The sequence below is a fragment of the Verruconatronum alginivorum genome (assembly GCF_056590205.1).
Map to the genome: position 1 here is coordinate 288,358 of NZ_JBWPVQ010000001.1, position 57,671 is coordinate 346,028.

Consider the following 57,671-nt stretch of genomic DNA (forward strand, 5'->3'; position numbering starts at 1 on the left):
TTCCGGAGTTACTTGGACGGCGCGAGAGAGTCACCGCTATTGGCGTTCCGTCGCATCCTCCGCAGACGGCAGCAAGCTGGTAGCGGTAGATACTTTGATTAATACTCTGCTCGGTCAGATTTACACCTCGACCGATTCCGGGGTGACGTGGACGCCGCGCGAGAGCAACCGGAATTGGGCGTCCGTCGCATCATCTGCGGACGGTGGCAAGCTGGTCGCCGCGGTATCCGGCGGCCATATTTACACTTCGACGGATTCCGGGGTGACGTGGACGCCGCGCGAGAGCGCTTTGGCGTGGTCTGGCGTCGCCTCATCCGCAGACGGCAGCAAGCTCGTGGCGGTGGCGTCCTTCGGTCATATTTACACCTCGACCGATTCCGGCGTGACGTGGACACCGCGCGGGAGCAGTCGGAATTGGCGTTCCGTCGCCTCGTCCGCGGACGGCAGCAGACTGGTGGCGGTTGTATCGCCCGGCTGGATTTACACCTCGACAGATTCGGGCGTGACGTGGACGGCGCGCGAGAACGATCGCCATTGGCAGGCCGTCGCCTCCTCCGCGGACGGCAGCAAGCTCGTGGCGGTGGAGAATGGGGGACAAATTTACACATCCACGGATTCGGGCGTGACGTGGACGGCGCGCGAGAGCAATCGGTCTTGGCGTTCCGTCGCCTCTTCCGCGGACGGCAACAAACTGGTGGCCGGAGTTTGGAATGAACACCTTTATACCTCGAGAGCCCTCTCATCCATATCCGGTGCGGCAGGCACAACTCTACGCCTCCAATACATCGGCAACGGCGACTGGCAGCCAATGGGCGAATCGCAGATCGGCGCCGGCTCGGTGGGCGACGCGCAGATTTCCGGCATCGATGCCTCGAAGATCGTCAGCGGCACGATCGAAACCGCGCGCATCCCGAGCCTGGACGCTGCAAAGATCGCCACCGGCACGATCGATGCCGCGCGCATCCCGAGCCTGGATGCGGCAAAGATCACTACCGGCACGATCGATACCGCGCGCATCCCGAGCCTGGATGCTGCAAAGATCACCACGGGCACCCTCGATACCGCGCAAATCCCGAACCTTGATGCTTCAAAGATCACTGCCGGCACCCTCGATGCCGCGCGCATTCCGAACCTGGATGCCTCAAAGATCGCCACGGGCACGATCGACCTCGCGCGGTTGCCCTCTTCGGTTGTCACTCTCAATCAGGCCAACGTGACGCTGGGCGATTCGTTCACCGTCAATGGAGAGATGAGAATTCCCGGCAGCAATACCCTGGAGTTCGGCGCGGGCGTCGCCGGGAAGGAAGACAACGCCGGGAAGATCGGCTACCAGAGATGGACCGAGGGGCTCGACATCGTTGGCGCGGGCGCAGCCTCGAACAGAAAAATCAGCTTTTTCGCGGACGGCGGGTCCACGTTCCACGGCAACGTGCATATCCATGGTGCCTTGACCGCGGACAACGCCGCGGGCCTGACCAACGTGCCGGGCACTCTGCCCTGGCAAACCGTTTCGGGGACCAGCCAGCAGGCCGCCTCGAATACCGGCTACATGGCCGCCAGCGCCTCTCAATTGACGGTCACGCTCCCGAGCTCGCCGGCTTTGGGACAGGTCGTCCGTGTATCGGGAGCGGGCGCCGGCGGCTGGAAAGTCGCGCAGAATAGCGGGCAATCGGTGGTTGGAAACAACCTGAGCGGTCCTTCCGGCCTGGCGTGGACCTCGCGCGGCGACGGTGGCGGGTGGAGCTCCATCGCCTCCTCCGCGGACGGCAGCAAACTGGTCGCGGTGAGAAACAACGAGTACATTTACACCTCGACCAATTCAGGGGAGACATGGACGCAGCGCGAGAATAGTCGAAATTGGGCGTCTGTCGCCTCCTCCTCGGACGGCGTCAAGCTGGTCGCGGCTGTATCCGGTGGCAGAATTTACACCTCGACAAATTCAGGCGAGACCTGGTCGGAGCGCGCGAATAATCAAAATTGGGCGTCTGTCGCCTCCTCCGCGGACGGCAGCAAACTCGTGGCGGTTGTATCGGGCGGCGGGATTTACACCTCGGCCGATTCCGGCGGGAATTGGACGCAGCGCGAGAACTCTCGGAATTGGATTTCCGTGGCCTCGTCTAAGGACGGCAGCAGACTGGTGGCGGTGGTGGCCTTCGGTCAGATTTACACCTCGACCGATTCCGGCGTGACGTGGACGGCGCGTGAGAGCAACCGGAATTGGCGTTCCGTGGCCTCCTCCGCGGACGGCAGCAGACTGGTGGCGGCGGTGGTCAACGGTCAGATTTACACCTCGGCCGATTCCGGCGTTACGTGGACGGCGCGTGAGAGCAATCGGAATTGGCGTTCCGTGGCCTCCTCCGCGAACGGCGGCATTCTCGCGGCGGTGGTGGCCTTCGGTCAGATTTACACCTCGACCGATTTCGGCGAGACGTGGACGGCGCGCGAGACCGACCGGAATTGGGGGGCTATCGCCTCTTCTGCGGACGGCACCAGGTTCGCGGCGGCTGTAACTGGCGGCCAGATTTACACTTCCGCGCCCACACAGAAGGACAGCACCACCGCCGGCGTGTCGGGTTATCTGGAAGGATACCAGTTTGCCGCTATCGAACTGCAGTTCATCGGCGACGGCCAATGGATGCCCATCAGTGCCATTGGAACGATTCTCGCGCATTGAAAACAGCGGATCCGCGAACGATGAAAACCGCCAAACGGAATCCGAACGCTGAACGCAAACACGCAAAAGTTTGCTTCGCCAATCACCTCACTCCTGCGCGTTCGGAGGAGCGCGGACATTCCTGTCCGTCCCGGCGTGGAGATGCGACGAGACGCGCGATGCCGACAAGAATGTCGGCGCTCCGGGCTTCATTCGTCATTCATTATTCGGTCTTTTTCATTGGCCTGCTCTTCGCCGCCGCCGCGCACGCCGCTCCAGGCGCGAGCGACAACTATTCCATTTCGATCGAAAGCCTCGGTTTCGGCGGCGAGCTCGCCGCGAGCGCCGACTACACCAATCACGCCTCCCTCGGCGGCATTCACGGGATCGGCGAAGCGGCGACCCCGGGTTACCTCCTCCGAAACGGCTACATCGCGCAAATCCACGACGCGCCCGTCGTGACGCTCGGCGCCGCCGGCGGCCTGACGCGAACGGAGGGGACGCTCCACGGCTCCGTGTATGCCAATACCCTCGCCACTTCCGCCCACTTCGAGTGGGGACCGGACAGCGGCTTCGGCAGCGCCGTTCCCCTGGATAACCTCGATGCCGAAACCGGCGTCGAACCCGTATCGGCCGCGTTGGATTCGCTGGCTCCCGGCTCCGTCTATTATTACCGGCTGGTGGCTTCCAATGCGGACGGAACGATCCGGAGCTCCCCGGCACAGTTCACGACCGTTGAGAACCTGGCTCCGACGATCGACCCGGTCACCCTGGAGCGTATTCCCGGTCTGCCAACGCGAATCACCGTCGCCGAGTTGCTCGCCGCCGCCGTCGATCCCGAAGGAGACGCCCTCCATTTCGATGGCGCCGCCTCCTCCAGCGCAGCCGGCGGACAAGTGTTCGTCAGCGAAGGCTGGGTGCTGTACCTCCCGCCCGCAAACCATAACGGCGCCGACAGCTTCACCTTTACGATCGCGGACCATTTCGGCGCGACGACCGTCGGAACGATCGACATCGCGATGCGCGGCGCGAGCCAGGCGCAGACACACAACGTCCGCGACATCGGATTGGTCCCCGACACCCCCGGGCACCTGCGGATCCGCTTCATTGGAGTTCCCGGTCGGTCCTACCGGATCGAGGCCACTTCCGACCTCGCCCAGCCCTGGACGACCATCGACACAGCCACGGCGGGCGCGTCCGGACTCTACGAATACATCGACGAGGACGCCGAGAGTTTCAGTCAGAGATTCTACCGCGCGGTTAGAGAGTAAAGGAGGTTTCAGGTGTCAGGTTTCAGGTTTCAGGATATGAAGACGGCAGGAGACAGAGGTCGGAGGTCAGAGGTCGGACGGATCAAGACGAACAAATGAGAAATGACAAATGAAAATCAGGAAACGACAAATAATGAAGCCTTTCAGCTTTTCAGCATTTCCCTTCGACAGGCTCAGGGCCCTGAGCTTGTCGAAGGGGCAGCTTTTCAGCATTTTCTCCGCCGCCCTCCTCCCCATCGCCGCCTCCGCCAACACACTCACCGTCGAACGGACTTTTGATACCGGCCTCGCCGTCCCGGAAGGAGGCGAGTTGCTCAACCTTCAAGTCCTCGATTATCGGGACGCGACGATCTCGAATCTATCTGTCGGCCTTGTCCTCTCCGGTCACAATGGACCGATGGTGAACGGAGACTGGTATGTCGCGCTCGGATACGACCAGGGCGGCTACGCGGTATTGCTGAACCGCGTCGGCAAGACCGCATCCTGGCCCTTCGGCTACCTCGACAATGGCTTCGACGTCACTTTTTCCGATTCCGCGACCAACGGAGACATCCACGTTTATCGGGACACGACCGGCCCACTCGGCGCGGAGCCATTGACTGGCGAATGGCAGCCGAGCGGCCGCGCGGCGCTACCGGAGGACGTCGTCGATACCCATCCACGCACCGCGATGCTCAGCTCCTTCGACGGCAGCGCCGCCTCGGGCCAGTTGCAACTTTTTCTGTCTCACGAGTCCACCGGAGGCGAGGCGCGCCTGGAGAGCTGGAGCATCGCCATGAAGGTGACGCCCGTGGACGGCCAAACGCTGCGATTGAGCACCGGCGACCGCGTGGCGGCAAGCGGGGCGCGCACGGAATTAACATCCGAGCTCGTAATCGCGGGAGAAGTCGTCTTTACCGGCGGCGGCGAAATTGTATCCCACGGACCCTTGCGGGGAGCGGGCGCGCTCCGCCAGGAGGGAGCCGGGCGGCTTCTGTTGAGCGAGGAAGGAGATTTTTTCGGCGAGATCGTCGTGACGAACGGAAGCCTTTTGGTTTCGAACGCGACCGGCAGCGCCACGGGCGCCGCGGCGGTCAACGTCTCGGGACCCGGCATCCTCGGCGGCACCGGCGCGATCGGCGGCGCGGTCTCGATCTTCGACGGCGGCACGCTCGCCCCCGGGGCGAGCCCGGGAACACTGACCGTTGGGAGCGCCGAATGGGGCGAAGACGGAAATTACCAGTGGGAGATCAACCTCGCAAATGGGACCGTGGGCGACGATCCCGGTTGGGATTTGTTCAACGTGTTGAATACGCTCTCGATCACTGCGACGGAGGAGAACCCCTTCACGATTACGCTGATTTCACTGGGAACGAGCAACGAGCCCAGCGCGCTCACCGATTTCGATCCGAACGGAACCTACCAATGGCTGATCGCCACCGCCGGCGCGATTACCGGATCGCTCGCGTCGATATTTTTGAATACAACGCAGTTCACGTCGCACAACACGATCCCGAACGGCTGGGAATTCTTCCTGAGCACCGACGGGGGCGACCTGTATCTAACCTACATCCCCGAGCCGCGTATTTATGCATTGCTCGCCGGTATGTTTTCGATTGCCGCGATCCTCATGCGTCGTCGCCGCCGGTCCTCCGACTGCGTTTAGGGCCCGCTCAAATCAGAGGGCTTAACTTTCCTTTTTCAATCGACTTCCTTACTGCTTCACATCGTCCTCAACTCAGACTCTAAGGAAAACCGAACTTCACGTTTTATGGTCTGTTTGGAAGCCAATTAAGGCGAACGATTGACGAAAAGTTGGGGGACGGCTGGAGCGAGGCTTTCCTCCGAAATTCCGGCGGGGAGGCGTGGCTGCCAAAGGTTCGCGACAAGGCCCACGCGGTGATCTGGATGCGCAGCGCGGGCAAGACCGATTACCTTTGTAAGTATCTGAAGGCGAGCGATTGGGCGCCACGCGATCGAAAGGGGTGAGATTCATGCGGCAGCTTGTTCGCGCCAGTAATCCTCCCATTTTCCGTTTGCGCACATGACGCGTAGTTGAACCTTGGGTTCGGCATTTTCGAGCGTCCAGGTCATTCGGTTTTTCTTCATGCGGCTTTGCAGAATGTGGCATGTAGCGCCAAGCGCGCCGCACCCGGAGCCTCTTCATCGGGGCGGTCGCTCGGTTCGAGATGTTCATTAAGAGTGGCGAAGACTTTCTTCCACTGGCCTTTCTTAAGACGCCGCCGGGATTCCAGCCCCAATGGCCGCGGGGATTAGTTGACGCGGTTCAAATGCAGGCGAAAAAAACGGTGGGGGCCGTGGCCGGGAACCGTCACCCGGACCGTCTCCACCATCGTGCCGGCATCAATGATTTCTTCCGCAACCGGCAGCGACACCCAGGGACCGGTGACATTCCCGGCCGCCTCGATCATGTATTCAAGATCAGCGGCATAACGCACCCGCGAAAAAATCCATTCGATCTCCCCGTTCCTGGTCCGGCGGATTGTATACCGAGGAGCCTCTGCGAGGCGCGGATTGGTGCCCGACCAGTATTCCAGCAGATTGACCCTACCGTCGCCATCCGGGTCCTCCAGCGGTCCCGATCCAGGTGCGCCGTCGAAGAGGAGGGTCCGCCAAGCGTGGTAATCTGTCTTCACTTCAATCGGGTGCTCCAGCCGAGCAGTGTTCCCAGCACTGTCCGAAACCGTCAAGCGAACGTTGTAGAACCCAGGGGTCGGGAAAAACTTGACTGGATTCTGGTGGAGGGAGCTTCCTCCATCATCAAAACTCCAGGCGTATTCGACGATCTCTTCGGCGGAGGAACTGGCGGAAGCGGTGAACTGAACCTCCAACGGAGCGATACCGGTCGAAACGCTCGCCGAGATAGTCGCCTGCGGTTGAGGATCGGAAGGCTTTAGATACCAGAGCGCGGCGGCCGGATCGGTTTTGAAAAATGTGGTCAATTGCCGCGCGACTTTCTGACGTCCCGCGTGGGAAGGATGAAAGAAGTCGCCCGCTACGTCGGAGCAGAGCCAGACCTGACCATCCGAGCGGGCATTGGTGCCATCGATCCAGAGATAAGGCCCCCAGGCCAGCCAGGGAGCCAGCACTTGGCCGTTTGCCGGGTCGAAATTAAGAGCAGGCAGGCCCTCCATCTGGCGCTCGATCAGCCATTTGACCGAGAAGCCTGATTCATAGGCGAACGGTTCGGGATTGGATGTGTCCAGATTCAAGGTATAGGCGCGAGTACGGCTGCTGAGGTAGGCAATCCTGACATTAGGATAACGTGTTTTCAGCGCGCGGACGATCTGGCCGAGGTCGTTTCGGAGGACTTCGGCATGGAACGGAAAACCGCCAAGTTCCTGAGGACGTCGGCGGGCCTGCTTGATCCATGCCACCTGCACCTGGGCCGGGGTGACGCCGCTTTCGACCAAACGCTGATCCACCACGTTCCAAGTGAGGGCGGAGGAATTGATCCAATCAGGGGCCGGACGGCTACCCTGAGCCCCGTCGACGATGACCAGTCGCGGATTTTTCGCCGGGTCGGCGTCGGCCATCTGCTTGTAGACGGCGAACTCCTGCGTGGTATTTGACATGCCAACCGAGATCATCACGATCCGGCCATTAACCGGGTCGGGCATCCCCTCGGCATTGAGGGGGACAACTTCCTGTGCGGCAGCCAGCCCTGCTGCGGCATGCACGGGCGGAAGGCTATTGGCACCGTCCGGGTAAAGTCCGGTGCGAAATCCCTGATAAAAGCCAATTCCACTGTCGTTGAGCGGCCGGAAGCCCAGGGTGACGAGTGAGCAGTCGCCCAATACATCGGACGGCCGCAACAGGGCGGCGAAGGCAAACCCGAGAAGAAGAGCAGCCCGCGTCATTTATCCCATACCAACAGGTTCCGTATTCTCGGGCAAGTTTGAAGTCATCCGCGCCAGTCTCGGAATCCGCGGTTTATCCATCCTTCTCCCGCTTGAAATCAATCTTGTTGCCCCAGTCCAAATCGACCTGTTTGCGCTTGGTGGTCAACCCTCCGGCGACTGCCCGTTCCGTCCGGGTCACCCATGCCCGGAGGTCGTCCGGGGTGTAAACCGTTGCGCCGAGCGCTTCGATGGTGTGGCGCTCCGCCAGATCCCGGGTCACCACAATGAAGTTTTGCGGGGTGTCGCTTCCCCCGACCAAACGTTCAATCACGTCGTCGGCCGACATCGATTTCGGCGAATACAGGTAGGAAAAGGTCAGATGGCCGCCGGGACGCTCCACTTCGAGTTCCTCGCCCTGACCGTCAAAAACCAAGGTCACCCGGACTCCCTCATGATCGTGGATCACCCGCACCGCCGACGCCAACTTCTCCCGGGCGTAAACGCTTCCTCGTCGCATCGCCCGGCGCGTTTCCGGCCACTGATGGATGACGTTGTAAGCGTCGATTAAAAGGTGCCGGGAGTTATCCATTCGTTCCACAATTCAGCCGGGTCGTCTCCGGTCGTTTTCCAGAATCAGGCTACTTCAGGAAAATGACAACAGCTTACAATTGGTTCCGCATCGAATTGACATGCCTTTCATTTTGACGAAAAGTAAGGAATGGAAACTTCTTCGGTATCCAGTAAAAACCAGATTACCATCCCCTCCAAAGTGCGGCATGCGATGAATCTGCGAAAGGGGGATCGACTCGGCTTTGAAGTCGCGGCAAACGGCGTTTACATTCTCAGGAAAATTCCGCTGCAAAAGTCGGACGGGGCCGCCACCGCCTATCTCGGTTCCCCTCGCACCCCGCTTAAATCCTCCGCCATCAAGAACGCCATTAAAATGGGTGCTCTTGCCTCCTACCGAAACCGTCAGAAGTGAAAGCATGGGACACCAATCTCCTTGTCCGTCATCTAACCGAAGACGACCCTTCGCAACTCGAAATCGTCCGGAAACAATTGATGCGGGCGGAACAGGCGGGAGTGCCGGTTTGGATAGCGGATGTAACTCTGGTGGAGACCTTCTGGATTTTGCAGCACGGGTATCAACTCTCCCCGGAGACGGTCGTTGAAATCCTGATGAAGCTCACGGCGGACGCCCGGTTTGTTTTTCAGTCGGGCGGCGATGCGACTCTCGCGCTGGAGCGCGTGCGGATCAAGGGGGATTTGCCGGAACATCTGATCGCGCTGGCTGCCAAGCGCGCGGGCGTTGAAAAGACGCAGACTTTCGACCGGGCGGTAAAACGCTTCTCCGAATTCGAAATCTTGTCAGGCGGGTAAGCCGGCGGTTTCATCACCTCGAACCCACGCCCGTTTACCGGACCCGCCAGCCGCGCCGTTCTCCGGTGGCCGGATCTTCCGCCACCAGCACCCCGGGCAACCGTTCCAGCCCGGCCGGGGCCGCGAAAATCGGGATCCGCACCTCCGCGGCGACGCCGTTTCCGGAAACGGTTTCCGGATGGCCCAACACCGTGTTGGAGGCGGGCAATGGATAATAGTCGTATTCCCACGTATCCGGTCCCTCCACCACGCGGGCGAGAAAGCGACTCCCCTCCCGGGCCAACTCGACCCGCACCGGGTCCTCCGGCCGGCCCCGCAACGGTTCCGGCAGCTGACTCCGGAACCGGTCGAAAAGCTCCGTATTCGCCGGCTTCAACTCATCGGCCACCATTAACTCCAACGAAACTTCGGCTTCCCCGGGAATACAAATCGCCTCGCAGACCAACCATTCGGCCAAACCCGTCAGCTCGATCGCGCCCCCTTCCTCCATTTTCGCCGGGGGAAACAGGCGCATCAGCAGCAGCACTTCGTCTTTGTAAGCGTACACTTCCATGTCCCCCGGCTCCACCATCCGCCTCGGCAACGGCCACTGCAATTCGGTCGTCCGAAACCCGTCCGGCAACCGCAAATCGAGCGTGACCGGCAACCCCGAGTCCCCCGAATACTCCCAATAGGTGTGCCATCCCTCCTCCATTTTCAGGTGCAACCCGAGCGTCACCGGACGTCCCGGCACCACCGTCTTCGAATCGGCCACCAAACGAGCCTCCACCAACTCAACCCCGTTGTGGGTCTGACCGTAGGCCGCCGCCACCGCCGTCAAAAAGAATCCCACCGCCACCGCGACTCCCAATCCACCCTTTCCGAAGATCTTCATGCCCGAAACCGTAGCCGAAAAACCACGAATGGACACGAATAAACACGAATTCCGCGACGGAGAGGGAAAACACACCCCACCATGCTCGCGCATGGTCCCCCCCTCTCAAGAGGGGATCAGCGTACAAGAAGTTCCCCTCTTGAGAGGGGGGGACCGCTCGCAAGAGCGGTGGGGTGTGTTCCCGTTTTCCTATTGGGAGCGGTGGGGTGTGTTCTCCCTCCGCATGGCCGAAAATCACTCCTTCCGGTCGCCAACCGAAGGGAAATTTGATAAGGGTTGAAGATGGATCCCGTCGTGGAAGTGGTCGATCTCCGCAAACAATTTGGCCGCATCACCGCCGTCGACGGTCTTTCTTTCACCGTCGGACGCGGTGAAATCGTCGGACTGCTGGGAGCCAATGGCGCGGGCAAAACCACCGCGATCCACATCCTGCTCGGTCTCACCACCGCCACTTCCGGAATCGTCCGTCTCTTCGGCCTCGACATGGAACACCACCGGACCGCGATCCTCCAGCGGTGCAATTTCTCCTCGGCCTACACCAATCTCCCGATGAACCTCCGGGTCTGGGAGAATCTCCGGATCTTCTCCCTCATCTACAACGTCTCCGATTGGAAACGGAAATCCAACGAACTTCTGGAGCTCTTCGAAATCACCCATTTGCGCAACCAGATCAGCGGTCACCTTTCCTCCGGCGAATCGACCCGGCTCAACATCTGCAAGGCGCTCCTCAACGATCCCGAACTCCTCCTGCTCGACGAGCCGACCGCCAGCCTCGACCCCGACATGGCCGACAAACTGCGCAAAACACTTCGCCAGATCCAAAGCGACCGCGGCATCGCCATGCTCTACACTTCCCACAACATGCGGGACGTCGAGGAGGTTTGCGACCGGGTTCTCTTCCTCAACCGGGGAAAAATCCTCGGCGCCGGAACCCCGGCCGAGGTGGTTGCCCACTTCCGCCAAAATTCCCTGGAAGAGGTTTTCATCGCCGTCGCCCGGAGCGGCGACCTGATCGAGCCCGACCCGAAACAGGAGGAGAGCCGATGAATCCCCGACGCGTCGCCGGGATGGCGCTCCGCTACGCTTATCTCTACAAACGGAGCCTTCCTCGTTTGTTCGAAATCGTCTTCTGGCCGGTGATGGATCTCCTCGTCTGGGGGTTTCTCACCGCCTACCTAGTGCAGGCGACCGAAGATCCCCCCGCCTTCATCCTCTTCCTGATCGGCGCGATGATTTTCTGGGACATCATGTATCGATCCCAACAAGGGGTCACCCTTCCGTTTCTGGAGGACATGTGGGGACGCAGCATCCTCAACGTATTCGTTTCACCGGTACGACCGATCGAAATGTTGGCCGCCACCGTGGTGGTCGCGGTCGTGAAGATCGCCTTCACTACCGCTTTCCTTTCCCTCCTCGCCTACTTCTTTTACTCCTTCGACATCCTGGCGATGGGATTCTCCCTCGTCCCGTTTTTCATCAACCTGTTGGTCACCGGTTGGGCGGTCGGACTGGTGACCACCGCCCTGATCATCCGCTGGGGCCAGGCGGCGGAAGCGCTGGCCTGGGGAGTTCCCTTTCTCTTGCAACCCTTCTCGGCGGTCTTCTATCCGGTGAGCGTCCTGCCGACGTTTTTGCAACCGGTGGCCCTGGCATTACCGACGACCCATGTTTTCGAAGGGATGCGGGAAGTGGTGCAAACCGGAACCCTCTCCCGTTTCCATCTCGCCTGGGCCTTCGGCTTGAACCTCGTCTGGATCGCCGCCGCCGCCTGGTTCTTCCACTGGATGCTCGGCAACGCCCGCGAACGCGGCCTCCTCGCCAAACTCGGTACCCAATGAAGACCGCCCGCCACGCCCTACATCAAACCCGCTTCACCGCCCCCCGCCGCCGCTGCCATCGGGCGGCAAAGCCAACCCGACTACGGAAACCCCCAACCTTCTCCTTTATCTGCGGAAATCTGCGCCCATCTGCGGTTCCCCTTCTTGGGCATCGAGGCCAGTTTCGGCCTACTCCGGGAAGACAACCAGGTTGATCTCCTCGTCAAATCCGGAAAGTATGCCGTATTGCGCTAACTCGGTGGCATCCAAGGACTCGATGTGACCGTCGAGGAACCAGACATTGGCCCGGCCTCCATGGCGGAGATGAATGGCTTGGTGGGTGCCGAGGCCGGACGGATCGGCGCTGAAACGATGCCACTGACGACCACGGCGTCCGGCCACCCCGATGTCCCGCGAGGTCACGCTATCGGCATACAAAGGAAATCTGGAAGGGTCGGCGATCTGGTCCACCATCACCCAATTCCCGATCATCAAGACCCCGTCCACCGTTCTTCTTTGGTTAACAAATCCTTCCGGGGTTTCCGCGGGAGGAGAAAACCGCCGCATGCCATAGGCCTGAAACATGTCGGTTTCGCCCGGCTCAAGCGGAAGGGAGGGACATAATCCGACCTCCAGTTCCGTGAGATACCCCTCATGCAGTAATTCCGTCCGCCACCACCGCTCCTGCCCCCCGACGTGGGTGGCAAAAATTATCCGCGATTGATTCTCGCTGGCATGCAACAGACTAGCCGTGCCGATCTCGCGCAAATTCGAAATACATCTCGCCGCATGAGCCCGCTGCCGCGTGCTCCCCACCACTGCAATCAACACGGTAGCCAAAATCCCGATGATCGCGATCACTGCCAGCAATTCAATCAGAGTGAACCCTTTATGGCTCCGCATCCGACGAACGGAGCCTCGGTGATGGAAGTGACGTCGCGCCATTATTTATTGATATAAAAGAATTCCCCGCAAAGGTTCAATCAAAAAACGCAAAGAATAATAAAACTTACCAATTCGGGTGTTTTTGGTTGCTGTCCCGCGGCGCTTGTTCGTATGACCTTCGTTTGACGACGATGTTGCGGAAAACCCCGGAAGGTTTTCCGCCGCCCACGTCGATCTCAACCTTTATCTCCATCATGGCCCATTCATCGACTCCCGTCATCATGCACATCAATTACTGCGAGCAAGGTCAAAGCGTGACCGAAGCCGTGGAAAAAGCGGAACGCTGGGGGTTCGACGGCATCGAGCTGCGCGGCCGTTCCCGGCAGGGGGTCCCGACGGTCGAATACATCCAGTCGGCCATCGCCGATTTAAAACGCTCAAAACTGACCGTGCCGGTGGTCGCCCTCGGCCTCCAGGTCGACATCGCCGACGATGCCGCCGTCGCCCGCCATCTCGACGAGACGCTTCAATCCGTGAAGCTGCTCGGCGACGCTTTCCCGGGGATCCTGTTCAACGCCTTCTCCAGTCCGATCCGCAACCCTTCCCCGGCGCTGAATCCCACCCTTTACGAGCACCAAGGCTCGGCGATCGCCACTGAACGGGCGAAAGAGATCAACGTCGCGTTCTACCGGGAGGTCGCCGACGCCATCCGTCCTTTCGACGGGGTGCTCGCCTTCGAGACCCACGGTTTCTACCTGCACGACAGCATTCCCGCCTCAGTCGAATTCGTCGAACGGATCGATCGGGAAAACGTCGGCATCAACTTCGACTTGGCCAATCAATATTACTTCCCGACTCCGCCGAAGCTGGACGCTTGCGTCGCCGGGATGAAACACCACCTCAAATACGTCCACTTGAAAAACCTGATTCCCGTGGAAGGGGTCCGGACTCCGATCACCACCAGCTTGGCCGACGGCGTGATCAACAATCGGATGTTGCTCAAAGCCTGCCGCGCCGCCGGTTATCAAGGACCGGTTTGCATCGAGGCTCCCCGTCCCGGCGACCGCGAATGGTTCGCCCAGGAAGACCTCGCCTACCTCCGAGCACTACTCGAGTCGGAAGGGTTTTGAGGAAGATGGGGCGAGCGGTCTCCCGGCGCGAGGGGAACGGGAACACACCCCACCACTCTGGCGAGCGGTCCCCCTCTCTCAAGAGCCAATATCCGGGCTGCGCCGGGGGACAACATAGAATGAAACTTCCTCGCCACTGGGAGGGATGGCATCCTGCCGTCCGCCGTCGGCGTCGTTTCAGGGTGAGGTCGGCTGGAAGCCAACCCTCCGATTTAGCCCTGCAACCCGCATGAACAGTGAAGTTTCATAAGAGGGGAACTTCTTGTACGCTGATCCCCTCTTGAGGGGGGACCATGCGCAAGCATGGTGGGGTGTGTTGACCGGGGCTCCCGCAGCACCCAGAGCGGCGCTACAACCTCCCCTGGCCGTGCGCCATCTCCAGGATCCGGACCACTTCGACCGCGCTTTCGAGACTGACCACCATCGGTTCGTTTCTCCGTAAAACTCCGGCGACGTTGTCGTAAAAATCACCTCCCGGGGTCGCGGGCTTGATTTCCCGCTCTTCCTCGATCCATGGCAACGGCTGCGGACGGAGATCGACTCCCGGCGGCGCCAGGCGGTCGATCACTTCGATCGGTTCCGCCGCCGCCGGATCGTAATACCGGAGCTTGGCGGTCTTGTCGTCCGGGGCCACTAATGTGCCGTTAGCCCCCAATAAAACCGTTCGCGGCAGCGGGATCGCCACACAGGAACTGGTCATCACATCGAGGATCTGCCCTCGGGCCGTCTTCATGAAGAGATGCACGTGATCGTCAGCGTCGCCCGCGTCCTTCACATGTTTCCGGTCCCCCGTGAGCGTTTCGACGGGCGAATCCGCCAGGTTTAAAATCAGATCCAACGCGTGCGGTCCATGGTTATTGAGCATGCCTCCGTTGTATTTGACCAACGTCTGCCAATCGTTCCGCCGGGTATACCCTCCCCAAGCCAAGCGGATTTCAAAGATCCGCCCGAGAATCCCGCTCTCGATGACCTCCTTTAAAAAACGGAATTCGTCGCTGAAGCGGCGCTGGTGATGGGCGAACACCTTCCGGCCCTTTCGCTCCGCGCACTCCGCCAGCCGCCGGGCGTCGGCATGATTCAACGCCACCGGCTTTTCCAATACACAATGACGGCCCGACTCCAGGACCTTCATTCCATCCTCGACGTGCAGGTGATTCGGACTGGCCACCACCACCAACTCCGCGTCGGATTTCGCCAGGATTTCGTCGATCGTGGGGACTCCGGGGCAACCGAGTTTCTCCCCGAATTCGCGGAGCCTCGCCTGATCCGGATCGGCCACCGCAACCAGTTCATAATCGCTCCGATCCTTTAGCGCCTTGCCATGGATCCCCCATCCCGACCGCCCCAAACCGACGATCGCCGTCCGAATTCGAGAATGACTACTCATTTAAGTGTTAAATTTCCGATTTGTTGTCTTTTCAATCTAAAAAATGCCCTTTTGCCGTGAGTTATGCGTAATTACCGGCGGTTTTTCCTCCGTCACCCTCCCTGCAAAATAATTGCATTCACTCTCGGCATTCGTAGAGTCCGGATCGAATGATCGCTGATTCCTCCAAAAGCAAGACCCGTCAAAAGGGCCGTTTTTCGACCCAGGACTTCTGGCCTGCCATCGAAAAGATCGGCTACCCCGACAGCTATTGGGTCGGGCAACGGATCCAGAATGACCTGGCTCCCGACAATATCCTCGTCTTCCCGGTCCAACCTAAAGTTCTCAGCCGCAGCCTGGGCAGCTGCCATCCGCGATTCGTTCTCGATATCGCTACCACTTCCCGCAGCAGGCTCAAAATCGCCGATCATTATTACGAACTCGAAGCCGACGAGTGCGCATTGATCTTCCCGCACCAATTCCATTACGGATCGAGCGAAGTGGACCGTTCCGGCTGGATCACCGTCACCTTCGACTTGCCCAATTCGAGCCGGATCGAAAGCTTGCGGAACCATCCGCGCCGCATGGAGCAGCGCGACATTCTTCTGCTGAAAGACGTGCTCGAAGCCTACCGGTCCAAATCTCCCCTGGCACTGGCCTTCCATCTCTCCCGTCTGCTCCTCTCCCTGTGCGACGCTCCCGAAATCCCCGCCAAGAGACGACGAATCCGCCCCGACCACCCCGAACGGGACGATCTACTCGAGCGAATCAACAGTTACCTCGACCAAAACCAAGAACAGAATTTCACGATCGAACGATTGGCCGGATCGATGGGTTATTCCTCGAACCAGTTGCGCACCCTCTTCCGGAAGCACGTCCGACAAACCAGTCTCGGCAGTTACATCCGAACCCGCTGCATCACCCAAGCGGCCCGGATGATCCAGACCACCGATTTCAACATTACCGAGATCGCCCAAAAGCTGGGATTCTCGTCGATCCACTCCTTCTCGCGTCTCTTCAAGACGACTTACGGCATTTCTCCCAAGCAATACGAAATGCAGTTCAAACGCGCCAACGGACAACTCCCGGCGAAACCGAAGTCCTGAAGAAAACGGGCTGGAAAGCCCGTTCCCCTTGGCGTGACACAGACATTCCTGTCTGTCCCGAGCAAACAGGCTGAAAAGCCCGTTCTCCTTTGCTTTATTCCCACTCGATTTCCAGCATGCGGAAATCGCGGGGGAGCATTTCGAGCACGATGTCGTTGCCGGTCGTCGCTATGTTCGCTCCGGTCAGGACGTCCTTCACCCGGATTCCGACCGGGCCGACACCGATCTGATCGCCGTCAAGGGTCGTTTGCGACAAGACGAGTTCGTCGCCCCAGTTGAACAGGATCAACAGGGCCTTCGTCTCGTCGTAATGCAGGATCGACCGGATCGAACCGGGACTGGTCGACACCCCCGTGTCCGACTCCCAATAATAATGGACCCCCATCGTATCGAGCGGGTACGAAAGCCGGGCGTTTTGTATCCGGTTCACCAATTCGCCGTGATAGGTCAGCGTCGCATGCCCGTCGATGTGAGAGTCATGGACCATCAGCAATCCCATCATATCACGCGCCGTGCTCAACCCCGGCGACGACGGAATCAAACCACGCAATTCGTCCCGGGTGATCTGCGGAATAAACGCCGCCGTGAAGCCAAACGGCTTGCCCATGTGCTGCACCTGCATCACCGCTTCCCCGAGAAACGAGCTGTAAAACTCCCTGCCGACGATGCTCCGCTCGTGATTGGGGTCGGTGTATTTTTCCCCATCCCAGTAAATGTCGATAAACGACATCGCCGGCACCACGAGTTGCTGCGAACAATGCCATTTGATCCATGGTTCGCGACCGTCGTTCTCTTCGTAGAAGACCGTATAAACTCGCTTCATCATCTCGCGCAACGCGAAGACGTTTCCTTGCTGCGCCCAATCTCCTTTGTAATCGATGTATCCGCAACCATGGTCGGGATTCCCACACTGGTAAATTTGCTGGTCGAGATAGATCGCCCCGAGTCCGGTCGCCGACACCAACTCCCGGAGTTTCCAGACATAAAAGTCCTGGAAGGAAGAATTAAAACAGTAACGGTCCGGATAAGAGGTGGGTTCCCACATCACTCCGTCCCAATCATCCCCGGGTGCGGTGTGACGACTGATCGCAAGGACCTCCTCGACGGTTCGTCCTCCCGGATCGCCGTCCGCCTTCCGCTGCAAGGCGGCCTCCTTCCGGCTGGCCGCGTTCGCCGGAGTTCCGCTGAACACCCGGACTTGACGCCAAACATTTTGCCACAAAAGGACCTCCCGATGCATCAGCCCCGGAAAATCGAGCAATCCGAATTTGCCCCGCGAAAACCGATAAGCGCCCATGTATTCGAGCGAAGAAGCCGGCATGATTTCCCGTCCCATCGCGCGGTTCGCTTCCACATCCTGCCGGGCGGCCTCCGGATAGGTGTCTTGAAAGGGGTAATAAAAGCCGTCGCCCCATCTCCACTGCCATAAAAACGGAGTCTGCGCCGATCCGGCGGTCCAGCCGACCCGGGAGCGGAAGTCCTCGGGCCGCGGCCGCATCGGCGTCGCCTGGATACCGAAGACCACCTCAAAGGGGTGGTTCAAGGAAAAGGCCCGGTCGGCCAACTTCACCCGGAACACGCGCACGCCGTTCTGCTTCGGTCCGATCACTTGGATATCTGTTTCGTTCGAGATCTCCCAACCCATCATCCCGTCGGCGAACCATGACAATCCGACGTTCTGATTGCCGACCCAGATCAACTCCCGAAAGGCGTCGAGAAAAAGGCCCGTATCGGCGACAACACCGGAATCCGACAAGGGGGGAAGCGCCGCGCCGGGACTCGGAGCGCCGTTTACCAGGATGTTGGAACGAGAGCCGGTGACGTTGAACAAGATCGATTGATCCGCCAACACCGGGATATTGAGCCGCACCCGGTCGATGGTATTGTTGCCCGAGTCCGTCAGGCGAAGACGGACCTTCCCCATCCCGTCATATTCGTAGTCGACCTCCATCTCGAGGGTGAACGTCGCGGTTTGGGATGTCGCCACCGCCCGGACCAATCCGTCGTGGATCTGATTGATCACGACCGTCGCGAAGTTGAACTCGCGCCAGAGCCCTCCCGAACGGATCTGCACCGAGGGCCTGCCCCCGAGCAAATCGGTCTCTTGGCTCCGCATCTGGACCGGCAGGATGGAATTGTTGTATTCGTAGGAGCGCCCCCACATGGTGATGGTCTGCCCGTCGACGGCCATCGGTATCCATGGAGTGGGGACGGTCTCGGATCTGCCGATGTCGCTGTTTAACCAGACGGCGCTATCGTCGATCGATTGCTCCAACTCCGCCGCCGTCCACTTCCGTTCGTAAACGGAGGCGTCGAGGCCGACCGCAAAGCCGATCGCGAAAATCGTGCCGCCCGCGCCGCAGAACCTGCCAAGGAGTCGTGATATCATCGTCAAACGCATAGTGAGGTCTTCATTGCAGTAATCGGGTTGGCTTCGCCGCCCGACAGCGACGGTTCGAGCGATCGGCGACGGAAAAAACAGGGCAGCCGCGCCACCCCTGCTACCCAGAAAGCCAATCTTCCCGCATCCGGGATAGAGACCGGGGCCACCCTCTTCAAACGGAAAGAGAGTGTCCCCGGTAGTGTGTTTCAATTACTCGGAACGAACCCGGTAAAAACGGCGGTTAAGAGTTGAGGCTGCGGTATCGGTGAACTCATATTCCCCAGTATGGTCGATCACGGCACCGGTCACGACATCATCCCAACCCGTCAAATCCGTCGAAGCCTCGATCGAGAAATTCCGCTCCGGTTCGCCCAGGACACTCATCCGGAAATACCCTTCTGCGGTGACCGGAAGAATGTTCACCTGCAACGGCTCCACTTCGTCGGGGACCAATTCGACGATGATATCGTCAAAGGAAGCCCCCAGTGAGCCAAGGCTTGCCTGTTCGGCCGACCACCGGTTGACCATATTGACATCGGTCCAGAAATAAACCGGAGGGGAAATTCCAGATTGCCCCGGCTGATCGTTGTCCAGATTCCGAACCGACGCCCAAAAGGTTTGCGAAACGGGATCGGCCGTCACAACAACCTCATACCAGTCTCCAATGATAACATCGTCGACAATAACCTCTTCGATCTCTCCCGGGTCGACGGTCGACGGAGGATTCGGCCTTCCCAAGACGGTAAATCCGGTCGCCGAAAACCGGAACCTGACCGGCGAAGAGGTCGAACTCCCGACCCTGCGTTGAAGGATCACCTGATGCCGGATCGAATCCGGGTCGTCGATGCGAATCTTGAAGCTTGTCCGCACTTCGGTTTCAGTGTCCGCAAATAGCCGACGCATATGGGGATAGGTAAGCCCACTGTCCACCGGTTCGTAATAAAAACGGACGATCCGTTCATTCGCTCCGGAACCTCCGGTGGATGATCCCTCGAAAACGCGAGAGCCTCGGTCGGCGAGGGACATACCCGCCTCCCAGTTGTTCGGATTTCCGTCGCCTGGGTTCCTATTGTGCAAGGTGACGTTATTGTCATACGACTCGAAATTCTCGTCGAGCAAGATTTGCGCTTGCGCTGAGGCCACACACAAGGCGAATAGAACCGCGACGGGAACGGTGAAACGTAGTCTGCTAAGTATTTTCATTACAGGGTCCTGTGTTCGGGTGATTAATAGGATTGAGTGTTGGGTCTGTCTTAAGAATCCGGCTTAATTGATGGTCGACCCGAAGGTGACCGGAGCCGTATTCTCATCGAAACCTCTGACAAAGCCAAAGTTGCCGGCGTTGCCTTGCTCCAGGCTTTCAACGTGGCCGTCCAAAAAAGCGACGTTACCTCGCCCCCCGTGCCGGAGATGGAGCCCACCCCCACCAGGATTCATGCTCAAACGGTGCCATTGCAGGCCGGCGCGAGCCGCGTCTCCGTAATCCAAGGGAACCACGCTATCACCAAAGAGGGGATAACGACTAGCGTCTTCGATAAGGCTCAGATAAAGATCGATAGACGTGACGCTCCTTCCTTCCACGTCCCTGCGGGTTGTCCGAAACCCCACCGCACCCGTCTCGTTCCGGCGCATCCCGTATGCGTTGAAATCGGACACGGCGTGATCCAGGGTCGTCCTCTCGTTCGGCGGCAAGAGAGAGGGACAGAGTGTGGCGTCATAACCGGATAAATAACCCGCGACGATCAAAGCGGGACGCCACCAGAGTTCGTTGTTCTCCTCACCGCCCGGATCATAATAGTAAAAGGGAATCATCGAGTTGTTTTCGGACGCGTACAACAATGACGACATCGTGACTTGCCGAAGATTCGAAACACATTTCGCCTGGCGACCGCGCTCACGAACGGTGCCAACAACAGGGATGAGGATCGCCGCCAGGATACCAATGATGGCGATGACGGTGAGAAGTTCAATCAGCGTAAAACCGGAACGGTTCCGCGAAACATAACCATTTTTCAAGCAACCGACATTTTCAGGGTTCATAATCATATAAGTAATGAGCACGAGGGAATCTGGTCAATCCAAAAAATACAAAAAATAGAAATTTAACATTTTTGGATCTGCCGAATTCGACTCCATTTGATTCGATCCGCCACGTTTTAGTTGTCCGCCAACCCCATCAGCCGGTTCAAGAACCGGCTCCGAAGAGTCGTCGGGTTTAAAGTTCCGCCCGAAGCGATCACCAGGTCCTGGATGGCGGTCCCGGGATTGCCGTGCAGAGCGAAGCGATTCAAAGATCCATGGACGTCGGCGAGGGCGGTGACCCGGGAGGTGAATCCATCGATGGTGACAAGCATTTCCGCCCCGGCGATCGTGATGACCACATGGTGCCAGCCGACACTGCGCTGAAACGGACGCACCCGGGACATCGAATGCACCCACTCCGACTCGTCCCAGGCGTAAACCGGGTACGAGCGAATGATTCCGCCTTCCTTCCGCATCACCACGGTGGTTTCATCCGCCAGCTTCTCCAAAAGATAAACGTCGGATCCGATGGAAAACTCCGCCAGATGCACCGCGCTTCCGTCGAGCGGATTCCAATCGACCGGCCGCATCCAAAACTCGATGAAATAATCCGGCCCCGGCGCGTCGTAGATCTCCCACTCCAGCGTCCCTTCCTGGATCACCAAAGCGGTCTCCCCTTCCAGGCGCCCGTCCACCGTCAGCGAGCGGCTCGGCATCCGGGTGAGAGCTCCACCCGGCAATTCGGGAAACTCCCCAACCTCCCGCCGGAGCGCCCGATAAAACCGGCGGTCGAAGGCATGGGTTTCCGTGTCGACGAACTCATAAATCCCCGCCGCATCCGTCTCCTCCTCGAAAACGACGATTTTCCAGTCGACCAAATCCGTCGAGGCATCGATCCCGATCGTTCCTTTCGTCGGATCGAAAACATTCATCCGAAAATAGCCCTCGGAGGTCGGCGGCAGCAGATCAACCCGCAAGGGCGGGATTTCCTCCGGGACCACCTCAACCAAGATGTCGTCGAACAAGGCACCGGCCGGATGACTGGTCGCCTGCTCCACCGACCACCGGTTGATCACCGAAATATTACTCCAAAAGTAATGGATCCCCGAGACCCCGGATTGCCCGGGGGAAGTGTTGTCGAGGTTCTCCACGCTCGCCCAAAAGGTCTGACTCACCGGATCCAACGTCATCGTCACCTCATACCAATCGCCCAGCCGGACGTTGCTGATGATCGTCTCGATCGATCCCGTCCCTACCCCCGGCCCGCTATTGGCGCCAAGGACCCCGAAGGAGGTCGGACTGAACCGAAAGCGACCGGCGGTTCCTCCCTCAGTGGTACCGGCCAAAATCACTTGATGAGTGCCGGCCGCGGGGTCTTCGATCCGAATCTTGAAAGTCGTCCGAATCATGACTCCCGTGGGGGCAAACAACCGGCGCATCGTCGGTAGACTACTGGTCGCCTGCGTGGTGTAAAAGTAACGCCCGACCCGCTGGTTCGCGCCCGTCCCGCCGGTCGACGAACCCGGCACGACATTCGCCCCTTTGGTCCCGGGCGACGCATTGCCGACGATCCAATTCGCCGGATTCCCATCCCCCGGATTCAGGCCATGCAAACTGATCTCCGCCCCATAGCTTTCGAACGTTTCGTTCAGCAAGACCTGCGCCCGGCCCTCCGGGCCAGCCAGTGCGATAACGACCAGAAGAAGGACTGAAACGGGAACCCAAAATGGTTTAACGAGTATCATAGTAGGGTTTGGGTGCTGCCAATGAGGCTCGTTTATCGCTCAAATTTTTGAACCGCTTCACAACAAGACTCGATGTCGATTCCACCCGAACCGCCGAACATCGTCAATAAAAAATGTTCAAAAACATAATATTTATCATTTCAGAACACCCTCATTCCGCTGACACAAATCGTCCTCAAAGTAGTGGGGTTGGCTTTGCCGCCCCATTTCCCTGGGCTGCGCCCGGCGAACAAAATCCAATGAAACTTGGCTTTTCGAGGCGATGCCTCTTTGGAGTGCTCCGCGTCCCCGCGGAGCTTTCGGAGCGTGCGAAAGAGTTTCGGCAGTCGAATGGCTGCCGGGCGTGCGACCATCGCCGACCATTCCAAAAGCGGTGCGGGGACGCACCGCACCAAAGCGCTTCGCGCGAAAACGAAGACGCACGCTGCTTTTCGAGGCGGAGCCTCTTTGGTGCTCCGCGTCCCCGCGGAGCTTTCGGAGCGTGCGAAAGAGTTTCCGGCCGTCAAAGGACTGCCGAGCGCACGACCATCGCCGACCATTCCAAAAGCGGTGCGGGGACGCACCGCACTCCAAAGCGCTTCGCGCGAAAACGAAGACGCACGCTGCTTTTCGAGGCGGAGCCTCTTTGGAGTGCTCCGCGTCCCCGCGGAGCTTTTGAGCGTGCGAAAGACCTCCGGCAGTCGAATGGCTGCCGGGCGTGCGACCATCGCCGACCATTCCAAAAGCGGTGCGGGGACGCACCGCACTCCAAAGCGCTTCGCGCAAAAACCGGATCGACCGTCCCCTCCGCTTAAATCGTATCCACGATCTTCCGCAGCTCCGCCTCCCGGGATTCGAGGTCCCGCAACAAGGCGAATTGGGCGCGACATCGGTCGAGATTGTGCCCCTCCCAGTGGGTTTTGAAATAGACGTCTCCGGACAGATAATCGGTCAGAAAGCGGACTCCGTTTTCATAGGCCAGCAACTGACCCGCCGTCACCAAATGGTCCTTTTCCGCGGGATTCAAAAACGAACCGGCCGTCGCCAAAAAACCTTCCGCCAACGCCCGGAACATCTCCGTCCTCACCTGGATCCTTGAGAGGTCGCGTTCGTCCTCCCCCACCGGACTGACCGCCGTCCGAACCATATCCCCGAAATCATAAAGGGAAAGTCCCGGCATCACCGTATCCAAATCTATCACACAAACACCCTCGCCCGTGACGTTGTCGAGCATGACGTTGTTCAGCTTGGTGTCGTTGTGGGTGACCCGGATCGGAATCGCCCCCTCCGCCGCCAAACCGAGAAGCAACCCGGCCAGCGCCTCCCGCGAGAGCGCGAAGTCGAGCTCGGCGCTGACTTCCTTCAATCGTCCGTGTTTATCGGCCTCCGCCGCCATCTTCAAAGTCTCCAACCGCTTCCGGGTATGATGGAAATCCGGGATGGTCTCGTGCAGATCCTTCGCCGGCAGATCGGCCAACATCGCCTGGAACGCGCCGAAGGCCCGGGCAGCTTCCCGCGCCTGACCGGTGCTGGCGATCACATCATGGGTGGCCGCCCCTTCGATGAAGAAAAACGTTCGCCAATGGTCGTCCGCATCGTCAATCCAGGCAGGGGCCCCTTCGACCGTCGGCACCAGGGTCAACGCCCGCCGGGAGGAGACCTCCCCCGCCGGCGCCACTTCCGCCGCCTTCGCCGCGGCATGCCGGCAAACCCGTTCGACATTTTCCATCAGCCGGACCGGATCCTTGAAAACCTTGGAATTCAGCCGCTGGTGGATGTAGCGGACCCGACTCCCCCCTTGATCGTAGGTGACGGCGAAGGTGTCGTTGATGTGGCCGCTTCCGAAAGGGCCTCCTTCGACGAAGGCGCCCCGCAATCCGAACATCCGTCCGGCCTCCTTCAACAATTCCACATCCCAGGTCATTCGATTCATAAGAAGACAAACTGAAGATGGCCGCTAAAAAGTGAAATCGATATTTTCCCAAAACCCAAAAATGATCATCTCCCCGTCAGTCAAAGTGGAACGCACCGGCGGATGGGGTTTGAGGATTACTTCGAATGGTTTGATCGATCCCGCGATCCCCCTTTGCCATTCTCCTTGACCCGTTTCGGGTCCGTTTCCATCGTTTGTTGTTTCGCCCCGACCACTGGATAAGTCGGCGTTTTGCGCCGGGAAGCCACGGTCGGGAATTGCTCGTTTCGCATTCGCATTTTTTCGCCAATACCATGCCCGACTCAACCGACAAACCTTTGATTCTGACTGGCGCCAAGCCGTCGGGGGATATGACCCTCGGCAATTACCTCGGGGCGATCCAGAACTGGGCCGCGATGCAACGGGATTACAATTGCTACTTCCCGGTGGCCGACATGCACGCGATCACCGTCCGCTACGTCCCGGCGGAACTGCGCCGCCGCACCCAGGCCCTCGTCGCCCAATACATCGCCTGCGGCCTCGACCCCGCCACCTCCCACATTTTCATCCAGTCCCACGTCACCGGCCACAGCGAATTGGCTTGGATCCTCGGCTGCCTCTGCCCGATCGGAGAGCTTCAACGGATGACCCAGTTCAAGGACAAGTCGTCCAGGCCGGGCGCCAGCGTCAACGCCGGACTGCTCTATTACCCGATCCTGATGGCCGCCGACATCCTCCTCTACAACGCCGACCTCGTCCCGGTCGGAGAAGACCAAAAACAACACCTCGAATTGACCCGCAACCTCGCCCAACGCTTCAATACGACCTATTCCGACACCTTCAAAATCCCGGAACCGTTTATCGGCAAGACCGGAGCCCGGATCATGTCGTTGCAGAATCCGGCGCAGAAGATGTCGAAGACCGATGAGAACGCCAACGAGTACATCCTCCTCCTTGATCCGCCCGAAGTGACCCGCAAAAAACTCCTCTCCGCCGTCACCGATTCCGGCAACGAGGTCCGGGCCGCCGACGACAAACCAGGCATCACCAATCTCCTCACCATCTTCAGCGGAGTGACCGGACGCACCATCGCCGACCTCGAAAGCGAATTCTCCTCCTCCGGCTACGGCACTTTTAAGAAGGCCGTAGCCGACGCCGTCATCGCCAAACTCGAACCGATCCAACGCCGTTACCAGGATCTGATGGCCAATAAGGAATATCTCAACGACGTTCTCAAATCCGGCGCCGAACACGCCCAGGTCCGCGCCAACAAAATGCTCTCCAAAGTCTACCGCAAAACCGGCTACCTAAGAGAATTATAAATTAGGAGGCTTGGCCTCCTTCATCGTCTATCGTTTATTAGCTAGAGCGTGTCCGAAAAGGTGATTGGCTATCGAAAATCGGCCAGGAAAACGGGAATATTAACCGTATTTAAGCTTGAAATACAAGCGGCCTCAAGCTGTTGTGGTTAAATGACTAAACCTAACCATAGTTCAACAACTGAGGCCAACGGCAATCCTGCACATTTCACGCCCTGTTTCAATAACTTTTATTACGCCGCGAGCACGGATTTCAGCGAGTTCTTGGCCGAAAGTGCCGATTTATTCGATTCGAGGCCCGATTTGGTGGTGAAAATCGAGGCCGATCTCGACCGGCACGGCTTGGAGAAAAAGAAGCTTCGGCGGGCCGACCGTCTTTTTCTCCAGAGCCAAAACGGTGCGTTGGCCGGGCTCGAAAACCTTCCCGAAAGTTTTCCGCCGCCACGCTTCGATGCCAAGGGCCGGAAACTGCCGGGTAAACTGGAGGTGCTCGAACAAGGGCGGCCACGAATGCCTGGCGCGGTAGCGGGGGTTTTGCTGTTGACGCGCGGCTATCACGGCTCCTGCACCAACAAGGAAGCGCTGGATTTCATGGGCGAGTCCAAAAGCCTGGAAGCTTTTCTGGTCGGACGCGGGCTGAGCCTGCCGGGGCGTTCGACCATGAGCGAGTTGCTCAATGCGATCAGCCTTGAAACGCGTGAGGCGATCCTTTCCGCCCAGTTAAACCGGGCCAGCCGGGAAGAGCTCGACAGCTTCGATCAGGTCCTGATCGATAGTACCGCGACCAAGGCCAATTCGTGCTGGCCGACCGATGCCAAGACCATCTTCGTCCTGGCCCGGCGCCTTTATGAGATCGGCCGCAAGTTCGAGCTTTTCGGTTTGGCAAATATCCGCCCGGGACGCATGGAGAGCTACCTCGAAGAGCTCTCGAAAAAGCCTTTTCAAATCAATCTTAACGCTAAGAAAAAGAAGAAGTTCCAGAAGTTTTGCCGGGAGTTCATTGAGTTGGCGGCCAAACTTCTTTGCCATGCGGATAACGAGTTCAAGCGCGTGGAGGCAAGCTGGAACGAACGACTCGACAACGGGCGGATCCTGCCCAGCTTGCGCCAACAGGCCAAAGCGCGTGTCGATCTGTTTGTCGAGAGTCTGCACCTCGCCACGAAGTCGCTCGAACAAATGCGCCAACGCATTTTCGAAGAAAAAACCTTTCCTTCGACCGAGCGCGTCTTGAGCGTTCACGACCGCTCGGCGGCTTACATCCAAAAGGGAGGTCGCCAGCCGGTCATCGGCTACAAGCCGCAATTGGCCCGAAGCGCCAATGGATATGTCGTCGCGCTGAAGGTCGATTCAGGCAACACCTCCGATTCCTCCAACCTGGTGCCGATGGTGGAAAGAGCGATCGCCAACACTGGAGTCATACCGCACCTGACCAGCGTGGACGACGGCTATTCTTCGCGGGAGGGCCATGATCGGGTCAGGGAGTTGGGAGTGGAGATCGTCAGCATCAGTGGATCGAAGGGAAAGAAGCTCCTTGGCGAGGACTGGGACGGGGAGGAGTATCGCCTGGCCCGGGCCGGCCGTTCGGCCGTGGAGTCTTTAATGTTTTGCCTGAAGTATGGCTTCGACTTCGGCCAACTCAGCCGGACAGGCATTGCGGCAGCCCGCGAGGAATTTTTGGAGAAGTGCCTGGCCTACAATGCGTGTCGGACGATCCTGCTGCGAAAGCGAAAACGACGGTGCCAAGTCGCTTGAGCGAGGTCCCCCCGTCATTCCAAACAAAGAACGTCGAAGACGGAGGATCGGTCCTGTACCGATCCTGCTCAATTTGGTTCCAAAACGACGATTCGGACCGTATTCACTGTTTGGTTACTGCCTTTGGGGGTGCCGGATTCCACCCATCCACCAAACATCCATCTTCAATCAAACAATCGCCGCTCGTAAAAACCCTTTTCGGATGGAATCTAGCTATCGTCTATGCGCGCGAAGCGTGCCGCTACGTCCACTCCGGGGGATTCTGGAATTCGGGCTTCAACACGCCGATGCAGGGGAGGTTGCGGTAGCGTTCGGCGAAATCGAGGCCGTAACCGACCACGAACTTATCGGGGATTCTGAACCCGACCCAATCCGCCTTGAAAGGAATTTCGCGGCGACCTTGCTTCTCCAACAAGACGCAGGTGCGCAGTGACTGAGGGTTCAACTTCTTGAACATTTCGGTGATCTTCGAAAGGGTCTTCCCTGTGTCCAGGATGTCGTCGATCACCAGGACGTGACGGTTCTCCACTTCCAGGGTGACGTTGTATAAAACCTCCGGCTCCTGGGAGACGGTTTCGTTGCGGTAACTGGAAATACGGGTGCAATCGAGCCGGACCGGCAAGTCGATCCGGCGGAGCAGATCGGCGGTGAAAAACAGGGCGCCGTTGATGATCGCCACCACCGTCACTTCCTCCTCCTCCGCGTAAAACCGACTGATTTCCTCGCCCAACTCGCCCGTGCGGGTCGCCAGTTGTTCCTCCGTCACCAAAACCTGATCCAACTCGTCAATCATGATGCGCCCCATCCTCACGGGAAAAAAGGCGTCTGGCAAGCTGTAGCGCTCGTTCGACCCGCTCCATCTCGATTTCCCCGGTCTCCCCGATCGCGACGGCCGTCTCCAGCCATTCCACCGCCCGGGAGTCCCGGTTCCTCATCGCGAACGAGCCGGCATGATAGAAAATCACCTGACCACACCCCGCCGCCAAACGATCTCCCTCTTCCGTAGCCCGGGCCACCAACCACTCAAAATCAGACTCCGCCGTCTCCATCCTCCCAGCCATCCGCGGCAGCACCGCCAAGCTGACCGCCCGCAACAAACGCACCTGCAGATCCTCCGGCGCCGTTTCCACCGCACGATCCAACTCGGCCGCTCCCATCCGCAACCATCGCCTCTTCTGTAAATCCGGCACCATCCGCGCCCGGGCAATCGCCGCGCTCCCATAGTAGGCCCGCGTCAACGGCTCCACCTCCCGTCCCCGTCGCAGCCGCTCCAGAATCGTGATCGCCTCCAGCAACGCCTCATCGTTCCCCTGCCAACCGGCGTCATACAATTCAACCGCCTGGCGCAACTCAGCCGAAAACCCATCACCATCGACGCAGACCATTCCGAAAACCGGCCCGTTCGTGGCAATACAACAAACCATCAAAAACAATCCCCATCGATTCCGCACGTCACCACCCTACCGGCTCCCGGTTAAGACAACAGAAAAAACAATCCCCAGCTTTACCTTGAAAATGATTCTGCCATCAATGATTTTGTCACCAACACCCCACGCCGCCCCACCGAAACGCACCCTACACTCGGGCATCCAACGTCGCGACATGCTCCCAATTGAGGATCCGGGCATCCGCGGTCAACAAGGTCAGGCCGTGCAATCGCGCGCAAGCGACGATCTGGCGGTCGGCGGGATCGCGACGAAAGGGCTTCGGAAGGTTGTAAGCTTCCAACGCGATAAACTTGGCGGTCGCACAAGGGAGATTCTTCGGGATCTTCAAAATCCGAGAGCGATCTGTAGCGTCTACAACGGCCCAAATCCAGACGTGGGTATCCAATAGCAGCCTCACCTCTCCCTTTCCCATTCCTCATCGAAGTCCAGTCCGACCAAATCCCGATTGATCCGGGCATTCCCTGCCTTGGAACCGAGCTTAACCTCTTGGTCGTCCCCCGACTCAATTGGCTCGATCCGCGCAATCGCCTTCCCCCTCCGCGGGATGATTATAGCCTCCCCAGTCTGATTCACCCACTTCAATTCCGCAAGGCAATGGGCCTTGAACTGTGAAACCAGTGTCAACCGCTTCTCTCGAACCACGAAATAGATCCGTCCCCTGGTCATAGAACTCACCTTGAGCGGCTCCGCGGCCACTCTCCGTTGCGTGCGCGCTTGCTCGCGCCCTGGGGTTTCCTCGCGGCCACCGCCTCCCGCCGTCGAATGCGCCTGCAAGCAGACACACGACCTCGGGGCTACTTGTCGATCAACCTCACCCTCAGGCGCAGGATACGTGTAGTCGGGTTGGCTCTGCCGCCCGACCGCAGCGGGCGGGGGCGGCCGAACCTAGTGAAATTGTCGCGCGTCGATAAATTACCGCCCATACGCGCGGTTGATGCTGCCTAACCGGCCGCAGACGCAAAAGACGTCAGCTCTTCAGCTTTGATAAATCGCTGGGGAAAATTCAATTCCATACGCCTTTGTCAAGAGTCAAGACCTGACGTCTTTTGGCTGACCAGGATACGTGTAGTCGGGTTGGCTCTGCCGCCCGACCGCAGCGGGCGGGGGCGGCCGAACGTAGTGAAATTGTCGCGCGTCGATAAATTACCGCCCATACGCGCGGTTGATGCTGCCTAACCGGCCGCAGACGCAAAAGACGTCAGCTCTTCAGCTTTGATAAATCGCTGGGGAAGATTCAATTCCATACGCCTTTGTCAAGAGTCAAGACCTGACGTCTTTTGGCTGACCAGCCATCCGCGGCAGCACCGCCAAGCTGACCGCCCGCAACAAACGCACCTGCAGATCCTCCGGCGCCGTTTCCACCGCACGATCCAACTCGGCCGCTCCCATCCGCAACCATCGCCTCTTCTGTAAATCCGGCACCATCCGCGCCCGGGCAATCGCCGCACTCCCATAGTAGGCCCGCGTCAACGGCTCCACCTCCCGTCCCCGCCGTCGCAGCCGCTCCAGAATCGTGATCGCCTCCAGCAACGCATCATCGTTCCCCTGCCAACCAGCGTCATACAATGACGCCGCCTGGCGCAACTCAGCCGAAAACCCATCACCATCGACGCAGACCATTCCGAAAACCGGCCCGTTCGTGGCAATACAACAAACCATCAAAAACAATCCCCATCGATTCCGCACGTCACCACCCTACCGGCTCCCGGTTAAGACAACAGAAAAAAACAATCCCCAGCTTTACCTTGAAAATGATTCTGCCATCAATGATTTTGTCACCAACCCCCCACGCCGCCCCACCGAAACGCACCCTACAGCCTGCTATCCAACGTCGCGACATGCTCCCAATTGAGGATCCGGGCATCCGCGGTCAACAAGGTCAGGCCGTGCAATCGCGCGCAAGCGACGATCTGGCGGTCGGCGGGATCGCGACGAAAGGGCTTCGGAAGGTTGTAAGCTTCCAACGCGATAAACTTGGCGGTCGCACAAGGGAGATTCTTCGGGATCTTCAAAATCCGCGTGATGATTATAGCCTCCCCAGTCTGATTCACCCACTTCAATTCCGCAAGGCAATGGGCCTTGAACTGTGAAACCAGTGTCAACCGCTTCTCTCGAACCACCAAATAGATCCGTCCCCTGGTCATAGACACTCACCTTGAGCGGCTCCGCGGCCACTCTCCGTTGCGTGCGCGCTTGCTCGCGCCCCTGGGATTTCCTCGGCCACCGTCTCCAGCCGCCGAATGCGCCTGCAAGCAGACACACCACCTCGGGCCTACTCGTCGTTCAACCTCACCCCAGGCGCAGGATACGTGTAGTCGGGTTGGCTTTGCCGCCCGACCGCAGCGGGCGGGGGCGGCCGAACGTAGTGAAATGTCGCGCGTCGATAAATTACCATCCATACGCGCGGTTGATGCTGCCTAACCGGCCGAAGACGCAAAAGACGTCAGCTCTTCATTTTTGATAAATCGCTGGGGAAGATTCAATTCCATACGCCTTTGTCAAGAGTCAAGACCTGACGTCTTTTGGCTGACTCGCCTCAACGGCTCCACCTCCCGTCCCCGTCGCAGCCGCTCCAGAATCGTGATCGCCTCCAGCAACGCATCATCGTTCCCCTGCTAACCAGCGTCATACAATGACGCCGCCTGGCGCAACTCAGCCGAAAACCCATCACCATCGACGCAGACCATTCCGAAAACCGGCCCGTTCGTGGCAATACAACAAACCATCAAAAACAATCCCCATCGATTCCGCACGTCACCACCCTACCGGCTCCCGGTTAAGACAACAGAAAAAACAATCCCCAGCTTTACCTTGAAAATGATTCTGCCATCAATGATTTTGTCACCAACACCCCACGCCGCTCCACCGAAACGCACCCTACACTCGGGCATCCAACGTCGCGACATGCTCCCAATTGAGGATCCGGGCATCCGCGGTCAACAAGGTCAGGCCGTGCAATCGCGCGCAAGCGACGATCTGGCGGTCGGCGGGATCGCGACGAAAGGGCTTCGGAAGGTTGTAAGCTTCCAACGCGATAAACTTGGCGGTCGCACAAGGGAGATTCTTCGGGATCTTCAAAATCCGCGTGATGATTATAGCCTCCCCAGTCTGATTCACCCACTTCAATTCCGCAAGGCAATGGGCCTTGAGCTGTGAAACCAGTGTCAACCGCTTCTCTCGAACCACCAAATATATCCGTCCCCTGGTCATAGACACTCACCTTGAGCGGCTCCGCGGCCACTCTCCGTTGCGTGCGCGCTTGCTCGCGCCCCTGGGATTTCCTCGGCCACCGTCTCCAGCCGCCGAATGCGCCTGCAAGCAGACACACCACCTCGGGCCTACTCGTCGTTCAACCTCACCCCCAGGCGCAGGATACGTGTAGTCGGGTTGGCTTTGCCGCCCGACCGCAGCGGGCGGGGGCGGCCGAACGTAGTGAAATGTCGCGCGTCGATAAATTACCATCCATACGCGCGGTTGATGCTGCCTAACCGGCCGCAGACGCAAAAGACGTCAGCTCTTCAGCTTTGATAAATCGCTGGGGAAGATCCAATTCCATACGCCTTTGTCAAGAGTCAAGACCTGACGTCTTTTGGCTGACCTAACCGGCCGCAGACGCAAAAGACGTCAGCTCTTCAGCTTTGATAAATCGCTGGGGAAGATCCAATTCCATACGCCTTGTCAAGAGTCAAGACCTGACGTCTTTTGGCTGACCTCGGCCACCGCCTCCAGCCGCCGAATGCGCCTCCAAGCAGGTACGCCACCTCTCTTTCCGAGGATTAATCGTCGTTCAACCTCACCCTCAGGCGTAGGAAATAGCCGGGAACCGGCTCTTCGGCGATTCGCAAAGTTACCCGGTCGCGATCGCCCTCTTCGAAAATCTCTTCCGCCGCACCCAGAGCCGTCCAGGTTCCCAGGTCCTCCGTGCCTTCCAGCCGGATATCGACTCCGCGGATATCACGGGTCCTGACAAACTCCAATCCGATTCCTCCGTCAGCACGAATCGGACGGGGAAGGCCGGCGCGCGAGGCGTCCGTAATCGGGATGCCATGGACGAAACGCAAGAGGTTCGGAATACCTATTCCCCCCGGATCGGCCGATGGATCACCCTCGGCCCCGGAAAGCCCTTCGAGTTCGAGCCAGTCCCAATAGGTGAGTCGGAGATCGTCCGGCAGATACTCGATCCCTCCGACCCAAGCGGTATCCCACCCCCAATTGACACTTCCATCCTTGCTGTATTCCCATCGCAAAACATTCGACCCGGGCTCCAGCCGAGTCGAAAACGAATGCCAATCCAGAGGGCCCGATCGTCTGGCCTGTTCCGCTCCATTCACATAAAAGCGCAACAAATCGAAATGTTGTTCCGATGATACCTTCCAAGAGAAGGTCAGAGTTCCCGGCCCTTCCACTTCGATTTCCAGCCAAGTAGTTCCATTATGACCGATCGCACCGCTCTGCGCGGCGTAACCTCCATCGGGAGTGACCGCGTTCTGGACGAACCAAACCTCGTTTCCGCCGCTCGACCAAGTGAAATTCTGCGGGGCCAATCCGCCCGGGAGGTCCCGGACCGTTTCAGGCGACCTCGCGTAAATGGCCAGGTTGTCGAAGGCCAAAAAATTATCCCCGGGTGAGTCAATGTTCCGCACTCGCCACGCAAGCATGAAGTCACCCAGGTCGCGAACGCGATTCGGGGCCGCGAATGCGCGCAATGGAAAGATAATTTCACCGTCAAGAGAGGCGCTCCAAAGATTACGCTCGAAATCGACGACGATCCGGAGGCGGTGAAAGCGATCATTTTCAAAAAAGCGACCCGAGAACGTCTCCCGGACGCCGTCGCCAAAGAAGATTCTGAGCGTTAGATTCTCAAACCGGAGCTCACCGAGGAGCGCCCCGGCGGAGTTCCGCAGCTGAATAAGGAAATCATCATACTGGGAGTTATTGGAATCCCAGACTCCGAGGTCCATCACGAAAACCACTTCCGGCACTTCGCCGGCGAGCACATCGGCCTCGATTCTCTGCCAGAGATAGGCCGGATTAGCAGCGACCTCGGGCGGGGTCTCCCCCAGATAGGCCGCGCGCCCGAAAGGAAAAGCATTGGCCTTGATCCCCTGAGAACCGGACGCGTTCTTCTGGGACCACCCTTCATTTCCGGCGAGAGTTCCATGGCCAACTGGGAGTCCCTCAAAATCGGACTGAAAGAAAATCCCGACGTCGCGATAGGTCAATAGCGCGGCATCGCTGGTCTCGGTTCCGAACTCATTCGTCACCTCGACATGAAAAGAACCGAGGTCCTCGACCCCAACACGTTCAATCCGGTGATTGACGTGAGTGGCCCCTTCGATCGGACTCCCGTCTTTGAACCATTGGACCGCCGGATGGGGATTGCCCGTGACCCGAACCGAGATCGTGACCTCATCGAAGGGATCCACCTGCAGTGACTGTGGTTGCTCCAAAATACCGGGCTCACCAATCTCTCCGGTGGGGACAAAGCGGACCTCCTCCAACCACCCTCCGTCGTCCCCTTGGCTGACACTCACATCCTTGGCATACGTCCACCGCAGAAAATTGGTGCCGGGGGCAATGACCTTCTCCACATACTGCCAGCCGCTTTCACCCGATAACGACTTCCGTTCCTCGCCCCCAATTTGCAATGTCAGCCGATCATAAACCGGCTCAGACGATGCTCTCCACCAGAATGAAAGAACACCTGGGCCGGTCACATAAGTTTCGAGAAAAGAAGACTGGTTGTGACCAATCGCCCCGCTGCGAACCGCATCCCCCCCCTCCCGTCCACCTTCTTCATCAACCGTCCAGAGCCGGTCTCCCCCAGACTCCCAATACAAAGATTCAGCACCAAGCACATGGCCATAATTAGGCAGCGCATCCGCGTCCCCCGAAAGCGCCAGACAAAGTCCGAAGAGAAGAACCAGTAACATGTGTGAATGAATCCGCGTCATGGGTTTTTCTTAGTCCGTCACCCGACCGACGACTGAAGCCCCTATTATTTGACCTACGAAATCATCAATGGGTGCACTTTCGTCAAAAAAAAGAGCCGTAACCCCGAACGGGATTACGGCTCTGAAAGGATCGGAAATCCTACAGCTTATTTACGAACCCGGCGATATCCGAGGAAACCGAGGATACCGAGACCGAAGATCAGAGCATAAGTCGAAGGCTCCGGAATGACTTGAGCGGCCAAGAAATCACTGCCATCCATGCTCCCAACTACAGTATAGTTGCCGGCATTCGCCAAACTGAATGCGGGTACTGCTGGAGGTGGTTGAGCAGGATTCACGAATGTCCAACTATTATTCGTGATGAGCAACCACTCAGTGCTCGTGCTATTAAAATCCAAGGAGTTATAAATAAAAATATAACCTTGGGTTCCAGCGGCACCAGCTGGATAAGGATTCGAGGCGTTGAAGGTCACGGTCTCCCAAAATCCAGTCAATCCAGATCCAGCAACGTCAAAAGACCATTGAGTGGAATCTAATGCAATGCGACTTCCAAAGATCGAAGCAGCATCGCTTGGCTGAATTTGAGAGCCAGAGAAGTCGTATGAAGCCCCTCCCAAACTGATCAATTCAACTGTAAAATCAGTGGTCAGAGGCGCACCACCAAATCTCAACGGATTCTGGTTACCGTCAAAATCGGATTGATAAGTGATGCTCACGGATTGAGCGCTCAACCCGGCAGCGACTACGAACGAGCTAGCAATTAATAGAAGTTTCTTCATGTTTTTTACGTGTTTTTTGTTTTCCCAAGCGAGAAAGTCTTAATCTGTTTTAATTCTGAACAGGGTTCATGTGCGTATAATTCGGCGAAGCAACGGCAAGGTTCAAGAAAACACCGGTGGTAGGTTGAAACATATCATCCAGAGTTCGGTTGAACGGCCCCTCATTCCAACGATCATTTGAAGCAGAATAATTCAACTGTTGATAGGTAGAGCCGGTCCAACGGAATAAAATATCTCCATTAGTTAGGTTAACGCTACTTGGTTGTTCCACTGTTCCAGCCAAAAGGTTACGCTGTGGAATAACATTATCATCGACAACCTTGGCAAAGGCCAAATTTGATGCCACAGGAAACCCTTGGGATATCAACTGTAGACCGGCAACCAATGGCTGCACAAAATGGTTATTCCTAACTTCTCCCGTAAAAACTCCTTCCGTCACATCGGTACTTGATCGTGAAAACCAAAAACCAACTCCGGATGGAATCACGAGGGAATTGCGATTAAAGGGGCCTTCGGTCCAGTTCCCAGAGGTTGTGCTATACGCATATTGCGCATAGACGCCAGAACTGTTCAACATAAAAATCACATCTCCGGCCCGGAGATTTTCCGCACCCCATTCTTGGGTCAATTGCCCAAGTGTAACGTGCGGGCGAATCACAAATTTAGCACTATCTTCACCGTTCAAAATCGAGAGATCGGCCGTATTGAGAGAAGATGAAGTGATGTGAATTTTATTGTTTCCATCGGTAATCGTCGCAGCACCGTTAACCTCAAAGCGGTGACCGGCAACATCCGAAGGCGATGTGATCTCCAAGAAGTATGCAACCCCTGACGTCAAATAATCGTCAAAATCAACAGAGCTTCCGCCGACAACAACCCCATTGGATTCGACGGATTCGATTTGAGCCGCGAAGACTGCTGGATTGACCATTGAAATACCCAGAAGGCTATTCCCTGTTGGCAAATTTGTCTTCACGAACCCGACCGGGTCGGTGGTGACCGATTCGGCGTGGGTGAGTAATGGCGCACCCAGGATCATCGGGGCTACGGCCATTGCGAGGAGGGATTTTGTTTTCATAGTGTGTTTTTGTTCTCTTCGATGTTTGGTTTAAGCGATCTTACCTTCGTAGCAGATCTGGTTGCGATTTTCTGTTTATGTTTTAAGCGCGTTTCACCCGAACTCCTCATCTGAGGAGACCAGGGGTTTTCACCGAAATTCGGAGTCAACGGACAAACGCATAGAAAGAGAAATTAGGCTGATTTTGAATTTTTGGATCAGTTTGTAAAGCGAAAACTGCTCGGTCCGAGGAATTAGTTGCGAGGGGGGTCAGGGCCACCAGGTATTCCCCGGGCGCATCCCCTTCGGTCACAGTGGTCTTGAAGTTTTCATTGTCGGCCGTGACCCCGGTGATTTTTAATCCCGCTTCCGGGTTCAATTGGACCCGGATCGTCCGTTCTTCGGGCTCGGAATTGACCCGCCATTGCAACAGACGGGGAGAAATCGTGACCACCGTCGGAATCTCCACCGCGTAAACGAGGGTCGTGGTCGGCGCGGAAGGATCGTCGGTCTGGACCTGGACCGAGTTCCGGCGGGTCCCGGTCCTTCCACCGACGGTGAACCGGGTGCGAATTTCTCCCCTATCCCCCGGTTGATAAATCGTTTGAGCAAGTTCAGCGGTGGTGCACCCGCAACTGGAGGAGGTGGATCGGATTTCGACCGGGTATTTGCCGGTGTTTTCGAACCGGAAAACCGCTTCCGAATGCTCCTGTCCCAAAGCCAGGTCCTGCTGGATCTGGGTGGTTTCCCATGTCAATTGAGCGGCCAAAGGTGCGGCCAAAGCGGCGAGCGCCAGAAAAACGAATCCGCCCAGCGAGCATTTCGCGCGGACGGTCGGACGTGTGCAAGAACGAAGCATATCGTAGATGACGGTTGAAAGATCTAGACCAAACAGCGGCCGGTGTAAAGGTGAATTTTTCTGAAAATGCGGATGTATACTGACCTTCCGGTTGGAAGACACCGGCGGGGAGGAAATGTTCACTCCGGGGTCGAAGGGGCCGGTGGACACGGTTGGTTCGGACAGGCTTAGGCTGACGGATTTTACCGCCCGCTTCGCTCAAGGGCGCGAAGGGAAACCGGCAGTTCAACGGGGAATTTGATAGCCGCGAAGAAACACAAAAAACTCAAAACTTAGAAAATATAGCGATTCTCGAAAATTCCCTAAGAAATCCCGTCGATGAATCTCGGTTTCCAATATGCTTCTCCCGGGAGGCTCCCGCTCTGTGAAGACCGCATAAATGCGGGACTCCAACCTGACAAGCCGTTCAAGGTTGGAGTCCCGGCTTCAGCCGGTCTTCGCGCTAGCCCTCTCAGCGTAATTTCAGAAAACTTTTGAGAATCGCTCTAAAATACGCAGCGATTAGAAAAAACACCCATCCAGTACTCCTGAATGGCTCTTCTTTTTGAGGATCTTGCGCCTCTTCGCGGCTATCCACTGCTCTTTTCAGGTAATCACTTGCGTTCCCATCCGGGGTTGGTGGGTCGGGACTTGATTTTCAGGGTTTTGATGACACTTTGCTCAGGTAAATGACGGGGGTTTGGTTCAGGGTTTTACGACAGGCGGCGGTTCTGCTTTTGCTGGCGGTGCCGGCGGCGGTTTTGACGGGGGTGTTTCATTCGGATCCGCCGGTCTGGGCCGAGCCGCCGCTGGGGCCGGGAGAAGTGCGGTTGGAGATGGCTTTGGGCTGGAAGGAGGCCCTATGGCTCGACGCCCGCAGTCGAGGGGAATTCGAGTCGGGACACGTCCCGGGGGCGATGTTGCTGAACGAGGACGAATGGGAGGGATTGTTTCTCGACGTGATGATGGTGTGGGAACCGGACCGGCCCGTGGTGGTTTACTGCGGCGGAGCCCAGTGTCAGGCGAGTCACGCGGTGGCGGAACGATTGCGACGGGATCTCGCCAGCGAAGGAATTTTTGTTCTTCGCGGGGGTTGGAACGAATGGTCGAAACAAGGGGCGAAGCGATGAGGGGACCGGTCGACGGCAGATGGACCGATTGGCGGTGGATCGCCGGTCTGGTCATGCGGATCGGGCTCGGGGGGTTGTTCGTTTACAGCGGGGGAATCAAGCTGCTCGATCCAGCGGCGTTCCAGGTCGACGTGGCGAATTTCGAGGTGGTTTCACTCGGATTAGCGGGGCTGGTGGCGGTTTATCTGCCGTGGCTGGAACTGCTGTGCGGCGTGGCGTTGATCGCCCGGGTGCAGCGGGACGGAGCACTGCTGCTGCTGAGCGGGATGATGGTGGTCTTCATCGTATTGGTCGCCAGCGCCTGGGCCCGGGGTCTGGATGTGACCTGCGGTTGTTTCGGCGCCTCGGATGGAGCGCCGAATTATCCCCTCTGGATCGCCCGGAACTTGGCGATTCTTATGGGATTTGGGGCGATCGTCTGGCTGGAGAGCATCTTTTCAGGACGTCATTTAACCACTGATAAACACTAATGCACACTAATAGAAGAGAACGGAATTCTTCTTCAGCTTATCTGCGGAAATCTGCGTAATCTGCGGTTCAATGAATAACGATTGGGATGTGGTGGTGATCGGCGGTGGGGCGGCCGGGTTGATGTGCGCCATTGAGGCGGGGAAACGGGGGCGCTCGGTGGTGGTGCTCGAACATGCGGAGCGGGTCGGGAAAAAAATCCTGATCTCCGGGGGCGGGCGCTGTAATTTCACCAACATCGGGGCGCGGCCGGAACGATATCTTTGCGGCAATCCCCACTTTCCGCGGTCGGCTCTGGCCCGCTACACGGCGGCGGATTTTATCGCATTGGTGGAGAGGCACCGGATTCCGTATCACGAGAAGAAGCTCGGTCAATTATTTTGCGACGGCAGTTCGCGGGAGATCGTCCGGATGTTGCTCGACGAAGCCGCCCGAGCGGGGGTCGCGGTGCGGACCGGTCAGCGGGTGGAGGAAGTGGAAAAGGGCGAACGTTTCCTGGTGCGCAGTTCCACGGGTGAACACCGGGCGGAGTCGGTGGTGGTGGCGAGTGGTGGTTTATCGATTCCGAAGATGGGGGCGACGGATTTCGGACATCGGCTGGCCCGGCGGTTCGGATTGAAACTGACGCCACCCCGGCCCGGTTTGGTGCCATTGACCTGGAAGGGAGAGGATGCGACGCGATTCCGGAGCCTGAGTGGAATTTCCATCGATGCCGTGGCGCGCTGCGACGAGGGACCGGAGTTCCGGGAGAATTTGCTGTTCACCCACCGTGGGCTGAGCGGACCGGCGATTTTGCAAGTTTCGTCGTATTGGCGACCGGGCGGGACGGTGACGTTCGATCTGTTGCCGGAGATGACGCCGGAGGCGTTGGAGCGGGAAATGCGGTCGGGGATGAAGACCGGCAATTGGTTGGCGCGGCTCTTGCCGAGGCGATTCGTGGAAGTTTGGCTGCCGTCGCGGTTGGCCGAGAAGCCGGTCGCGCAATTGAGCCGCGTGGAAGCGGAGGAATGGATCGGCGGTTTGCGTCAATGGCGGGTGATTCCCGGAGGGACCGAGGGATACGCCAAGGCGGAAGTTACGATCGGAGGAGTCGACACCCGGGAATTATCCAGCAAGACGATGGAGGCGGGAACGGTGCCCGGACTCTTTTTCATTGGAGAAGCGGTGGACGTCACCGGGTGGCTCGGCGGCTACAATTTCCAGTGGGCCTGGTCGTCCGGTTGGGTGGCGGGGCAATTCGCGTAGGGACGCCGACTACCTTTGGAAGCGGGAGTTGCGCGTTGGCGCCATCAGACCCGACGTTCCTGCATCAGGCGGACGATCAAAGCGATCACCGCGAAGACCAGGAGGAGATGGATGAGCCCGCCCATGGTGACGGCGGTCGCCATCCCGATCAGCCAGAGTCCGAGTAGAATCACGAATATCGTCCAGATCATAATGAAGCGAGGATACCGCAAACCGGGTCTCCCTACGATCAGGGATTCCCTGTTTTGGGACAACGTAGACCTTCCACCCCGACCAGACGGAGCCGGTCCCTCCGCGAAAGCCACGTGCTGAGACGAGAGGCCCTGCCACGTCGGAACCAAGGTTCCATAGCCCAACGGGCTTACGCCCTCCAGCCCAGGGTTGAGCCGAGGGAAACGAGGCCTACCCTGGGACCCATACCCGAGGCCATGAACCGCAACGCGGTTCCGCCCCCGTTCGATCCAACATTGCACGGGGGCCAAGGCGCAACCTCTTCGAGGTAGATTGTCTCGCGACCGAGACCCAGGGTAGCCCCGCATTCGCGCGGCAACCCTGGGCTGGAGGACGAAACGCCGTTGGCGTATAAGCCCAAAGTGGCGGGATCGTCCCGGCTCCGGGCGGAGCACCAAGCCTCGCCGCTCGCCTAGCCCCGCATTCGCGCGGCAACCCTGGGCTGAAGGACGAAACGCCGTTGGCGTATAAGCCCAAAGTGCGGGATCGTCCCGGCTCCAGGCGGAGCACCAAGGTTCCCCGCCGACCAGACGGGGAGCCGGTCCCTCCGCGAAAGCCACGTGTTGAGACGAGAGGCCCTGCTACGTCGGAACCAAGGTTCCATAGCCCAACGGGCTTACGCCCTCCAGCCCAGGGTTGAGCCGAGGGAAACGAGGCTTACCCTGGGACCCATACCCGGGGCCATGAACCGCAACGCGGTTCCGTCCCGTCCGATCCAACATTGCACGCGGGTCAGGGCGCAACCTCTTCGAGGTAGATTGTCTCGCGACCGAGACCCAGGGTAGCCCCGCATTCGCGCGGCAACCCTGGGCTGGAGGACGAAACGCCGTTGGCGTATAAGCCCAAAGTGGCGGGATCGTCCCGGCTCCAGGCGGAGCACCAAGGTTCCCCGCCGACCAGACGGGGAGCCGGTCCCTCCGCGAAAGCCACGTGTTGAGACGAGAGGCCCTGCTACGTCGGAACCAAGGTTCCATAGCCCAACGGGCTTACGCCCTCCAGCCCAGGGTTGAGCCGAGGGAAACGAGGCTTACCCTGGGACCCATACCCGAGGCAATGAACCGCAACGCGGTTCCGCCCCCGTTCGATTCAACATTGCGCGGGGGTCAGGGCGCAACCTCTTCGAGGTAGATTGTCTCGCGACCGAGACCCAGGGTAGCCCCGCATTCGCGCGGCAACCCTGGGCTGGAGGACGAAACGCCGTTGGCGTTAGGCCCAAAATGGCGGGACTTTCCCGGCTCCGTGCGGAGCACCAAAGCTCCATAGCCCAACGGGCTTACGCCCTCCAGCCCAGGGTTGAGCCGAGGGAAACGAGGCCTACCCTGGGACCCATACCCGAGGCCATGAACCGCAACGCGGTTCCGCCCCCGTTCGATCCACCATTGCGCGGGGGTCAGGGCGCAACCTCTTCGAGGTAGATTGTCTCGCGACCGGGACCCAGGGTAGCCCCGCATTCGCGTGGCAACCCTGGGCTGGAGGACGAAACGCCGTTGGCGTATAAGCCCAAAGTAGCGGGATCGTCCCGGCTCCGTGCGGAGCACCAAAGTTCCATAGCCCAACGGGCTTACGCCCTCCAGCCCAGGGTTGAGCCGAGGGAAACGAGGCTTACCCTGGGACCCATACCCGAGGCCATGAACCGCAACGCGGTTCCGCTGATTATGATATTTAATCCGATCCCCTATGGTGCCATACCCGAGGCCATGAACCGCAACGCGGTTCCGCCCCCGTTCGATTCAACATTGCGCGGGGGTCAGGGCGCAACCTCTTCGAGGTAGATTGTCTCGCGACCGAGACCCAGGGTAGCCCCGCATTCGCGCGGCAACCCTGGGCTGGAGGACGAAACGCCGTTGGCGTATAAGCCCAAAGTGGCGGGCCGTCCCGGCTCCGTGCGGAGCACCAAGCCTCGCCGCTCGCCTAGCCCCGCATTCGCGCGGCAACCCTGGGCTGAAGGACGAAACGCCGTTGGCGTATAAGCCCAAAGTGCGGGATCGTCCCGCCACTTTCTTACTGTGTTACAGTAGCTCAGGTTTCCCAGCGGCCGTAGATGCCGCAGGGGAGGATCTTGCCGTCGGCGCGGATCGGGAGGCCGATTTCGCCGCCGGTGACTTTGCCTCCGGCGTCGCCGAGGAGAGCTTGGAGGAGATTGACTACCACGGTCGGGGAAAGGCGGGCGGTGTAGGCGTTGATCAGGAAAAAGAGGGGCCGGTCGGAGAGGAGGCGACGGCATTCGATAAGGAGTTCCCACAAGTGGGTTTCCAGCTTCCACATTTCCCCTTGGTTGCCCCGGCCATAGGTGGGTGGATCCATGATAACGGCGTCGTAGCTGCGCCCGCGTTTGATTTCGCGTCGGACGAATTTCAAGCAGTCGTCGGCGATATAGCGGATCGGATGGTTTTCAAGGCCCGATAACGCAGCGTTTTCCCGGCACCAGCGGACCATGCCGTCGGCGGCGTCGACATGGCAGACCGAGGCCCCGGCGGCGGCCGCGGCGACGGTGGCGGCCCCGGTGTAACCGAAAAGGTTGAGCACGTTGACCGGCCGCCCGGCTTGTTTAATTTGGGCACCGACCCAATCCCAATTGACCGCCTGTTCGGGAAAGAGGCCGGTGTGTTTGAAGCCGGTCGGGCGGATCTTGAACCGAAGGTTGCCGTATCGAATCACCCAGGATTCCGGTAATGGCCGGCGAAATTCCCACTTCCCTCCCCCGCTCTCGCTGCGATGGTAAAATGCGTCATAATCCGACCACGGTTTCCCGGACACCCGCGGCCAAATGATCTGCGGATCCGGACGGACCAACACATGGTCGCCCCACCGTTCCTGCTTCATGCCATTACCGCAATCCAGCAGTTCGTAGTCGGACCAACGGTCGGAAAGTTGAAGAGAATTAGGAATAAGGAATGATGAGTTAGGAAGTTGAAATGAAAGGGACAGATTGCGCAAAATTACGGTCCGCTCCAACCTATAAATCAGAAAATGTGACCTCCCCGGAATGGCGAATTGCGACCTTTCAGGCCGCCGGAACGTTTGCCCGGTTACCCCAGTCCTTCGGACTGGGCTGTTGGATGACGCACCTTCGGCGCTGGGGGCATGCGGACGGGCAATGGTGGAAAACGGACAATGGCGCGGACGGACGAGCCATCCAGGGCCATGACTCACAGCCGTAGTCGGGTTGGCTTTGCCGCCCGACAGAATGGGGTATAGCGCTCGTCGATAACGAAATCGGATGGGTTTCCCGGTTCGAACGCAACGGACAACGAGGCGGCGAAGCCAACCCCGCTACCTGGAACGGGATCCATGACGACAGATTCCAGAACTGAAGGGCCGGAGCCTGATCGGATTGCGACCTTGCAGGCCGACGGGAACGTTTGCCCGGTTAATCCAGCCCTTCGGACTGGGCTGTTGGATGACGCACCTTCGGCGCTGGGGGCAAAAACGGGGCGACGAAGCCGGGTGAATCCAACCCCGCCACGCTCCTGCATCATTCTCTTCCATCGAGCCGGGCTCGGAGGGCTTTGGCCAGGCTGGCGGCTTCGAATGGTTTCTGCAGGAAATTGACTCCATCGATCAGATCAATCCGTTGGCCGGCGATATCCGGGCTGTAGCCGCTGATATAAAGGATCGGGAGGTCGGGACGGTCGGCGAGAAGGCGTTCGGCCAATTCCCGGCCGTCGATTCCACCGGGCATCACGATGTCGGTGATCACGCCGTCGATTTCGGCGGCCCGGGCGGCCCAGACTTGAAGCGCCTTTACCCCCGATTCCGCCGCGATGGAGGTGTAACCGTAAAACGTCAGAATGTGGCAGATCAACTCACGAACCGACGGTTCGTCCTCGACGACCAAAATCGACTCTTTTCCTTTGGGCGCACCATAAGCGGGACCGGTGGAATCCTCGACGGCCGGAGCATCTCCACAAGCCGGCAAGTAAACCGAAAAGGTGCTCCCCTCGGCGATCCGGCTGCGGACATCGATCCATCCGTGGTGCTGCTTGACGATTCCGTACGCGGTGGCCAACCCGAGCCCATTCCCTTTGCCGACCTCTTTGGTGGTGAAAAACGGTTCGAACAGGCGGGGCAGGTTGCCGGGCGAGATGCCTCCGCCGGTGTCGGTCACCCGGAGGCAAATGTAGGAATCGGCGGCAACGGCGGGTCCGTCGGGCGGCAACGTGGCGGGGTCGGGGGCGACCACGGCGGTTTCGATGACGATGTTTCCGCCGTCGGGCATGGCGTCGCGCGCGTTGACGACCATGTTGACGATCACCTGTTCGATCATCCCGGGGTCGGCCGAAACCGTCGGAAGGCAGTTCCCACAGCGTAGGTCGAGGGAACGTTCCGGGCCGAGAATCCGCTCCAACATCCGGGCAAGGTTGCGGACAACCGCATTGAGGTCGAGTTCGCGGGCCACCATTTCCTGACGGGAACTGAAGGCGAGAAGTTGCCGGGTGAGGTTGCCGGCCCGTTCGGCGGCCTGCGCGATCTGATCGAGGAGCTCCCGCACCTCGGGATCGAGGTAATTGCTGGCCAGGGCGAGACTCGTGCAACCGTCGACCACGGTTAAAAGATTGTTGAAATCGTGGGCCACCCCGGCGGTTACTTGCCCGATCGACTCGAGCTTTTGGGACTGCCGCAACCTGGCTTCGAGTTTGACCCGTTCGGTGATGTCGTAGTTGAAAAACAGTAGCGACCGCTCCCCCTCGACCTGGATGGTCTCCACCGAAACCAACACATGCCGAAGCTCGCCCGCTTTGCTGCGGAAGCGGACCTGGACGTCGCGCACCGGCCGTCCGCTCCGGATCGCCCGGTAGATCTCTTCGCGATCGGCGGGGTTGTCCCAAAAACCGATTTCCAGCCCGTTGCGGCCGAGAAGTTCGTCGCGGGAAAAGCCGAAAATCTGCACGAAGGCCGAATTGACCGCCAAGGCGCGGCCGTTTTCGTAGTCGCCGACAAACATCGCCACCGGGCTCGTCTCAAACGCCCGGATGAACCGCTGCTCCGCCAACCGCAACGCCCCTTCGATCCGCAGCCGCTCCAACGCCCCGGCGCAATGTCCCGCCAACGCCTCCAGAGTCCGCACGTCGTGTTCGGTGTAGGCCTCTTTGCGGTAACTCTGGATCGACATGACCCCGACCGAGCGATCCCCTTTCCGAATCGGCACGAAAATCAACGATTGGGAACGCCTTCCGGTATTACCAAAGGGTATGCTGGTGTCGGAAAAGCTCCCTTCATTGCGCAGGATCAATCGGCTGCCGTCGCGGAGGATCTCAGCGAACGCCGGGCTCGGAGGTGCTCCCGCCGGAACGGTTCCGGGGAATTCGGTCAACTTCCCTTCGACGGTGTCCATGGTGAAAACCGGCCGGACTCCGCCGGTTTCCGGATCCTGCAGGGTGATCGAACAAGCGTCCCAACCGATCAAATTGCGGCTCACGTCGGCGATCACCCGGCCGGCTTCGCGGGGACTTCTCGCCTCGCTCAGCCGTTGGCCCAGCTCCAGAATTGCCGCGTCGAACTTCCCCGCTCGGGGTTCGGGCGGAATGCGGCGGCCGGGCAGCTCCACCACCAGACCGACGATCCACCGACTCCCCTTCGCCTCGACCATTCGATGCGAAAAATGGCCGATCACGGCGCTTTCCGGTTCGCTGCCAATCGTCGCCTCCACCCGGCCTTCCCCGGCGCGGCGGACTTCATCCAAATGTTTCGCCATCCCCCCAGCCTCTTCCGGAACGATCAGGTCGACCGGGCCGAGTTTGACGAGATCGGCGGCAGGCGACTCGAGGATTTCCTCCAAACGCCGATTCCACTTGGCGAAACGCCCGGTCTCATCGAGCACGTAAACAATCGCGGGAAGATGGTCGAGCAACCCGCCGGCGAGCGGATCCAGCAAGGAAGCGGGGTCGATAAATGAAGGGTCTCCTGAGGATGTCATGAAAAGCAAGTGTCCGGACGGTTGGGACCAATAACTAAACGATAAACGATGGCCGACACGCCGTCCGCAGTCGAGCAAATTCACAACATTTGACGCAAACGGGTGCATCTTTAGGGGGGAACCCGGTGCTGCCGGGAGACCGCGAATGGGATGCTTCAGCTACTTGACTTCGATTCGCGAACCATCGATTCTCTCCGCCGATTCCTTATGTCCAACCTTGCGCGAACCAATGATTTTTGGGCTCCCCACCAGCTGGAGCCGGACGAATGGCGTTTTTGGCAGGCCGGCACATTGCGGCTCTGGGCCACCCGACAACAACACGAGTGGCGGGTGATGCCGACCCGGGTTCCGGAGGAACGGGAGCAGCTCGACTTCAGCCAAGCCGAGGATCCGCCCGAGACCGGTGCCTGGAGACGCTGGGCGTTCAAGGAAGAGGACTCCACCCTCACCGTCCAACCCGCGATGCCGGACAAGCCGGTGGTGATTCGGCCGGACTCCCCGATCCGCATTCCGCGGGGGAACGAAGTGGTCCTTTTTGTGAGCATCCCGATCGTGCTCCAGTTTTACATCGGACCGCGACGGGAGTTGTTCATCTACGAAGAACCGACGGTGATCCTGTCGCGCACCTGGTTCGGCGCCCCGGTGGCGGGCGAACTCTGCTACGCCCTCCGCACCGGCGGATCCCGCGATCTAACCGGCGTCAAAAAGGGAGAACACCGGGCGATTTGTCCGGTGTTGATCCGCAACAGCTCCGAGGAGGAACTCAATTTCGACAAACTCTGCGTCCGGGCGATGCACGTGAATCTTTACCAAGGGGCGACCCGCCTCTGGTCGGAGGAAATCCAGGTCACCTACCAAGGAGAGAAAAACTTCAGCGAGGTCACCTTCAGCAAGGATCCGCCGGATTACGAGCGGATCCACTCCTTGATCGCCACCGCCCGGGAACCGGTGCCGAAGGGCAACTTCATCAAAAAGAGTTTCGATTCGCTCTGGACCTCCTGAGCCCGATTCCCTCTCCACATTTTCCTCTATGACAGCCTTTACCTTTTTCGCGTTCTGGGGTGAGACATTGACCGCCGAAAACCTGATCCGTTTCGGTCTGACGCTGGTGGTCGGGATCCCGCTGCTCTACCTGGCCAAACGGATGACTGCCCGGGTCATTTCCAAACACGTCTCCCCGCACGCCGGCACGATCCTCTCGCAAGGGATCTTTTACGCCGGAAGCGTAATCCTCTTCCTGACCAGTTTGCGGGAGCTCAATTTCGATCTGACCGCCGTCCTCGGCGCGGCCGGGATTCTCGGCGTGGCGATCGGTTTCGCCAGCCAGACCAGTCTCTCCAACATCATCAGCGGTCTATTTCTGATTTGGGAAAAGCCGTTCATGATCGGCGACGCGATCAACATCAACGGCACCGTCGGCGCGGTGCATTCGATCGACCTCCTGTCGATCAAACTCCGGACGTTCGACAACCGTTTCATCCGCATCCCGAACGAACAGTTGATCAAGAACCAATTCATCAACATCAGCCGCTTTCCGATCCGCCGCCACGACATTCAAATCGGGGTCGCCTACAAGGAAGACGTCAAAAAAGTGGTCCAGGTGCTCAAGGAGATCGCGGACAAGAACCCGCATTGCCTCGACGAACCGGAACCGGTGATCATTTTCCAGGAATTCGGCGAATCTTCGCTGAACTTCCTTTTCGGCGTTTGGTTCGCCAAGGAGGATTTCGCGGTCCTGCGCAATAGCATCATGGCGCAGATCAAGGAGCGCTTCGACGCCGAAGGAATCGAAATTCCCTTCCCGCACCGGACCCTCTACACCGGCTCCGCCACCGATCCGTTCCCGATCACCATCATCGGCGGCGGCTCCCTCCCGCAGGGGGGAGCTCCGGCCGCCGAGACAAAATAACAAGATCATCGGCTGCCGCCGGCCTCTTGCGGTTGTGAGTAGTGGGGTTGGCTTTGCCGCCCCATTTTCCGCTGGGTTCGAAACGAACGGAAACCATTCAGCCCGACCGCGCCGCCCGACGTCACACTTCGACTCGGACGGTCCGAGCCGCTGCCGTCGGGCGGCGAAGCCAACCCGACTACGGCCAGACTGACTCCACGGGAATGATCCGCAGGCTCCGCCCGCCACCGATCCGTTCCCGATCACCATCGTCGGCGGCGGGTCGCTCCCGCAGGGGGGCGCTCCGGCCGCCGAGGCAAAATGACAAGATCATCGGCTGCCGCCGGCCTCTTGCGGTTGTGAGTAGTGGGGTTGGCTTTGCCGCCCCATTTTCCGCTGGCTTCGAAACGGACGGAAACCATTCAGCCCGACCGCGACGGCCGACGTCACACTTCGACTCGGACGGTCCGAGCCGCTGCCGTCGGGCGGCGAAGCCAACCCGACTACGGCCAGACTGACTCCACGGGAATGATCCGCAGGCTCCGCCGCCGAGGCAAAATGACAAGATTATCGGCTGCCGCCGGCCTCTCGCGGTTGTGAGTAGTGGGGTTGGCTTTGCCGCCCCATTTTCCGCTGGGTTCGAAACGGACGGAAACCATTCAGCCCGACCGCGACGGCCGACGTCACACTTCGACTCGAACGGTCCGAGCCGCTGCCGTCGGACGGCGAAGCCAACCCGACTACGGCCAGACTGACTCCACGGGAATTATCCGCAGGCTCCGCCACCGATCCGTTCCCGATCACCATCGTCGGCGGCGGGTCGCTCCCGCAGGGGGGCGCTCCGGCCGCCGAGGCAAAATGACAAGATCATCGACTGCCGCCGGCCTCTCGCGGTTGTGAGTAGTGGGGTTGGCTTCGCCGCCCCATTTTCCGCCGGGTTCGAAACGGACGGAACCCATTCAACCCGACCGCGACGGCCGACGTCACACTTCGACTCGGACGGTCCGAGCCGCTGCCGTCGGGCGGCAAAGCCAACCCGACTACTCATCCGCCGGCTCCGCCCGCCCAACACCGGCTGCTGAAGCCGGGAACGCCAACGAATCACCGACACCCCCGGGGTGCACCGGCTAAGGATTATTGCTCTGCTAGGAACTCGATCGCCCGGAGTTCGGACCAATACCGTCCGCCGGGCGACGCGAAACCGACGTGGCCGCCCCCCGCCGGTGCTTCGAGGTGGAAGTGGTCGCTCGTCGCCGCCTCGGCCTCGGGGAAGCACTCCGGCGGCAGAAACGGGTCATTCCGGGCATTCACCAACAGGGTCGGAATACGGATCGCTTTAAGAAACTGCCGGCTGGAGCTTTTCCGCCAATAATCCCGCGCGTCGGCGAACCCGTGCATCGGGGCGGTGTATCGGTCGTCGAATTCGCCGAAGGTCCGGATGGCCTCGACCCCGGTCGCGTCGATTCGCCCGGGCATTTGCCGCGCCTTCGCCTTGACCTTGGCCTTCAAGGTCCGCAGGAAACGCCGGGTGTAAATCCGGTTGTCCGGCTGGTCGAGACGTCGAGCACTGGCGGTCAAATCACACGGCACCGAAAACGCCACCGCTCCGCCGATCTTCGGATCGACCCGGCCCGGGTCTTCGCCGAGATATTTCAACGTGACGTTCCCCCCGAGGCTGAATCCGATCAGGTCGATCCGCTCGTAATTCCGTCCGGCCTGACGGATCACCCAGGCGAGGTCCCCGGTGTCGCCGCTGTGGTAGAACCGCGGCTGACGGTTCAATTCGTCCCCGCACCCCCGGAAGTTCCACGCCAGCACGTCCCATCCTTCGGTGAGCAACGCCGCCGCCATTCCCCGGATGTAACCGGAACGGCTCGACCCCTCCAACCCGTGGGAAAGGATCGCCAATTTCCCGTTCCCGGCGCGGCGCCAGTCGAGATCGAGAAAATCGTCGTCCGGCGTTTCGATTCGTTCCCGACTCGAGGTGGCTCCTCCGACGACCCGGCGGAACAAGGCCGGCAAGATCGTTTGCAGATGGCCGGAGACAAGGAAACGGGGATCGCGATAACTGGAGGGTTGGACGAGAGGCATGGAAAATAAAAAAGACCGCCGCGAAGATCGCCGACGGTCTCGAAAAAAATGGTGCACCCACCGGGAGTCGAACCCAGATCGTCGGCTCCGGAGGCCGATGTTCTATCCATTGAACTATAGGTGCCTGATCGAAGATCGATCAAAAGGTCCAAGATGAAACGTTGCCGAGGAAACGCAAGCATTTCCCAGCTACTTACGGGAATTTTTTCGGGACTGTGTCGGCGGGCGGAATACCGGGAACGTTCCCCGTGGCCGACGGTCTTCGGCTAAAGCGCGAAGCTCCGGCTAACCCTACAAACAACGCCTCCCTACTTCTTTTTCTCGTCGCCCCCTTTGCCCATCTTTTTTTCGAAAAACTCCCGGAAAACCTCCATCTTCTCCTTTTCCCGGCGGTCTTCTTCGATCTCTTCCAGCGAACGCTGGCGCTCCATTTTATACATGCTCTTGCGCATCTGCGACAACGCCATGTTTTGCAGCTGCCTGACCCGTTCGCGGGTGATCCCGAAGATTTCGCCGACCTCTTCCAAGGTTTTCGGGGTGTTCCCTTCGAGTCCGAAACGGAGCTTGATGATCTGGGCTTCCCGCTCGTCGAGGCGACTGATCAGGTCGTTGATGTCGGCCTGCAAAGTCTTGTCACGCAGGCTCTCGAAGGGAGTCGCCGCGTTTTCGTCGCCGACCAAGTCGCCAAACTGGGTGGTGTCGTCCTCGCCGACCGGCGCGTCGAGGGAGGTCGGACGGACGCTCACCGATTTCAGGTGGGCCACCTTGTTGACCGGGATCTGGATCGCCTCGGCGATTTCCTCGTCCGAGGGTTCCCGCCCGAGTTCCTCCTGCAATTGCATCGCCATCCGCCGCATCTTGGAGATCTTGTCGACCAGATGCACCGGAAGCCGGATGGTCTTACTCTGGTTAGCCAAGGCCCGCTTGATCGATTGTTTGATCCACCAGGCGGCGTAAGTGCTGAGTTTCCCCCCCTTCTGCGGATCGAACCGCTCGACCGCCTTGATCAAACCGATGTTGCCTTCGCTGATCAAATCGATCAACGGCAGTCCGAAATTGCTGTAATCGTGCGCGATTTTCACCACCAAACGGAGATTCGACTTGATCATCAAATCGCGCGCATCCTTGTCGCCTTTTTTGATTTTAGCGGCAAGCTCGATTTCCTTTTCGGGCGTAATCAGCGGAATCTGTCCAATATCCTGCAGATACAGACGGATCGCGTTATGCTCGTCCGGCCCGCGATAATCGCGCTCCTCCCGGGTCCGGGACGAAGATGATGATTTGTCTGGCATGAACTCCCCCTCTTACCAAATTCCTCGGTTTACTCTAATTCCAGCCCGAGTCGAAGCCCCCCGTAATCCATTGAAGTCAAACGACTCCGGACACACGGCCTCCCACGAGCCGTCAGTCCGAGGATCGTTGCCAGGTTTTGTTCGCTCGGGTCCTTTGTTTATCCTGTTAGAAAACAAGATAACCGGGATGTTCCCCGACCGCAATCAGTCTCTTATCCGCCGAGCCATCGCCACGGCTTTCATCATCCCTTTGGCCTTGTTGACCGTTTCCCAGTATTCGTTTTCGGGAACCGAGTCGGCGACGATCCCCGCCCCCGACTGCACATGGATTTGACCATCCTTCAAAAGCGCGGTCCGGATGGTGATGCAGGAATCGAGGTTGCCGTCGTAACTGAAGTAACCGAGCGCGCCGGCGTAGACGCCCCGCTGGGTCTTTTCCTGTTCGGAAATGATCTGCATCGCCCGGATCTTCGGGGCGCCGCTCACCGTTCCGGCCGGGAAGGTGGCCCGCATCAGATCGTAAGCGTTCGACCCGGCCTGCAATTTCCCCTCGACCTGCGAAACGATATGCATCACGTGCGAATACCGCTCCACGATCATAAACTCCGGCACATGGACCGATCCGTATTCGCAAACCCGGCCGATGTCGTTGCGGGCCAAATCGACCAACATCAGGTGCTCCGCCCGCTCCTTTCCATCGGCCAGCAAATCCTTCTCGAAATGCAGATCCTCGGTGGAGGTTTTGCCGCGCGGCCGGGTCCCGGCGATCGGTCGAATCTCAACCAAACCATCGGTGAGCCGGACATGCACTTCCGGGGAAGCTCCGACCACCGAACATCCGGCGATCTCCAGGAGAAACATATACGGCGACGGGTTCACCGTCCGGAGCGCGCGGTAAAGGTCGAGCGGCGATTGCTCGAATGGTTGACTGAACCGTTGGCTGAGAACGACTTGAATGACGTCCCCGGCCCGGACGTATTCTTTCGAAGCCTCCACCAGGGCTTTAAACTCTTCCGGGGTGAAATTCCCCTCGGGGACCGGCACCTCTTTCGGCTCCACCAAGGGGGCCGGGGCCAGTTCCTGTTTTTTCGCCAGCAGGGAGTAAATTTCTTCAATCTCCCGCACCGCCCGGTCGTAAGCCTCCTCGGGACGGTCGCCGACATGGGCGTTGACGCAGATCCGCAAGGTCTGGTTGGCCCGGTCGAAGATCAGCACCGAATCGACCAGCATGAAATAAATCAACGGGACTCCCGAAATTTCCCGCCGCTCGGCCGGAGGCACCACCGGTTCCACCCGGTGGACGTATTCGTAGCTTAGGAAACCGACCGCCCCGCCGGTGAACCGGGGCATGTTCGGCAATTTCACCGGACGATAACCAGCCATCTCCTCCTCGATCACCCGCAACGGATCAGGCGGGGTCGGATACTCACGAGCCGGTTGTCCCGGTTCCTCCACTTGAGTGGTTTCCGGGCCGCAAGTGAAAATCTTCCGGGGACGGCAGCCGATGAAGGTGTAACGGTAAAGATTCTCCCCTCCTTCGACCGATTCGAAAAGGAAAGCCGGCCCCGATTGCCGCAACTTCGCGTAAGCCGACACCGGCGTTTCAAAGTCGGCCATCAGATCCGCGTAAACCGGCACCACGTTCCCCTCTCCGGCCAACCTGCCGAATTCTTCCCTACCCGGTTTGATTTCCATTCCCACGCTCATGCTCCCGTTCTCCCGCGACTCCGTCGTTCTCGATCAAAAGAACCTTCTTTCCGGAAAAACCGCCGCAAGCGCAACGCTATTCTGCCAAAACCGCCAAACACTCCGCCCCCGAAAACGACCGGAGCATCCTCCTTGGCCCCCTAGGCCTTGGGCAAAATCAAGGTGAACGAACTTCCCCGGCCCGATTCGCTCTCCGCGGTCAGGGTGCCTCCGCTTTGTTTCAAAATCCCATACGAAGTCGACAATCCCAAACCGGTCCCGCGACCCATTCCCTTCGTGGAGAAAAACGGCTCAAAAATGTTCGCCATCACGTCCCGGTCGATCCCGGAGCCGGTGTCGGCCACCTCCAAGGTGACGTAATCCCCCGGCTTGAGCTCCGGATCGAGCCGCTGGTCGCCGTTCAACGTCACATTCGTCGATTTCAGCACCAGCGCCCCTCCCGCCGGCATCGCGTCCGTGGCATTTGCCACCAGATTCAAGACCACTTGCTCCAATTGCCCCGGATCAGCCTTCACCGAATACAAATTTGGCTCGAGCTCAAACCGGACCACGATGTTCCGGCCGGTCACATGGTCGATCATCGCCTCGATCCCCCGGACTACGTCGTTCAGATTGATGACTTGATTGCGCAACAACTGGCGTCGACCGTAGGCGAGCAATTGCCGGGTCAACTCCGCCGCCCGGTCCCCACCCTGCTGGATGGCCAACACTCCTTCGCGCAGAGGACTTCCTTCCGGCAGATCGACCAACAGCAGTTCGGCCTGACCCAGGATCGACATCAGCAAATTATTGAATTCGTGAGCCACCCCTCCCGCCAGTTTGCCTACCGTATCCATTCGTTGGATGCGATGAATCTGGTCGCGGAGACGGTTTCGCTCGGTGACGTCGAGGCCGAACGAAATCGTCCCAACAAACTCCCCGTCGGCCAACAACTTCGCCGACTTCCAGAGTGCCTGCCGCCGTTCCCCCGTCCTGGTGACGAATTCGTTTTCATACGCCTCGCAGCACGGCTCCCCTCCTTTAACCCGCTCGAAATGTTCGAGGATCGACGCCTTGTCTTCCCGCGGAACGAAGAGGTCGAACCAGCTTCGCCCCACGATCTCATCGATCCGGTAACCGGTCGAAGTCGCGGTGGCGGAATTCACCCGGATAACAGCGCCATCCGTATCCAATTGCACGAACATCAGGTTCGCGGTCTGAATGATGTTCTCGGCAAAATCCCGTTCCTTTTGCAACTCCGCCGTCCGGAGGGCGACCCGGTTTTCGAGATCCTCCATCCTCCGGCGGGCCTCCTCGTGCAAACGCCACTTTTCCGTCAGAGTGTAAGCCATCTGCAACGCCTCGACCGCATCGAACGGTTTTTTCAAAATCAGCAGGCCATCATGATGCCCGAATCGGGTGAAGATCTCCTTCCAGGAATAGTCGGAATAGGCCGTGCAAATCGCGATCTGAATCCGGGGATCCAACGTCAGGATCTGACGGGTCGTCTCAATCCCATCAAGCCCCGGCGGCATCCGCACATCGACGAAGGCCATGGCGTAGGGTCGCCCCGCCCGGAGGGCTTCCTCGACCCGGGCGATTCCTTCCTCCCCTTGATAAGCCGAATCGAGCTCAAACCGGACCTCACTCCGACGTTCTTCTTTCTCCCCAAACAAGGCCGCCTCTACCGCATCGAAGCCCGACACAACCTCCCCGTCGCCGGGCAGGAGAATCTTGCGAAAGTCTTCGTGGATCGACCGGTTGTCGTCGATGATCAAAATCCTTCGGTTGGCGGGCACGGCGTCCATCTCTTATCCTTTGGTTTCGGTCCCGACATTCCGGTCGGTTTCGGGGGGGATTCGGCCGCCGGCCTTTTTCAACACTTCCCGAAGCGGCCGCATCGTGATCGGTTTCGCCAGATAATCGTCCATCCCGGCTTCGAAACATGCCCGCCGGGCCTCGTCCCCTTGGGCGGTAACGGCCACGATCCATGGAGCCGGCCTCCGCTCTTCCGCCACGATCGCACGGATGCGGCGGGTCGTTTCATAACCATCCAGAATCGGCATCTGGCAATCCATGAAAATCACCGGATGCCCCGCCTCCTTCCACCGGGCGATCGCCATGGCTCCATTGTCCACCACTTCGACTTCACAACCGAGTCGCTCCAGAAACAAACAAGCCAACCGCTGGTTCACCCGATTGTCTTCCACCAAAAGCACCGGGACGGGATTTCCTCCGTCACCAGGACCCTCCGATGATTCCGGATCTTCCTCTCCGAGGTCACCATCCGACTCCGAGGTTTCAAAGGTAGCGGTAAAGACAAACTCGGACCCTCCGGCGGGACGACTGGAGACCGTAATGTTTCCCGCCAGCCCTTCCACCAGTTTCCGGCAAATGGCCAGTCCGATGCCCGTTCCTCCATATTTCCGCGAGCTCGTGGAATCCGCTTGCGTGAACACCCCGAAGATCCCCTCCTGCTCCTCCTCAGTCATCCCGATCCCGGTGTCGCGAACGCTCCCGCGAAGCTCCACCGATCCGCCCAGGCAACGTCCCACTGACAGAGCAAGTCCGATCCGTCCCGCCTCGGTGAATTTCACGGCGTTCCCCAACAGGATAAACAAGATCTGCCGCAACCGCCGACCGCCTCCCACCAACCGGGCCGGAACGTCGTCGTCGATTTCCCATGACAACTCAATTCCTTTCTCCCGGGCGGATGCGGTCACCAGGTGAATTGCTTCGATCGCCACATCGCGCGGGCTGAATTCGACCGCCTCCTCGACAGTCCGTCCGGATTCAAGCTGGGTGAAACAGATCATCTGGTCGAGGATGGCAAGCAAAGCGCCGGCGCTGCTGCGGATGGTCGAGGCGAATTCGGCCTGTTGCGGTGTGAGGTCGGTTTCCAACAAGAGGTTCACCATCCCGATCACCCCATTCATCGGGGTCCGGATCTCATGGCTCATGTTCGCGAGAAACAAATTCTTCGCTTTACTCGCCCCTTCCGCCCGTTCCGCCAGATCGCGGGCCCGGATCGATTCGGCCCGCAAGGCTCCGGTCCGCTGCTCCACTTGGCTTTCCAGATTCTCCACCCGGAGCGCCACCGCCCGCAGGAGTCGCCGTTTTTCGACCAGCGAATGCGTCAATTGAAACGCCTCCACCGAATCGAATGGTTTTTTCAGAATCACGAATCGGTCGGAGTAAGAAAACTTCCGCAGAATCTCTTCGAGCGAATAATCCGAATACGCGGTGCAGATCACAACTTGCAGCTCGGGATCGGTCTCCCAGGCCCGCAAAGCGGTTTCAAGTCCATCTATCCCGGGCGGCATTCGCAAATCGATGAACGCCATCATGTAGGGGCGTCCCGCCTCCCGGGCCGTCCGAATCAACTCGACCCCGTCCTCGCCTTGGTAAGCGGACTCGACCTCGAAAGCCGGTTGCTCCCGGGCCGCCGGAGAGGCCCCGAACAAAGCCTCTTCCATCGCGTCAAGCGCCTCGGTCTCGCCGTCCCGTCCGCAGAGGATTTTCCGAAAATCTTCGTGAATCGCTTCGTTATCGTCAACGACCAGAATCCGCCGGTCGAGGGTCTCGCGGTTCGTCCCGCTCATGCCACCGCCCCTTCCCGCACCACCGGGATTTCCAACGTGAAGGTCGCCCCTTGCCCCAATCCGTCACTCTGGACCCGCAACGCGCCTCCTAAATCCTTGGCCGCCAGAGCGCTGCTGTGCAGGCCGAAACCATTGCCTTCCTTCCGCGTGGTGAACCCATGATTGAAGATACGGGTCATGTTTTCCTTCGGGATACCGATCCCATTGTCGATCACCGATATCGAGATCCGATCTCCTTCTTCCTTCACCCGGATCGTCAGCCGCTTGTCGGTCCGACCGGATTCGTCGCAGGCGTATTTCGCGTTGCGGACCAGGTTCACCAGGATCTGCATGATTTTGTGCTTTTGAGTGACGACCGGGGAAACCTCCCCGATTTCGCGGACGACCTCGACATTGTGGCGGTTCAACGCGCCGGCGTTCATTCGGAGACTGTCTTCGATCAAGGCCGCGAGATCGACCGTCTCCCTCAGCCCGGAGGCCCGAGTGTAGTTCTGCTGGGTCGCGACGATTTCCTTGATGTGCTCGATGTTCGAACAGAGCGACGCCAGTTCCTTCGCGGTCGCCTCATGCTCGACCCGGACCAATTCTGCCAATTGCGTCAAGAAGGCC

The 57,671-nt window shown here is 59.0% G+C and carries 46 protein-coding genes and 1 tRNA gene (2 of these 47 only partly in view); 16 read left to right on the forward strand and 31 right to left on the reverse strand.

The genetic code is table 11. From position 1 onward, the window contains the following. The 3 genes from ACWUI2_RS00950 to ACWUI2_RS00960 all read left to right on the forward strand — a co-directional run. Positions 1–2,674: the 3' portion of a hypothetical protein gene (locus ACWUI2_RS00950; RefSeq protein ID WP_486980992.1), read on the forward strand. The gene continues 1,778 nt to the left of window position 1, outside the view; the window shows 2,674 of its 4,452 coding nt (coding positions 1,779–4,452); the start codon falls outside the window, past its left edge; the stop codon is at positions 2,672–2,674. A gap of 158 nt (positions 2,675–2,832) precedes the next feature. Beyond that, positions 2,833–3,924, forward strand: a complete 1,092-nt coding sequence (locus ACWUI2_RS00955) for an Ig-like domain-containing protein (RefSeq protein ID WP_486980993.1) — start codon at positions 2,833–2,835, stop codon at positions 3,922–3,924. Between the two features lie 187 nt (positions 3,925–4,111). Further along, positions 4,112–5,569 (forward strand): hypothetical protein, encoded by a 1,458-nt coding sequence (locus tag ACWUI2_RS00960; RefSeq protein ID WP_486980994.1) that lies wholly within the window; start codon positions 4,112–4,114, stop codon positions 5,567–5,569. A gap of 607 nt (positions 5,570–6,176) precedes the next feature. Here ACWUI2_RS00960 and ACWUI2_RS00965 read toward each other — a convergent pair. Next, the gene (locus ACWUI2_RS00965; protein ID WP_486980995.1) at positions 6,177–7,784 is read right to left on the reverse strand and encodes a PKD domain-containing protein; all 1,608 of its coding nucleotides are present in this window, start codon (positions 7,782–7,784) and stop codon (positions 6,177–6,179) included. 73 nt (positions 7,785–7,857) lie between these two features. Further along, positions 7,858–8,355 carry an NYN domain-containing protein gene (locus ACWUI2_RS00970; RefSeq protein ID WP_486980996.1) on the reverse strand — a complete coding sequence of 166 codons (498 nt, stop codon included), beginning with the start codon at positions 8,353–8,355 and terminating at the stop codon, positions 7,858–7,860. Positions 8,356–8,484: 129 nt separating this feature from the next. Between ACWUI2_RS00970 and ACWUI2_RS00975 the strand changes: the two genes are divergently transcribed. Both ACWUI2_RS00975 and ACWUI2_RS00980 read left to right on the forward strand, forming a co-directional pair. After that, the gene (locus ACWUI2_RS00975) at positions 8,485–8,748 is read left to right on the forward strand and encodes an AbrB/MazE/SpoVT family DNA-binding domain-containing protein (RefSeq protein WP_486980997.1); all 264 of its coding nucleotides are present in this window, start codon (positions 8,485–8,487) and stop codon (positions 8,746–8,748) included. Beyond that, positions 8,745–9,146, forward strand: a complete 402-nt coding sequence (locus ACWUI2_RS00980) for a type II toxin-antitoxin system VapC family toxin (RefSeq protein ID WP_486980998.1) — start codon at positions 8,745–8,747, stop codon at positions 9,144–9,146. The genes ACWUI2_RS00975 and ACWUI2_RS00980 overlap by 4 nt, the downstream gene beginning before the upstream one ends. A gap of 34 nt (positions 9,147–9,180) precedes the next feature. Here ACWUI2_RS00980 and ACWUI2_RS00985 read toward each other — a convergent pair whose 3' ends face one another. Continuing rightward, positions 9,181–10,020, reverse strand: a complete 840-nt coding sequence (locus ACWUI2_RS00985; RefSeq protein ID WP_486980999.1) for a protein-disulfide reductase DsbD domain-containing protein — start codon at positions 10,018–10,020, stop codon at positions 9,181–9,183. 282 nt (positions 10,021–10,302) lie between these two features. Between ACWUI2_RS00985 and ACWUI2_RS00990 the strand changes: the two genes are divergently transcribed. After that, a complete protein-coding gene (locus tag ACWUI2_RS00990; RefSeq protein WP_486981000.1) occupies positions 10,303–11,067 on the forward strand; it encodes an ABC transporter ATP-binding protein in 765 nt (254 codons plus the stop codon). Next, a complete protein-coding gene (locus ACWUI2_RS00995; protein ID WP_486981001.1) occupies positions 11,064–11,858 on the forward strand; it encodes an ABC transporter permease in 795 nt (264 codons plus the stop codon). The genes ACWUI2_RS00990 and ACWUI2_RS00995 overlap by 4 nt, the downstream gene beginning before the upstream one ends. A gap of 168 nt (positions 11,859–12,026) precedes the next feature. Here the strand turns inward: ACWUI2_RS00995 and ACWUI2_RS01000 are convergent, their stop codons facing one another. Then, the gene (locus ACWUI2_RS01000; protein ID WP_486981002.1) at positions 12,027–12,740 is read right to left on the reverse strand and encodes a prepilin-type N-terminal cleavage/methylation domain-containing protein; all 714 of its coding nucleotides are present in this window, start codon (positions 12,738–12,740) and stop codon (positions 12,027–12,029) included. 236 nt (positions 12,741–12,976) lie between these two features. On the opposite strand from ACWUI2_RS01000, the gene ACWUI2_RS01005 reads away from it, so the two are divergent. Then, complete coding sequence (locus ACWUI2_RS01005; RefSeq protein WP_486981003.1) at positions 12,977–13,852, forward strand: sugar phosphate isomerase/epimerase family protein; 876 nt, start codon at positions 12,977–12,979, stop codon at positions 13,850–13,852. A 349-nt stretch (positions 13,853–14,201) separates the two neighbouring features. Here the strand turns inward: ACWUI2_RS01005 and ACWUI2_RS01010 are convergent, their stop codons facing one another. After that, the gene (locus tag ACWUI2_RS01010; RefSeq protein ID WP_486981004.1) at positions 14,202–15,239 is read right to left on the reverse strand and encodes a Gfo/Idh/MocA family protein; all 1,038 of its coding nucleotides are present in this window, start codon (positions 15,237–15,239) and stop codon (positions 14,202–14,204) included. Between the two features lie 149 nt (positions 15,240–15,388). On the opposite strand from ACWUI2_RS01010, the gene ACWUI2_RS01015 reads away from it, so the two are divergent. Beyond that, positions 15,389–16,324, forward strand: coding sequence for a helix-turn-helix transcriptional regulator (locus ACWUI2_RS01015; RefSeq protein WP_486981005.1), 936 nt, complete (start codon positions 15,389–15,391; stop codon positions 16,322–16,324). Between the two features lie 94 nt (positions 16,325–16,418). Here ACWUI2_RS01015 and ACWUI2_RS01020 read toward each other — a convergent pair whose 3' ends face one another. The 5 genes from ACWUI2_RS01020 to ACWUI2_RS01040 form a co-directional block, all read right to left on the reverse strand. Further along, positions 16,419–18,713, reverse strand: coding sequence for a glycoside hydrolase domain-containing protein (locus tag ACWUI2_RS01020; protein WP_486981006.1), 2,295 nt, complete (start codon positions 18,711–18,713; stop codon positions 16,419–16,421). A gap of 204 nt (positions 18,714–18,917) precedes the next feature. Then, positions 18,918–19,910 carry a hypothetical protein gene (locus ACWUI2_RS01025; RefSeq protein ID WP_486981007.1) on the reverse strand — a complete coding sequence of 331 codons (993 nt, stop codon included), beginning with the start codon at positions 19,908–19,910 and terminating at the stop codon, positions 18,918–18,920. Positions 19,911–19,973: 63 nt separating this feature from the next. Continuing rightward, positions 19,974–20,747, reverse strand: a complete 774-nt coding sequence (locus ACWUI2_RS01030; protein ID WP_486981008.1) for a type II secretion system protein — start codon at positions 20,745–20,747, stop codon at positions 19,974–19,976. A 116-nt stretch (positions 20,748–20,863) separates the two neighbouring features. Continuing rightward, positions 20,864–22,474 carry a hypothetical protein gene (locus tag ACWUI2_RS01035; RefSeq protein ID WP_486981009.1) on the reverse strand — a complete coding sequence of 537 codons (1,611 nt, stop codon included), beginning with the start codon at positions 22,472–22,474 and terminating at the stop codon, positions 20,864–20,866. Positions 22,475–23,264: 790 nt separating this feature from the next. After that, positions 23,265–24,386, reverse strand: coding sequence for a phosphotransferase enzyme family protein (locus tag ACWUI2_RS01040; protein WP_486981010.1), 1,122 nt, complete (start codon positions 24,384–24,386; stop codon positions 23,265–23,267). 293 nt (positions 24,387–24,679) lie between these two features. On the opposite strand from ACWUI2_RS01040, the gene trpS reads away from it, so the two are divergent. Both trpS and ACWUI2_RS01050 read left to right on the forward strand, forming a co-directional pair. Beyond that, a complete protein-coding gene (gene trpS / locus ACWUI2_RS01045; RefSeq protein WP_486981011.1) occupies positions 24,680–25,687 on the forward strand; it encodes a tryptophan--tRNA ligase in 1,008 nt (335 codons plus the stop codon). A gap of 150 nt (positions 25,688–25,837) precedes the next feature. Next, on the forward strand, positions 25,838–27,436 hold the full coding sequence (locus ACWUI2_RS01050) for a transposase (protein WP_486981012.1): 1,599 nt from the start codon (positions 25,838–25,840) through the stop codon (positions 27,434–27,436). A gap of 241 nt (positions 27,437–27,677) precedes the next feature. Here the strand turns inward: ACWUI2_RS01050 and hpt are convergent, their stop codons facing one another. The 10 genes from hpt to ACWUI2_RS01100 form a co-directional block, all read right to left on the reverse strand. Next, positions 27,678–28,229: a hypoxanthine phosphoribosyltransferase gene (gene hpt, locus ACWUI2_RS01055; RefSeq protein ID WP_486981013.1), complete on the reverse strand. Its 552-nt coding sequence runs from the start codon at positions 28,227–28,229 to the stop codon at positions 27,678–27,680. Beyond that, positions 28,222–28,860 (reverse strand): hypothetical protein, encoded by a 639-nt coding sequence (locus tag ACWUI2_RS01060; protein ID WP_486981014.1) that lies wholly within the window; start codon positions 28,858–28,860, stop codon positions 28,222–28,224. Before ACWUI2_RS01060 ends, hpt begins: the two co-directional genes overlap by 8 nt. A gap of 151 nt (positions 28,861–29,011) precedes the next feature. Continuing rightward, positions 29,012–29,212, reverse strand: coding sequence for a PIN domain-containing protein (locus tag ACWUI2_RS01065; RefSeq protein ID WP_486981015.1), 201 nt, complete (start codon positions 29,210–29,212; stop codon positions 29,012–29,014). A gap of 932 nt (positions 29,213–30,144) precedes the next feature. Further along, positions 30,145–30,543, reverse strand: a complete 399-nt coding sequence (locus ACWUI2_RS01070; protein ID WP_486981016.1) for a hypothetical protein — start codon at positions 30,541–30,543, stop codon at positions 30,145–30,147. Between the two features lie 152 nt (positions 30,544–30,695). After that, entirely contained in the window at positions 30,696–31,028 is a 333-nt protein-coding gene (locus ACWUI2_RS01075) for a PIN domain-containing protein (RefSeq protein WP_486981017.1), read from the reverse strand. 733 nt (positions 31,029–31,761) lie between these two features. Further along, entirely contained in the window at positions 31,762–31,962 is a 201-nt protein-coding gene (locus tag ACWUI2_RS01080) for a PIN domain-containing protein (RefSeq protein WP_486981015.1), read from the reverse strand. A gap of 698 nt (positions 31,963–32,660) precedes the next feature. Then, positions 32,661–34,817, reverse strand: a complete 2,157-nt coding sequence (locus ACWUI2_RS01085) for an immunoglobulin domain-containing protein (protein WP_486981018.1) — start codon at positions 34,815–34,817, stop codon at positions 32,661–32,663. Positions 34,818–34,984: 167 nt separating this feature from the next. Continuing rightward, positions 34,985–35,617 carry a PEP-CTERM sorting domain-containing protein gene (locus tag ACWUI2_RS01090; RefSeq protein WP_486981019.1) on the reverse strand — a complete coding sequence of 211 codons (633 nt, stop codon included), beginning with the start codon at positions 35,615–35,617 and terminating at the stop codon, positions 34,985–34,987. Positions 35,618–35,666: 49 nt separating this feature from the next. After that, positions 35,667–36,695, reverse strand: coding sequence for a hypothetical protein (locus tag ACWUI2_RS01095; protein ID WP_486981020.1), 1,029 nt, complete (start codon positions 36,693–36,695; stop codon positions 35,667–35,669). A 145-nt stretch (positions 36,696–36,840) separates the two neighbouring features. Beyond that, positions 36,841–37,533, reverse strand: a complete 693-nt coding sequence (locus tag ACWUI2_RS01100; RefSeq protein ID WP_486981021.1) for a DUF1573 domain-containing protein — start codon at positions 37,531–37,533, stop codon at positions 36,841–36,843. Between the two features lie 668 nt (positions 37,534–38,201). Here ACWUI2_RS01100 and ACWUI2_RS01105 point away from each other — a divergent pair. From ACWUI2_RS01105 to ACWUI2_RS01115, 3 genes are all read left to right on the forward strand, one after another. Next, a complete protein-coding gene (locus ACWUI2_RS01105; RefSeq protein WP_486981022.1) occupies positions 38,202–38,642 on the forward strand; it encodes a rhodanese-like domain-containing protein in 441 nt (146 codons plus the stop codon). Further along, the gene (locus ACWUI2_RS01110; protein WP_486981023.1) at positions 38,615–39,112 is read left to right on the forward strand and encodes a DoxX family protein; all 498 of its coding nucleotides are present in this window, start codon (positions 38,615–38,617) and stop codon (positions 39,110–39,112) included. Before ACWUI2_RS01105 ends, ACWUI2_RS01110 begins: the two co-directional genes overlap by 28 nt. Positions 39,113–39,182: 70 nt before the next feature. After that, complete coding sequence (locus ACWUI2_RS01115) at positions 39,183–40,355, forward strand: BaiN/RdsA family NAD(P)/FAD-dependent oxidoreductase (RefSeq protein ID WP_486981024.1); 1,173 nt, start codon at positions 39,183–39,185, stop codon at positions 40,353–40,355. A 44-nt stretch (positions 40,356–40,399) separates the two neighbouring features. On the opposite strand, the gene ACWUI2_RS01120 is transcribed toward ACWUI2_RS01115, so the two are convergent. The 3 genes from ACWUI2_RS01120 to ACWUI2_RS01130 form a co-directional block, all read right to left on the reverse strand. Next, complete coding sequence (locus ACWUI2_RS01120) at positions 40,400–40,546, reverse strand: lmo0937 family membrane protein (protein WP_486981025.1); 147 nt, start codon at positions 40,544–40,546, stop codon at positions 40,400–40,402. Positions 40,547–42,605: 2,059 nt separating this feature from the next. Then, positions 42,606–43,409, reverse strand: coding sequence for a class I SAM-dependent methyltransferase (locus ACWUI2_RS01125; RefSeq protein WP_486981026.1), 804 nt, complete (start codon positions 43,407–43,409; stop codon positions 42,606–42,608). Positions 43,410–44,061: 652 nt separating this feature from the next. After that, complete coding sequence (locus ACWUI2_RS01130) at positions 44,062–46,503, reverse strand: hybrid sensor histidine kinase/response regulator (protein WP_486981027.1); 2,442 nt, start codon at positions 46,501–46,503, stop codon at positions 44,062–44,064. 207 nt (positions 46,504–46,710) lie between these two features. On the opposite strand from ACWUI2_RS01130, the gene ACWUI2_RS01135 reads away from it, so the two are divergent. Both ACWUI2_RS01135 and ACWUI2_RS01140 read left to right on the forward strand, forming a co-directional pair. Beyond that, positions 46,711–47,505, forward strand: coding sequence for a hypothetical protein (locus ACWUI2_RS01135; protein WP_486981028.1), 795 nt, complete (start codon positions 46,711–46,713; stop codon positions 47,503–47,505). 28 nt (positions 47,506–47,533) lie between these two features. Next, complete coding sequence (locus ACWUI2_RS01140; protein ID WP_486981029.1) at positions 47,534–48,412, forward strand: mechanosensitive ion channel family protein; 879 nt, start codon at positions 47,534–47,536, stop codon at positions 48,410–48,412. A gap of 178 nt (positions 48,413–48,590) precedes the next feature. Here ACWUI2_RS01140 and ACWUI2_RS01145 read toward each other — a convergent pair whose 3' ends face one another. From ACWUI2_RS01145 to ACWUI2_RS01180, 8 genes are all read right to left on the reverse strand, one after another. Further along, a complete protein-coding gene (locus ACWUI2_RS01145) occupies positions 48,591–48,725 on the reverse strand; it encodes a hypothetical protein (protein ID WP_486981030.1) in 135 nt (44 codons plus the stop codon). An 800-nt stretch (positions 48,726–49,525) separates the two neighbouring features. After that, positions 49,526–50,482, reverse strand: coding sequence for a YheT family hydrolase (locus tag ACWUI2_RS01150; protein ID WP_486981031.1), 957 nt, complete (start codon positions 50,480–50,482; stop codon positions 49,526–49,528). Positions 50,483–50,531: 49 nt separating this feature from the next. Continuing rightward, positions 50,532–50,606: transfer RNA gene (locus ACWUI2_RS01155), tRNA-Arg, on the reverse strand. Positions 50,607–50,790: 184 nt separating this feature from the next. Beyond that, positions 50,791–51,774 carry a sigma-70 family RNA polymerase sigma factor gene (locus ACWUI2_RS01160; RefSeq protein ID WP_486981032.1) on the reverse strand — a complete coding sequence of 328 codons (984 nt, stop codon included), beginning with the start codon at positions 51,772–51,774 and terminating at the stop codon, positions 50,791–50,793. Positions 51,775–51,978: 204 nt separating this feature from the next. After that, positions 51,979–53,469, reverse strand: a complete 1,491-nt coding sequence (gene trpE / locus ACWUI2_RS01165; RefSeq protein ID WP_486985027.1) for an anthranilate synthase component I — start codon at positions 53,467–53,469, stop codon at positions 51,979–51,981. 152 nt (positions 53,470–53,621) lie between these two features. Then, positions 53,622–55,268 (reverse strand): ATP-binding response regulator, encoded by a 1,647-nt coding sequence (locus ACWUI2_RS01170; RefSeq protein WP_486981033.1) that lies wholly within the window; start codon positions 55,266–55,268, stop codon positions 53,622–53,624. Positions 55,269–55,271: 3 nt separating this feature from the next. Further along, positions 55,272–57,062: a response regulator gene (locus ACWUI2_RS01175; protein WP_486981034.1), complete on the reverse strand. Its 1,791-nt coding sequence runs from the start codon at positions 57,060–57,062 to the stop codon at positions 55,272–55,274. Further along, positions 57,059–57,671, reverse strand: partial view of a sensor histidine kinase, YfiR-like protein-associated gene (locus ACWUI2_RS01180; protein ID WP_486981035.1) — the final stretch only. It continues 1,004 nt past the right edge of the window; the window shows 613 of its 1,617 coding nt (coding positions 1,005–1,617); its start codon lies off the right edge, out of view; the stop codon is at positions 57,059–57,061. Before ACWUI2_RS01180 ends, ACWUI2_RS01175 begins: the two co-directional genes overlap by 4 nt.

Bases quoted from the DNA above. Each gene is read 5' to 3' on its own strand.
- ACWUI2_RS00955 (WP_486980993.1), top strand. From the start codon at position 2,833: ATGCCGACAAGAATGTCGGCGCTCCGGGCTTCATTCGTCATTCATTAT.
- ACWUI2_RS00965 (WP_486980995.1), bottom strand. From the start codon at position 7,784: ATGACGCGGGCTGCTCTTCTTCTCGGGTTTGCCTTCGCCGCCCTGTTG.
- ACWUI2_RS00970 (WP_486980996.1), bottom strand. From the start codon at position 8,355: ATGGATAACTCCCGGCACCTTTTAATCGACGCTTACAACGTCATCCAT.
- ACWUI2_RS00975 (WP_486980997.1), top strand. From the start codon at position 8,485: ATGGAAACTTCTTCGGTATCCAGTAAAAACCAGATTACCATCCCCTCC.
- ACWUI2_RS00985 (WP_486980999.1), bottom strand. From the start codon at position 10,020: ATGAAGATCTTCGGAAAGGGTGGATTGGGAGTCGCGGTGGCGGTGGGA.
- ACWUI2_RS00990 (WP_486981000.1), top strand. From the start codon at position 10,303: ATGGATCCCGTCGTGGAAGTGGTCGATCTCCGCAAACAATTTGGCCGC.
- ACWUI2_RS00995 (WP_486981001.1), top strand. From the start codon at position 11,064: ATGAATCCCCGACGCGTCGCCGGGATGGCGCTCCGCTACGCTTATCTC.
- ACWUI2_RS01000 (WP_486981002.1), bottom strand. From the start codon at position 12,740: ATGCGGAGCCATAAAGGGTTCACTCTGATTGAATTGCTGGCAGTGATC.
- ACWUI2_RS01005 (WP_486981003.1), top strand. From the start codon at position 12,977: ATGGCCCATTCATCGACTCCCGTCATCATGCACATCAATTACTGCGAG.
- ACWUI2_RS01010 (WP_486981004.1), bottom strand. From the start codon at position 15,239: ATGAGTAGTCATTCTCGAATTCGGACGGCGATCGTCGGTTTGGGGCGG.
- ACWUI2_RS01015 (WP_486981005.1), top strand. From the start codon at position 15,389: ATGATCGCTGATTCCTCCAAAAGCAAGACCCGTCAAAAGGGCCGTTTT.
- ACWUI2_RS01020 (WP_486981006.1), bottom strand. From the start codon at position 18,713: ATGATATCACGACTCCTTGGCAGGTTCTGCGGCGCGGGCGGCACGATT.
- ACWUI2_RS01025 (WP_486981007.1), bottom strand. From the start codon at position 19,910: ATGAAAATACTTAGCAGACTACGTTTCACCGTTCCCGTCGCGGTTCTA.
- ACWUI2_RS01030 (WP_486981008.1), bottom strand. From the start codon at position 20,747: ATGAACCCTGAAAATGTCGGTTGCTTGAAAAATGGTTATGTTTCGCGG.
- ACWUI2_RS01035 (WP_486981009.1), bottom strand. From the start codon at position 22,474: ATGATACTCGTTAAACCATTTTGGGTTCCCGTTTCAGTCCTTCTTCTG.
- ACWUI2_RS01040 (WP_486981010.1), bottom strand. From the start codon at position 24,386: ATGAATCGAATGACCTGGGATGTGGAATTGTTGAAGGAGGCCGGACGG.
- trpS (WP_486981011.1), top strand. From the start codon at position 24,680: ATGCCCGACTCAACCGACAAACCTTTGATTCTGACTGGCGCCAAGCCG.
- ACWUI2_RS01050 (WP_486981012.1), top strand. From the start codon at position 25,838: ATGACTAAACCTAACCATAGTTCAACAACTGAGGCCAACGGCAATCCT.
- hpt (WP_486981013.1), bottom strand. From the start codon at position 28,229: ATGATTGACGAGTTGGATCAGGTTTTGGTGACGGAGGAACAACTGGCG.
- ACWUI2_RS01060 (WP_486981014.1), bottom strand. From the start codon at position 28,860: ATGGTTTGTTGTATTGCCACGAACGGGCCGGTTTTCGGAATGGTCTGC.
- ACWUI2_RS01070 (WP_486981016.1), bottom strand. From the start codon at position 30,543: ATGGTTTGTTGTATTGCCACGAACGGGCCGGTTTTCGGAATGGTCTGC.
- ACWUI2_RS01075 (WP_486981017.1), bottom strand. From the start codon at position 31,028: ATGACCAGGGGACGGATCTATTTGGTGGTTCGAGAGAAGCGGTTGACA.
- ACWUI2_RS01085 (WP_486981018.1), bottom strand. From the start codon at position 34,817: ATGTTACTGGTTCTTCTCTTCGGACTTTGTCTGGCGCTTTCGGGGGAC.
- ACWUI2_RS01090 (WP_486981019.1), bottom strand. From the start codon at position 35,617: ATGAAGAAACTTCTATTAATTGCTAGCTCGTTCGTAGTCGCTGCCGGG.
- ACWUI2_RS01095 (WP_486981020.1), bottom strand. From the start codon at position 36,695: ATGAAAACAAAATCCCTCCTCGCAATGGCCGTAGCCCCGATGATCCTG.
- ACWUI2_RS01100 (WP_486981021.1), bottom strand. From the start codon at position 37,533: ATGCTTCGTTCTTGCACACGTCCGACCGTCCGCGCGAAATGCTCGCTG.
- ACWUI2_RS01105 (WP_486981022.1), top strand. From the start codon at position 38,202: ATGACGGGGGTTTGGTTCAGGGTTTTACGACAGGCGGCGGTTCTGCTT.
- ACWUI2_RS01110 (WP_486981023.1), top strand. From the start codon at position 38,615: ATGGTCGAAACAAGGGGCGAAGCGATGAGGGGACCGGTCGACGGCAGA.
- ACWUI2_RS01115 (WP_486981024.1), top strand. From the start codon at position 39,183: ATGAATAACGATTGGGATGTGGTGGTGATCGGCGGTGGGGCGGCCGGG.
- ACWUI2_RS01120 (WP_486981025.1), bottom strand. From the start codon at position 40,546: ATGATCTGGACGATATTCGTGATTCTACTCGGACTCTGGCTGATCGGG.
- ACWUI2_RS01125 (WP_486981026.1), bottom strand. From the start codon at position 43,409: ATGAAGCAGGAACGGTGGGGCGACCATGTGTTGGTCCGTCCGGATCCG.
- ACWUI2_RS01130 (WP_486981027.1), bottom strand. From the start codon at position 46,503: ATGACATCCTCAGGAGACCCTTCATTTATCGACCCCGCTTCCTTGCTG.
- ACWUI2_RS01135 (WP_486981028.1), top strand. From the start codon at position 46,711: ATGTCCAACCTTGCGCGAACCAATGATTTTTGGGCTCCCCACCAGCTG.
- ACWUI2_RS01140 (WP_486981029.1), top strand. From the start codon at position 47,534: ATGACAGCCTTTACCTTTTTCGCGTTCTGGGGTGAGACATTGACCGCC.
- ACWUI2_RS01145 (WP_486981030.1), bottom strand. From the start codon at position 48,725: ATGATCTTGTCATTTTGCCTCGGCGGCCGGAGCGCCCCCCTGCGGGAG.
- ACWUI2_RS01150 (WP_486981031.1), bottom strand. From the start codon at position 50,482: ATGCCTCTCGTCCAACCCTCCAGTTATCGCGATCCCCGTTTCCTTGTC.
- ACWUI2_RS01160 (WP_486981032.1), bottom strand. From the start codon at position 51,774: ATGCCAGACAAATCATCATCTTCGTCCCGGACCCGGGAGGAGCGCGAT.
- trpE (WP_486985027.1), bottom strand. From the start codon at position 53,469: ATGGAAATCAAACCGGGTAGGGAAGAATTCGGCAGGTTGGCCGGAGAG.
- ACWUI2_RS01170 (WP_486981033.1), bottom strand. From the start codon at position 55,268: ATGGACGCCGTGCCCGCCAACCGAAGGATTTTGATCATCGACGACAAC.
- ACWUI2_RS01175 (WP_486981034.1), bottom strand. From the start codon at position 57,062: ATGAGCGGGACGAACCGCGAGACCCTCGACCGGCGGATTCTGGTCGTT.